Consider the following 55,396-nt stretch of genomic DNA (forward strand, 5'->3'; position numbering starts at 1 on the left):
CTGGCCGTGATCGTCAAATTCTGACCGTCAAGATTGACTCGGGTGGTTCTGAGGCCTATTTGCATCCTCAACCCCGGCCGTCCGGATCGGGAATCCCCTGTCACGATATTTTCGACGCCGACCGATCTGCGGCGCATTGGTGAACATTCATGAGCGAAGAACGTCTCAATCTGTCCGATCTCAAGGCCAAGAGCCCGGCGGATCTTCTGTCGATGGCAGAAGAATGGGAGATCGAGAACGCCTCGACCATGCGCAAGGGCGAGATGATGTTCTCGATCCTGAAAGAGCATGCTGAGGAAGGCTGGGACATCGGGGGCGAGGGCGTTCTGGAGGTCGTTCAGGATGGTTTCGGCTTCCTGCGGTCCACCGAGGCGAACTATCTTCCCGGCCCGGACGATATCTATGTCAGTCCCGACATGATCCGCATGCATTCGCTGCGCACGGGTGACAGTGTCGAGGGTGTCATCCGAGCGCCGGGTGAGAATGAGCGATATTTCGCGCTGACGCGGGTCGAGCGGATCAATTTCGAGGATCCCGAAAAGGCGCGCCACAAGGTCGCGTTCGACAACCTGACACCGTTGTATCCCAATGACCGGCTGAAGATGGAGGTCGAGGATCCGACCATCAAGGATCGGTCGGCGCGGATCATCGATCTTGTTGCACCGATCGGCAAGGGACAGCGTTCGCTGATCGTGGCACCGCCGCGTACCGGCAAAACCGTTCTGCTGCAGAATATCGCCAACTCGATCGAGAAAAACCACCCCGAGTGCTATCTGATCGTCCTGTTGATCGACGAGCGCCCGGAAGAGGTGACCGACATGCAGCGCAGCGTGAAGGGCGAGGTGATATCTTCGACCTTTGACGAACCTGCGAGCCGCCACGTCGCAGTCAGCGAGATGGTGATCGAGAAGGCCAAGCGCCTGGTCGAGCATAAGCGAGATGTTGTGATTCTTTTGGACTCGATCACAAGACTTGGTAGGGCGTTCAACACCGTTGTGCCGAGTTCCGGTAAGGTTCTGACCGGTGGTGTCGATGCGAATGCCCTGCAGCGCCCGAAACGCTTCTTCGGTGCCGCGCGAAATATCGAGGAAGGTGGAAGCCTGACGATCATCGCCACGGCGTTGATCGACACGGGTTCGCGCATGGATGAAGTGATCTTCGAAGAGTTCAAGGGAACCGGCAACAGCGAGATCGTCCTGGACCGCAAGGTTGCTGACAAACGCGTCTTCCCGGCCATGGATATCCTGAAGTCCGGGACGCGTAAGGAAGAGCTTCTGGTCGATTCGAGGGATCTGCAGAAGACCTATCTGTTGCGTCGGATCCTGAATCCGATGGGAACCACCGATGCGATCGAGTTCCTGATCTCGAAGTTGAAACAAACGAAGACAAACTCCGAATTCTTCGATTCAATGAACGCCTGACGAGGCCGGGATGGATCTGATTTTCGCCGAAGCCACTCCGCCCGGGCGGGGGGGCGTTTCGGTTATTCGATTAAGCGGCGATGGAGCCAGGTCGGTTGCGGAGGCTCTGGCCGGTGAACTGCCCTTGGCCAGACATGCCTATCTGCGTCAGCTATCCCATCATGGAGAGACACTGGACCTGGGCCTAGTGATCTGGTTCGAAGCCGGCGCGAGCTTTACGGGTGAGGAAACGGTCGAGCTGCATCTTCATGGCGCTCCGGTCATATGTCGGCGCGTGATGTCAGCGCTGTCGCAGTTCAACGCGAGGCAGGCAGAGGCCGGCGAATTTACGCGCCGGGCACTTCTTAACGGCCGTATGGATCTGGCCGAAGTCGAGGGGCTTGGCGATCTTTTGCAGGCCGAAACAGAAGAACAGCGGAAACTGGCCGCGAAAACTGCTGGAGGAGAGTTGGGCCGAAAGGCCGAAGCATGGCGAGGTTTGTTGATTCGCGCCGGCGCGCTTGTCGAGTCCAGCGTGGATTTTGCCGACGAAGACGTTCCAGATGATGTTCCGGACGAGGTTTTTGCACTTCTTGCGCGATTGCGGGACGAACTTTCCGTTGAGATTGACGGATTTCCGGCGGCCGAGCGCGTCAGGACCGGATTCGAAGTTGCGATCATTGGACCGCCAAACGCCGGTAAATCCAGTCTGCTGAATCGGATTGCAAGCCGGGATGTTGCCCTGGTTTCCGATATCGCCGGGACGACCCGCGATGTGATCGAGCTGCGGATTGATCTGAGCGGTCTTGCGGTCACGCTGCTTGATACCGCAGGGCTGCGCGAATCGGATGACCATGTTGAAGTGTTGGGCGTTGAGAAGGCGCGGGAACGCGCAGCTTTCGCGGATCTTCGGGTTCATCTGTCCGACGATGGATCGAAGGATGCGATGCTGTGGCGATCAGGTGATTTGGTGCGTCGTGGAAAGTCAGACACCTTGAACGACGCGCAACCCGACGCGATATCGGCGAGAACCGGTATGGGCATCGATCGATTGCTTGAGGACATCTTTGACGAGCTTCGCAAACGCGTGGCCGGTGCGGGTATCGTCAGTCACGAAAGACAGGCGAAGGCCTTGGCAGAAGCACGAACCGAACTGGAGGGCCTGGAGGACCTGCCGCCAGAATTGATCGCCGAGCGAATTCGCCATGCGGCATCGCGCCTCGACAGGATGCTTGGCAGAATCGGTGCGGAAGAGTATCTGGACGTTATCTTCTCATCCTTCTGTATCGGCAAGTGAAAGGTGTTTCACGTGAAACATTTTGATGTCATCGTTATCGGAGCAGGGCACGCGGGCAGTGAGGCTGCATCTGCGTCGGCCCGTTTGGGCGCTGACACCGCGTTGATCTCGATGCGGCCGGAAGATATCGGTGCGCTTTCCTGCAATCCAGCGATCGGGGGCCTGGGGAAAGGTCATCTTGTCCGCGAGATTGACGCGCTTGATGGCTTGATGGGACGATTCGCTGATGCGGCGGGAATTCAGTTCCGGCTGCTGAATCGTCGCAAGGGTCCAGCCGTCCAAGGACCCAGGGCGCAAATGGATCGTGCCCTGTATCGGAACGTCGCGTTTCGCAGCCTTTCTGCCGTGCCGGGCTTGACGTTGCTTTTTGGTAAAGTTGCCGAATTGGACACCCAGGAGGGCGCGGTCGCCGGCGTCCGAATGTCAGACGGCACGCATTATGGGGCAAAAGCGATTGTCCTCACGTCAGGGACATTTCTGGGGGGCGTCATCCATATCGGCAATATCAGCCGTAAGGCTGGTCGCTGGGGCGATGACGCGTCCAACAGCCTTGCAGATTCGCTTCGCCGGTTTGACCTTCCGCTGGGTCGGTTGAAGACCGGAACGCCGCCGCGACTGGACGGACGAACAATTGATTGGTCGCGACTGGAAATGCAACCTGGCGACGATCAACCGACCATGTTCTCGTATCTCAACAATGCGCCAGAAAATCCGCAGATCAGTTGCGGCATCACGCATACCAATGCGAAAACGCACGATATTATCCGCCAGAACTTGGAAAAATCCGCGATGTACGGCGGACAGATCTCGGGGCGTGGCCCAAGATACTGCCCCTCGATCGAAGATAAGGTGGTGCGCTTCGCGGAGAAGGAGTCACATCAGATCTTCCTTGAACCAGAGGGGTTGGATGACGCGACGGTGTATCCGAACGGAATCTCGACATCCTTGCCGGCCGAGGTGCAAGAACAGTATGTTCGCACCATTCCCGGCTTGGAGCAGGCCGACATCCTGCAGCCAGGATACGCAGTCGAATATGACTATGTGGACCCTCGGGCGCTGGACAACACGCTTCGTCTTAAGTCTGTTCGTGGACTTTTTCTCGCAGGACAGATCAATGGCACCACCGGATATGAAGAGGCCGGAGCCCAGGGGCTGGTCGCGGGTCTGAACGCCGCGCTTGCGACGCAGAGCCGGGCGCCAGCGATCTTCAGTCGTACCGAAAGCTATATCGGGGTAATGATCGACGACCTGACGACGCGAGGCGTGACCGAGCCATACCGGATGTTTACGTCACGCGCTGAATTTCGGCTGACCCTGCGCGCGGACAACGCCGATCGACGGCTGACCCCGTTTGGCATCTCGCTGGGTTGCGTCAGTCAGAATCGTCGCGAAGCCTTCGAGGGCCGCGAGGGCAAGTATCACGCGGCAAGGACGGCTGCGGAATCGCGCCAGTTTACACCGACGGAACTGCAGCGCGCCGGGTTCAAGGTGCGACTGGATGGGCAGCCGCGATCTGCCTTTACTCTGTTGGGACTGTCGGACATTGATGCCGATCAGGTTCTTGCTTTGACGCCTGAGCTTGCCGGTTGCGAGCCGCAGACGCTTCGACAGTTGCAGAACGATGCTCTTTATCACCAGTATACGGATCGGCAGACCCGCGATGCCGAAGCGCTGCGTGCGGATGAGGCGGTCGAACTTCCCGTTGATCTCGACTACGCCGCCATATCCGGACTGTCTGCAGAGCTGCGGCAGAAGCTTACCGACGCACGTCCCGCAACACTCGCCGCCGCCGCCCGGATCGAGGGGGTAACACCCGCGGCACTGACGCTTCTTGTGGCAGTTGTCCGCGGCGCTCGTCGAAATGCCGTGGCGAGATGATTGTTTCACGTGAAACACAAGAGCGCCTGGACGAATATGCGGCGCTGCTGTCCCATTGGAACAGCAGGATCAACCTTGTCGCGCCCGGAACAATCGCTAATCTGCGACCCCGCCACATAGAAGACTGCCTTCAGATTTGCCAGCACGTGACGCCCGAGGACGGCATCTGGGCGGATCTTGGCAGCGGAGGCGGGTTGCCGGGGCTGGTGCTGGCCATCGCCTTTCAAAGGACTGATACCGAGTTTCGCTTGGTCGAAAGCGATCAGAGGAAAGCTGTGTTTCTGCGAACTGCGATCCGCCAGCTTGATCTAGCCAATGCGTCGGTCGTCACGCGGCGAATCGAAGATATCACTCCGCTGAATGCCGCCTATGTGTCGGCCAGAGCGCTTGCTCCTCTTCCCCTGCTTATGCCATATCTTTCAAGGCACATGGCAGATAACGGGCAGGCGTGGCTGATGAAGGGCGAACGGTGGCAAAGCGAAGTGCGTGACGCGCAAGCTGACTGGCGGTTTGCCTGCTCAGCCTATCCAAGCCTCACCCATTCGGGCGCGGCAATTCTCAAGATAAGCGAGGTCTCGCATGTCTGACCACAATATCGTGGCGATTGCCAACCAGAAGGGCGGTGTCGGAAAGACGACCACCGCGATCAATCTTGGCGCCGCACTGGCCGACGCCGGATACGAGACCGTGCTGATTGATCTGGATCCGCAGGGGAACGCATCGACGGGCCTTGGGATCCTGCCGGAACAGCGAGAGCGAACCATCTATGATCTGCTTGCCGGTCCCGAGACCCTTCAGGACTGTGCGGTGCCGACCCAGATTCCCAACCTGCGCATCGTTCCGGCGACCTCGGATTTGTCATCTGCCGATGTAGATCTGTCGCAGACCGCCGATCGGACGCGGCTGCTGCGTCGCAAGCTGGAATCGCTGCCGCAGGGCAGCATCGTGCTGATCGATTGCCCGCCGGCCCTGGGTCTGCTGACCGTCAATGCGATGGTGGCGGCGGATAGCGTGCTGGTTCCGCTTCAGGCGGAATTCTATGCGCTGGAAGGCCTGTCGCAGCTGCTGACCACCGTCAAACAGGTCCGGCGGACGGCGAATCCCGAACTGCGGATCAATGGTGTGCTGCTGACCATGTCGGATTATCGGAACAATCTCTCTCAGCAAGTCGAGGCGGACGCGCGGGCGACACTTGCGGATCTGGTCTATCCGACCGTGATTCCACGGAATGTCCGCGTGTCCGAGGCGCCGTCGCACGCCCAGCCCGTCCTGATCTATGATCCCAGCTCGAAAGGCAGCGCGGCTTATCGCGCATTCGCCGCCGAGTTTGCCGCCCGTCTCAAACTGGTTCCCGAGGAGGCCTGAACATGTCCGACAGCAAGACCGCAAAGCGCGGGTTGGGGCGCGGGCTTTCCGCGTTGATGGCCGACATGGATCTGTCCGAGCAGACGCCGCAGGCGACGCCGCGCGATCAGACATTCGTTCCTATCGAGCAGTTGACAGCCAATCCCGATCAGCCGCGCAGAAAGTTTGATCCCGAGGCGCTGCAGGAACTGGCGGATTCGCTTCGCAACCGGGGCGTTCTTCAGCCGCTGATCGTCAGGCCGCATCCCTCCGATAGCGGCATCTTCCAGATCGTGGCGGGCGAGCGTCGCTGGCGCGCCGCCCAGATGGCGCAACTGCATGAATTGCCCGTCATCGTCCGCGAGATGTCCGATACCGAGGTTCTGGAAGTCGCGATCATCGAGAATATCCAGCGTGCTGACCTGAACGCGATCGAAGAGGCGGCCTCGTTTCGCCAGTTGATGGATCGGTTCGGGCATACGCAGGAAAGGCTTGCCGAGGCCCTGAACAAAAGCCGCAGCCATATTGCCAATCTGCTGCGTCTGCTGAACTTGCCGGATCAGGTTCAGGACCTGGTGAAGGACGGAAAGATCTCTGCCGGTCATGCACGGGCGCTGATCACGGCCCCCAACGCGGGGCAACTTGCGCGGAAGGTGATCGAGAAGGGGCTATCGGTCCGCGAGACGGAAGACCTTGTCCGCAAGCAATCATCTCAATCCGAAGCCGCGCCCCGCAAGGCAACGAAGTCACGGTCCGAAAAGGACGCGGACACCCGCGCGCTCGAGTCTGATCTTTCCGCGCATCTCAAGATGGGTGTGTCGATCAATCATACCGGTGTCGATGGCGGCACCTTGACGATCACCTACCGCGATCTTGATCAGCTGGATCGGCTTTGCCAGGTTCTTGGCGGGAACTGACTTAATGTAGTGTGTATTGGCTTCAAGCACACTACATAAGGTAGCTACTGCTCGGGTCGGCTTGCGACGAATGCGCCCACTGCCGCACAGGTCCCGGCCTGCAGGCCAATCACCCAGACCGGCAGATCCAGCCAGATGCTTAGCCCGATCCCCGCGGCCATCGCCGACACCGCCCAGATCTTCGCGATGCGGCTTATCGCGCCACGTTCCTGCCATGCACGGACCGAGGGGCCATAGGTCGGGTTATCCAGGATCTTTTGCCGCAATCTGGGAGAACTGCGGGCGAATGCCCAGGCCGCAACCAGAAGGAACGGCACCGTGGGCATGACCGGCAGCGCGACACCGATCGCCCCCAGTGCCAGAAAAAGCGCGCCTACCGCGAACCAGATCTGCCGCTTCATTGTCAGGCGGCCAGTTCGCGCAGGATCGCGTTCAGCACCGGGCGGCCTTGATCGGTGGCCATCAGGCGCCCGGACTGCCGACGGACCATGGCCAGGTCTTCCAGACCGGCGATCACATCCGCGTTCAATGGCGCACCAGCCATTCGCGCATAGCGCGCTTCGTCCAGCCCTTCGGAAAGTCGCATCGACATCAGAAGATATTCCATTGCCTGCTCATCAGCAGGGATGAACGCGCGAAGGGATTCACCCGTTCCGTTGCGCTCTACCGCGTCCAGCCATGCGCCGGGTGCGGAATGCGCCTCGGTCGCGACCCGGCCCTCAGCCAGTGTCACCCGCCCATGGGCACCAGGGCCGACCGCAGCCCAATCCCCCTGCCGCCAATAGACCAGATTGTGGCGGCTTTCTGCGCCCGGCGCGGCGTGGTTCGATATCTCATACCCCGCCATTCCGGCAGCGACGCAAATTTCCTGCGTATCCAGATACATATCCGCCGACAAATCATCTGTTGGCAGATCGCGCAGCTTGCCAGCCGCAGCGCGCGCGCCAAACGCCGTGCCGGGCTCGATCGTCAGTTGGTACAAGGACAGGTGATCCATGGCCATGCTCAGCGCTTCGCGCAGTTCAGCCCGCCAGGCGTCTCGATCCTGGCCTTGCCGCGCATAGATCAGATCGAAGCTGACCCGATCAAAGCAGCCGCGCGCAACCTCGAACGCGGCGCGCGCTTCGGCGACCGAATGCATGCGACCCAACCGGCGCAGATCAGGATCATTCAGCGCCTGAACTCCCATCGACAGCCTGTTGACGCCCGCATCGGCATAGCCACGGAACCTGCTCTTCTCGACGCTGGTCGGATTGGCCTCCAGCGTGATCTCGATGTCATTGACAAAGCCCCATGCCGCGCGGGCGGCGCGCAAAATGCTGTCGACCGTCTCGGGCGCCATCAGCGACGGCGTTCCGCCGCCAAAGAAGATGCTGCCCAGATGCCTTCCGGGCAGTTCCGCGCCAAGCCGCGCGATCTCGGTTGACAGCGCATCCGCCCATCGCCGCTGATCGACCCGATCGACGACATGGCTGTTGAAATCGCAATAGGGGCATTTTGCCGCGCAGAACGGCCAGTGGACATACAGGCCGAATCCGCCCGCACGCCAGTCGGACTGCGCTGCATCGGTCATTCGCGCAAGGCCGTGACTTCGATCTCGACCTTCATTTCAGGACGGATCAATCCGGCGACCACCATCGTCGCCGCGGGCCTGATATCGCCCATTGCCGTACTCAGTGCAGGGGCAATCTGGTCGACAAACGCCGCGTCGGTGACCGTGTATTGCACCCTGACAATGGCGTCCGGCGAAAATCCAGCCTCGGACAGCACGGCGAATATGGTCGCAAAACAGTTCTCTGCCTGCTCCAAGGCGCTGTCCGGCATCGTCATCGTGACATAGTCATAGCCGGTGACGCCCGAGACAAAGCACCAGTTTCCCTTCACGACAGCGCGGCTGTATCCCATCGCGGTCTCGAACGGCGATCCTGTCGAGATTCTATGCAAAGCAACCCTCGATCATCTTCGCGACGGCCAGTGCGCGGTGGCTCAGGCGGTTCTTTGCCTCAGGCGTCATCTCGCCAAGCGTCTGCCGGTGCCCGTTGGGCATGAAGATCGGATCATAGCCGTGCCCTTCGGCACCACGTGGCGGCCAGACGACGCGACCCGGCAGAATACCCTCGAAGACCTCGTCATGGCCGTCCGGCCACATCAGCACCAAGGTGCAGCGGAACTGGGCGCAGCGTGGCTCGGGCGCGCCCGCGGCCTCTAGCTTTTCCCACGTCCGGGCCATGGCCATCGCAAAATCGCGACCATTGCCCGTCTCGGCCCAGTCGGCGGTATAGACCCCCGGCGCCCCGTTCAGCGCATCCACGCAGATCCCGCTGTCGTCGGCCAGAGCAGGCAGGCCCGTCGCCTCGACGGCCGCGCGCGCCTTGATGCGCGCATTGCCGACGAAGTTGTCCTCGGTCTCGACAGGCTCGCTCAGACCTGCCTCGGCGGCACCCGTCACCTCGACGCCAAAGGGGGCGAGAAGGGCGCGCATTTCCGCCAGCTTGCCGGGATTGTGGGTCGCGACCAGAAGGCGCGTTTCGGTGAACTTTCTCATTCCAGCGCGGCCTTTTGCGCCGCGACCAGATCGGCCACCCCGGCTTCGGCCAGATCCAGCAGGCGGCCCATCTCGTCGCGGCTGAAGGTCGCGCCCTCGGCCGACATCTGCACCTCGATCAGCTTTCCCTTGCCGGTCATCACGAAATTGCCGTCGGTGCCGGCCTCGCTGTCCTCGGCATAGTCCAGATCGACGACCGGTTGTCCGGCATAGATGCCGCAGCTGACCGCCGCGACGTGGTCGATGATCGGATCGCTGGTGACGGCGCCCGCCTTCATCAGCTTGTTCACCGCCAGGCGCAGCGCCACCCATCCGCCGGTGATCGAGGCGCAGCGGGTTCCGCCGTCGGCCTGGATCACGTCGCAGTCGATGGTGATCTGACGTTCACCCAAGGCCACGCGGTCGATACCGGCACGCAGGCTGCGGCCGATCAGCCGCTGAATTTCCTGAGTGCGGCCCGATTGCTTGCCCTGGGCCGCCTCGCGCCGGTTGCGGGTGTTGGTGGCGCGGGGCAGCATGCCGTATTCCGCCGTCACCCAGCCCAGGCCGGTTCCTTTCAGGAAACGCGGCGGATTGTCTTCGATGCTGGCTGTGCACAGCACATGCGTTTCGCCGCAGCGGATCAGGCAAGATCCTTCTGCATGGCGCATCACCCCGGTTTCGATTGAAATCGGACGCATTTGGCTTAGATTCCGGCCAGAGGGGCGCATGTGTCATCCTTTCGGTGAGGTTTCGCTGCCCAATACAGGGCCGCGCCCCCGTCACGCAAGCCCGCGAGGGATATGAGTCAGGAATCGGTACTCTCAGAACTTAACGACCGCTCCCGCGAGGTGTTTCGCCGGGTGGTCGAGACCTATCTGGAAACCGGCGAGCCGGTGGGGTCGCGCACGTTGACGCGCGCGCTGTCCGAAAAGGTCAGCGCGGCGACAATCCGCAATGTGATGCAGGATCTTGAATTCATGGGCCTGCTGGACAGTCCGCACATTTCAGCAGGGCGCTTGCCGTCGCAGCTTGGGTTGCGGCTGTTCGTGGACGGCATGATGGAGGTTGATGCCGTCGCGCCCACGGACCGGGCCGCGATCGATCAGACCTTGGGCAACGACGACCCCGATACCGGCCTGTTGCTGGACCGGGTCAGCACGGCGCTGAGTTCGATCACGCGGGGGGCGTCCCTGGTCCTGATGCCGAAACACGAGGCGCCCATCCGCCATATCGAATTCGTCAGCCTGGCGCCCGATCGCGCGCTTGTGGTGCTGGTCTTCGCCGATGGCCATGTCGAGAACCGCATTTTCACGCCGCCGCCCGGCCAGACTCCGTCTTCGATGCGCGAGGCCGGGAACTTCCTGAACGCGATGGCCGAGGGGCGGACCCTGGCTGAACTGCGGACCCATCTGGGTCAGCAGATCGCGGTCAGGCGGCGCGAACTGGATGTTCTGGCGGCCGAACTGGTGCAATCCGGGCTGGCGCTGTGGGACGGTGAGAATACCGACCCTCGGCTGATCGTCCGCGGGCGCGCGAATCTTCTGGACCGCGAAGCCGCCGATCTGGACCGCATCCGGGTGCTGTTCGACGATCTTGAACGCAAGCGCGACATCGTCGAATTTCTGGAACTGACCGAAAGCGGCGACGGGGTGCGCATTTTCATCGGTTCCGAGAACAAGCTTTTTTCGCTTTCGGGTTCCGCTTTGGTGGTTTCTCCCTATATGAATGCCGACCGGAAGATTGTAGGCGCGGTGGGCGTCATCGGGCCGACGCGGCTGAACTATGGCCGTATTGTTCCGATCGTGGATTACACGGCGCAGCTGGTGGGACGTGTCTTGTCCGGCCGGAAAGGATGAGTTTGAGGATGACCGAGCAGAACGAACAGCCAAACGACGACATCATGGACGATCCGTTGGCCGATCCGTCCCACGATATCGCGCGCCTGACGGCCGAACGCGACGAGTTCCGCGACAAGTGGATGCGCGCGCTGGCGGATGCAGAGAACTCGCGCAAGCGTGCCGACCGGGAACGCCGGGACGCAGAACAATATGGTGGGTCGCGACTCGCCCGCGACCTTCTGCCGGTCCATGACGCCCTGACGCGTGCGCTTGATGCCGCGGGCGATGAACAGCGGGCCGCAGCCTCGGCATTGATCGAGGGCGTCGAGCTGACCTTGCGGGAATTGTCCAACGTCTTTGCAAAGCATGGAATCACCGTGATCACCCCGAAGGCCGGCGATCGTTTCGATCCGACATGGCATGAAGCCATGTTCGAGGCTGCGCTGCCGGGAACCACCGCTGGCGAGATCATTCAGGTCATGGAAGACGGCTTCGCGCTGCATGACCGGCTGCTGCGGCCTGCCAAGGTCGGCGTCAGCTCGACCCCGGCCAGTTGATCGGGTCGCCGGGGTGCGTTGCGCCCCGGTGCTACAACCTTCCTCTGACTTGCCGATCGTTCCCGTCCGCGCGACCCTTGGAATGACTTTCGGTCAATCGGAGGAGGGGACCATGGCCAACACAGATGGGGTGAAGATTCACCCCGCCGTGGATCACGGCATCAAGCCGGGCGATCCGTCTTTTGCGGGCGGGGTGCTGGCGTGTCACTGCGCCACGAACCCTGTAAAGGTCCGCGTCGGAGGACAGACCGCCCATAACCACGTCTGCGGCTGCACGAAGTGCTGGAAACCGGACGGCGCGGTTTTCAGTCAGGTCGCCGTGGTATCGCGCGACGCGATCGAGGTGCTGGAGAACGGCGACAAGCTGGAAATCGTCAACGCGGATGCACCGATCCAGCGCCACCGCTGCAAGGAATGCGGTGTTCACATGTATGGCCGGATCGAAAACAAGGATCATCCGTTCTACGGCCTTGATTTCGTCCACACCGAACTGTCCGACGAAAACGGCTGGTCGGCGCCGGAATTCGCGGCCTTCGTAAGCTCGATCATCGAATCCGGCGTCGATCCGTCGCGGATGGATGGCATCAGGTCGCGTCTGCGCGAACTGGGGCTTGAACCTTATGATGCCTTGTCGCCACCGTTGATGGATGCGATCGCGACTCACATCGCCAAGCGGTCCGGTGCCTTGCCCGCTTGACGCGGACAGGGACGGAATTCACAGAAATCCCAGGGGGCCGCGGAAACCGGCCCCCTCGGCCATGACAGCAAGCCCGATCGGAACGATAGGAGAGTAACGATGAAAACCCGTGCCGCCGTAGCCTTCGAGGCCGGCAAACCGCTGGAAGTGATGGAGGTCAATCTCGACGGGCCGAAAGAAGGCGAGGTGATGGTCGAGATCAAGGCGACCGGCATCTGTCACACAGACGAATTCACCCGGTCGGGCGCGGACCCCGAGGGTCTGTTCCCGTCGATCCTGGGCCACGAAGGCGCGGGCGTCGTGGTCGAGGTCGGGCCCGGCGTCACGTCGGTCAAGCCGGGCGATCACGTCATTCCGCTGTACACGCCCGAATGCCGCCAATGCGCGTCCTGCCTGTCGGGCAAGACCAATCTCTGCACGGCGATCCGCGCCACGCAGGGTCAGGGCCTGATGCCCGATGGGACCAGCCGTTTCAGCCTGGATGACGGCACGCCGATCCACCATTACATGGGCTGTTCGACCTTTTCGAACTTTACCGTGCTGCCGGAGATCGCCGTCGCCAAGGTCCGCGACGACGCACCCTTCGACAAGATCTGCTATATCGGCTGTGGCGTGACCACCGGCATCGGTGCGGTCATCAATACCGCGAAGGTGGAAATCGGTGCCAAGGCCGTCGTGTTCGGTCTGGGCGGGATCGGCCTGAACGTGATTCAGGGCCTGCGCCTGGCCGGTGCCGACATGATCATCGGCGTGGATCTGAACAACGAAAAGAAGGCCATGGCCGAACGCTTCGGGATGACCCATTTCATCAACCCGAAGGAAATCGACGGCTCGATCGTGCAGGAAATCGTCAACATGACGAAAACCCCGTTCGACCAGATCGGCGGGGCGGATTACAGCTTTGATGCCACGGGCAGCACCAAGGTGATGCGCGACGCGCTGGAATGCACGCATCGCGGCTGGGGCCAGTCGATCATCATCGGCGTGGCGGCGGCCGGGGCCGAAATCAGCACCCGCCCGTTCCAGCTGGTCACCGGCCGGGTCTGGAAGGGCACCGCGTTTGGTGGCGCGCGTGGCCGGACCGACGTGCCGAAGATCGTGGACTGGTACATGGACGGCAAGATCGAGATCGACCCGATGATCACCCACACCATGCCGCTGGACGACATCAACAAGGGCTTCGACCTGATGCATCACGGTGAATCGATCCGCTCGGTCGTGCTTTACTGATCCTTCATCGCTGCTTAGGTAAAGATACGGCGGGGCCATCGGTCCCGCCGTCGCCATGAGAACAACAAGGAGCAGGCAGATGCGCCATCAGTGGCTGGACGACGATGATGACGATGATGACGACGACCACCCGCAGAAGGGCGACAAGGATGGCGGTCTGGGCCTTCCCGAAGGCGACCGGATCGGAAAGCTGTATTTCAAGTCGCGGACGGTGATCGTTGCCGGTCCGATCAACGACAAGCTGGCACAGCGGACCGTCGCACATCTTCTGGCCCTGGCCGAAGACAGCGACGCGCCGATCAATATGCTGATCTCGTCGCCGGGCGGGCATGTCGAATCCGGTGACATGATCCATGACGTGATCAAGTTCATCCGTCCGACGGTGCGCACGATCGGGTCGGGCTGGGTCGCCTCTGCGGGCGCGCTGATCTTCGTCGGTGCGGACAGGGAAAACCGATACTGCCTGCCCAACACCCGCTTCCTGATCCACCAGCCCTCGGGCGGGATCGGCGGCACCTCGTCCGACATGATGATTCAGGCCGAACAGGTCCGGCTGATGCGCGACCGCCTGAACCACATCTTCGCCGACGCGACGGGTCAGCCGATCGAGCGGATCGAGAAGGACACCCATCGCGATTTCTGGCTGAACACCCAAGAGGCGCTGGATTATGGCCTTCTGGGACGCGTCATCCGCAGCGTGGATGAACTGAAATGAGCGACGGCGGGGTGAAGATCCGCCCCGCCGGTCCGGCAGATCACGATGCGATCTGGGCGATCCTTCGGCCAGTCTATCGTGCGGGCGAAACCTACTGCATCCCGCGCGACATCACCCGTGACGAGGCGCTGGCGGACTGGTTCGCGCAGCCCTTCACCGTCTTCGTGGCCGAGATCCAGGACCGTGTCGTGGGCACCAGCCATGTCGGCGCCAATCGGCCGGGCGGCGGATCGCATGTCGCCAACGCCTCGTTTGCGACCGATCCGGCGGCGCGGGGCAGGGGCGTCGCCCTTGCCTTGGTCCGGCACGCCAAGACTTGGGCCACCGGGATGGGGTTCCGGGCGATGCAGTTCAACTTTGTCGTCTCGACCAACGCCGATGCCGTCCATTTGTGGCAGAAGGTCGGTTTCGAGGTTGTCGGTCGGCTGCCCGGCGCGTTTCTTCATCCAAGACATGGGCCGGTCGATGCGCTGGTCATGTTCCACGTTCTGACAGGAGAGAACCATGAGCCTTGAGACCGTATCCGAGAACCGCAGCTTTGGAGGCACGCAGGGCGTTTACAAGCATCGCTCGCAGGCCACGGGGACCGACATGACCTTCGGGCTTTTCCTGCCCGAGGCGGCCCAGTATGGACGGGTGCCCGTGCTTTGGTATCTGTCCGGACTGACCTGCACCCATGAGAACGCCATGACCAAGGCCGCCGCCCAGCAATGGTGCGACGAGGCCGGCATCGCCATCTGCTTCCCCGATACCTCGCCGCGCGGCGAAGACGTGGCCGACGACGACGCCTATGATCTTGGCAAGGGCGCGGGATTCTATGTCAACGCCACGCAGGATCCGTGGAAGCCGCATTTCCAGATGTGGCATTACGTCGTCCATGAACTGCCCGAGCTGATCGGTGAGAATTTCGCGGTCGACCGCGACGCCATGGGGATCACCGGGCATTCGATGGGCGGGCACGGCGCGCTGACCATCGCGATGACCCATCCCGACCGCTATCATTCGGTCTCGGCCTTCGCGCCCATCGCGAATCCGACGGAATCCGACTGGGGGCGCAAGCAGCTTTCGGCGTATCTGGGCGACGACAAGGCGGCCTGGCGCAACCACGATTCGACGCTGCTGATGTCGGAACGGGGCTATCCCGGCGAGGTTCTGATTGATCAGGGCAGCAGCGACCAGTTCCTGGATCTTCTCAAGCCCGAGGCGCTTGCCCATGCGATGATGGCACGCCGCCAACCCGGACAGTTCCGCATGCAACCGGGTTACGATCACAGCTATTTCTTCGTGCAAAGTTTCATGCCCGACCACGTCATGTGGCACGCCGAACGGCTGATCTAGGCGCCTTGCCGAAAGTTCCCGGAATCCTTGCCATTTGACCCCATACTTTAGGGTTAAATGGCCATGGGGCCGATTGACCCACGACGGCGCTCATCCAACACTGATCCCATGGACAGCTGCGGGAGGAGGAAACCGCAGCGCATGAGCCAATGGCGGAGGAGCACTTCATGAAACATCTGCTGAACAGCGCGGCCGTCGCGCTGCTTCTGACCGGTACGGCCTACGCGAACGAAAGCGTCATGACCGAGATCGGCAAGCCCGAACAATGGGCGATCCAGACTGGCGATTATGCCAACACGCGCTATTCCAAGCTGGATCAGATCAACAAGGAGAATGTCGGCGACCTTCGTGTCGCATGGACGTTCTCGACCGGGGTGCTGCGCGGCCACGAAGGCAGCCCGCTGGTGATCGGCGACGTGATGTATGTGCACACGCCGTTCCCCAACAACATCTTCGCGCTGGATCTGGCCAATGACGGCAAGATCCTGTGGCGCTATGAGCCGCAGCAGGATCCCGAAGTGATCGCGGTCATGTGCTGTGACACGGTCTATCGCGGCGTCGCCTATGCCGATGGCATGATCCTGACGCACCAGGCCGACACCACGCTGGTCGCGCTGGATGCCAAGACCGGCGAAGAGAAATGGAAGGTCAAGACCGGCGATCCCGCGGTCGGCGAGACCAACACCGCCACCGTTCTGCCGGTGAAGGACAAGGTGATCGTCGGGGTGTCGGGTGGTGAATACGGCGTTCGTGGCCGCGTCACGGCCTACAACCTGTCCGACGGGTCCGAGGCATGGAAAGCCTATTCGACCGGCCCGGACGAGGAAATGCTGGTCGATCCCGAAAACACCATGCATCTGGGCAAGCCCATCGGCGCCGACAGCAGCCTGAACAGCTGGGAAGGCGATCAGTGGAAGATCGGTGGCGGCACCACCTGGGGCTGGTATTCCTATGATCCGGACCTGAACCTGATCTACTACGGCACCGGCAACCCCTCGACCTGGAACCCGTCGCAGCGTCCTGGCGACAACAAATGGTCGATGACCATCATGGCCCGCGACGCCGATACCGGCATGGCCAAGTGGTTCTACCAGATGACGCCCCATGACGAATGGGACTTCGACGGCGTGAACGAGATGATCCTGACCGATCAGGAAATCGACGGCACTTCGCGCAAGCTGCTGACCCATTTCGACCGTAACGGCCTGGGCTATACCCTGGACCGCGAAACCGGCGAGTTGCTGGTGGCCGAGAAGTACGATCCGGCGGTGAACTGGACCACCGGTGTCGACATGGATCCGGATTCGGACAGCTATGGCCGCCCGGCCGTGGTCGCCGAATATTCGACCGCGCAGAATGGCGAAGACACCAACACGACGGGCGTCTGCCCGGCGGCGCTGGGGTCCAAGGACCAGCAACCGGCGGCCTATTCGCCGGATACCCAGCTGTTCTATGTTCCGACCAACCATGTCTGCATGGACTATGAACCGTTCCGCGTGGCCTACACGGCTGGTCAGCCCTACGTCGGCGCGACGCTGTCGATGTATCCTGCACCCGACAGCCATGGCGGCATGGGCAACTTCATCGCCTGGGACAACGTCAACGGCGAGATCAAGTGGTCGCTGCCCGAACAGTTCTCGGTCTGGTCCGGCGCGCTGGCGACGGCTGGCGGCGTGGTGTTCTACGGCACGCTGGAAGGCTATCTGAAGGCGGTTGACGCCGAAACCGGGGACGAGCTGTATCGCTTCAAGACCCCGTCCGGCATCATCGGCAACGTGATGACCTACGAGACGAACGGCAAGCAGTATGTCGGGGTCCTGTCGGGCGTCGGGGGCTGGGCCGGGATCGGTCTGGCGGCCGGTCTGACCAACCCGAATGACGGGCTTGGTGCGGTCGGCGGTTATGCGTCCCTGTCGGACTACACCGAACTGGGCGGACAGCTGACGGTGTTCGAGCTTCCGGGCGACGTCGCCGCGGCCCCGGCCGAGGACGCTGCGGGCGAAGACGCGTCCAGCGGCTAATACTTTCGTTCCGTTATCGCGCGGCATGGCTGTGCAAGGATCACCCCAAGAGTAGTCTTGGGGTGATTTTACCTGCGGAGGACGGGTAAGTTGGAACTTGGGAGGAAGACAGCATGAAAGCCATCACCAGCCTTGCGGCGCTGGTCCTGGGGGCGTCTCTGGGCGGTGCAGCCCTTGGACAGACCGCCACGACGGAACAAGCACCCCCGGCAGATGCGGGGGCAGGCGCTGCCGCGGCCGTGTCGGGGAACGCCGCCGCGAACGAACAGCCCGCCGAAGATGGCGCGGATGCCGCAGCGCAGGACAGTGCCGCAACCGAGATGGCCGAAGGTCAGACAACCCTTCCGAACGGCACGGATATCACGCCCGATTACGAGGAAAACGGCCGCTGGTACACGGTGGACGGCATTCCGACCTACAAGATCGACGAAGACGGGACCGTCGATTTCGCGACCTTCAACGGATATCGCCGCTATTCGGCCGAATGCCATGTCTGCCACGGACCGGATGGCGAGGGCTCGACCTACGCACCGGCCTTGAAGGAATCGGTGCTGCGGATGGATTACTATGACTTCCAGCAGGTCGTCGCGTCCGGCAAGCAAGAGGTGAATGCGTCACAAAACCAGGTCATGCCGGCTTTTGGCACCAACAAGAATGTCTGGTGCTATATCGACGACATCTACGCCTATCTTCTGGCGCGCGGGACCGATGCGCTGCCACGCGGTCGTCCGGCCAAGAAGGGTCCGAAGACCGATGCTTTCGCAGAGCAGGAAGATTCCTGCATGTCGATGTGATGTGATGCGAACACTAATCCTGACAGCCATCATGGCGATTTGCGCGGCGGCTTCGGCTGTCGCGCAGGTCGCCGACCTGCGTTCGACCACGCAGTTCAGGGTCTGCGCCGATCCGGCTAACGCGCCCATGTCCACGCGCGACGGGACGGGGTTCGAGAACAAGCTGGCCGATCGGTTCGGCGAGTGGCTGGACCTGCCTGTGACCTATAGCTGGTTTCCTTCTGGCATGGGGTTCATCACCCGGACGTTGCGCGCAGGGACCTGCGATGTGGTGATGGGCTATGCCCAGGGCGACGAACTGGTGCAGAATACCAATCATTACTACACCTCGATCTTCGGCATCGTGACCCGCAAGGACAGCCCGCTTGCGTCGGTGGACCATATTGGCGACCCGGCGCTGAAGGATCACCCGATTGGCGTGATCGCTGGCAGCCCGCCCGCCACGATCATGGCGCGTGCCGGTCTGGCCAAGGACATGCGCGGCGCCGACCTGTTCGTGGACCGGCGCGTGAAGGATCCGATCGGCGGGCTGATCGACGGCGTGCGCGATGGATCGCTGGATGCTGCCGTGTTGTGGGGCCCTCTGGCGGGACCGCGGATCAAGGATGACCCGGATCTGCAGTTCACACCGCTGCTGAAGGAAACTGCCGGGCCAAAGATGTTCTATCGCATCACCATGGGCGTTCGCCTGGGCGAGCAGGAATGGAAACGTCAGTTGAACAGCCTCATTCGTCGCCATCAGGACGACATCAACCAGACCCTGCGCGAGGCGGGGGTGCCTCTGGTCGATGACTATGGCAAGGCGATACTGGAATGAACCGGATCGCGGCTGCCCTGGTTCTGGTGGCCGCGATGTCGGGACGGGCCTTGGCGCAAGTGCCCGAACCGCAGGATTATCGGGGCGAGCCCTATAACGCGCCCGTCCCCGCTACGCTATCCGGCGCCGAGGTCATTGACGCCGAACGCGCGGTTGAATTGCATGCCGACGGGGTCGCCTTCGTCGATGTGTATCCCCGGACGACGAAACCCGAGGGCCTGCCTGAAGGGACGATCTGGCGCGAACCCCGACACAAGACGATCCCCGACGCGATCTGGCTGTGGGACACCGGCTATCAGCGATTGTCCGCAGACGAGGAGGCGCGGCTGCGGAATGGTCTGCACGACGCGACGTCGGGCGATCCTGCTGCGCCCGTGGTGATCTTCTGCCGCGCGGATTGCTGGATGAGTTGGAATGCCGCGCGCCGTGCGGTCGCCATGGGCTATACCGACGTGAAGTGGTTTCCGGGCGGCACCGACGAATGGCAGGACGCGCTTGGGCCAGATCTGGTCAGTGCGGAACCTGTCGTCCCGTGAATGCGCCGAACGCGCGCGGCCCCGCGGGCACGTCGATCCGGGCGCGAACGGTCAGGCTTTGGGCGTCCACGACCTCGACTGTATCCGAATCCCAGTTGGCAACCACGACGCCGCTATCGTCGGGCAGGGCGGCGATTCCTTCGGGATACTCGCCGATGTCGATCTCGGCCTGAACCGCCAGCGTCTTGGGATCGAACACGGTCAATGTGCCCGCATACTGATTGGTCACGAAACCGCGTCCGCCCGCAAAGGCGACACCATAGGGATGGCTGCCTGTCGGCACTTGTCCGATCAGCTTGCCCGCGATCGGATCGATGACCGACACCGTGTCGCCCTGGACATCCGCGGTCCACAGGCGATCATCATGAAAGGTTATGGCGAAGGGATGCGCGCCTGCGGTGGCGATCTTTCGCAGCAGTCGCCCGGTCGTGGCATCGAAGATGCTGACCGCGTCATCGTCACGGTCGGCGGTGGCGACCAGATCTCCCGCGGCGCTGACAGCGACCCCGGCAGGGGCGTTGCCGGTGTCGGTGCGCCACAACGTCTTCAGGTCGCGACCTAGCCGGGTCAATCCTGCCTCGAACCAATCCGTCACGAAAAGCTCGCCATTGGGCGCTGTCGCGATGCCGAAAGCACCTTCGCCCAGGTCGCGCGTGGCGGTGATGCGACCTGCTTCGTCGATCACGCTCAGCCGTCCGGTATCCGCGGCGATGACATAGGCCCTGCGTGCCTGAGGATCATAGGCGACGGGCGCGGGCGCATCCTGCAACGCCGTCTGCGTGATTATTTCATTGTCCGACAGGTCGATGATCGACACCATGTTGCCGTTCTGCGACGTCACGAACGCAAGATCCCCGGCAGTTGCCGGGGACAGCCAGCATGATCCGGCGAACAGGGCTGCGACAAGGGTCGCGCGAACCGGCACGCTGTCACTCGGCCTTGCCGAATCTTTCCGCAAGCGCATCCATTCCCGCCTGATACACGCCGGTGACCGCCGCGATCGCGGCCTCGTCGTTCAGTTCTGCCGGCGGGTCGTTGTTGGGAAAGCCGCGATAGAATCCGGCCTTCCAGACCACCTCGGCATTGCCGTCCTTGTCCTTGACCTGAAGGGTCGAGGAATAGTTCGTCACCGGTAGAACCTCGACCGCGACATCGGTGATCATGTATTTGTACATCCGCTTTTCCGGGCTCCAGCCGATCAGCTGTTCCGTGATGGTCGGATCGCCGGATTCGGCTTTCAGATGCAGGATGCGGGTGGATTCGTCGGAGATGTCGGCTGCCGCACCCTCTGGCGTCATCTCGGTCGAGGCGACGGCGGGATGCCAACTCATGTCGTCGAACTTGCCGATCGCCTGCCATACCTCGTCGGGCGTCGCATCCAGGACTTGCGTCATCTCGACCTTCTGGCGCGATGGACCATGGGCCTGGGCCGCACCGGCCAGCGCCAAGGCGGTTCCCACAATCACGGCAAGCAGTTTGCGTTTCATCGTCCCGTTTTCCTTCCGGCTTCAGTCTGGTCGATTCAGGCGGATGACCCCGCCGAAGCCGGGTTCCGCGCCTTTCATCAAACCATGCCCCGGTCATCGCCGGGGCGTCCATAAGACCAAAGACTGAACCAAACTTTCCCGGTCACGCCGGGAACAATAACCGGGTTGCCCAAGGGCTGTCGCACACTCAACATGATTGTCGGGGAGCGAGAAAATGTTCAAGAGAATCATAGTACTTTTGGCTGGTGTCTGGCTGTGCGCCGTTCCGGCCGCCGCGCAGCAGCAGCCCGAAATGGCGGTGATCCGGGCTGCCGTGCTACGGGTGGATGATCCCGGCCTGCCGCCGATCTCGCGGCTGGATCTGCCGCCCGTGGATCTGGCCTTCGCGGGCGCGCGGCTGGCGATCGAGGACAACGACACCACCGGCCGGTTCATGAACCAGGACTTCGAGGCCGAAGAGATCGCCACCGATCCGGTCAGCGCAGGGGCCGAACTGGACCGGCTGATCGAGGACGGGATCCAGTTCGTCGTTGTGCTGGCGGACGATGCGACAACGCTGGCCCTGGCAGACCGGGCCGGCGACCGGGCGATGATCCTGAACGCGATGGCGCGCGGCGATAATCTGCGCGGCACGGATTGCCGCTTCAACACGATCCACGTGGCGCCCAGCAACGCGATGCTGGCCGACGCGCTGGCGCAGTTCCTGATGTGGAAGAACTGGCCGCGCTGGTTCCTGATCGAAGGCAGCCATCCTGCGGACACCGCGCTGGCCGACGCCTATCGCCGCGCGGCCACGAAATTCGGCGCCAGGATCGTCGAGGATAGGATCTATGAAGATACCGGCGGCGCCCGGCGCACGGATTCGGGCCATGTTCAGGTCCAGAAGCAGATGCCCGTCTTCACCCAGCGGGCCGAGGACCACGACGTGGTCGTCGCCGCCGACGAAGCAGATGTATTCGCGTCTTACCTGCCGTATCAGGTCTGGGATCCCCGCCCGGTGACCGGATCTGCCGGGCTGGTCCCGCGCAGCTGGCATCCGGCGATGGAAGCCTGGGGCGCCTCGCAGTTCCAGAACCGCTTCGAGGAACTGGCCAACCGTCCGATCCGCGAACCCGACTATCAGACATGGCTGGCGCTGCGCATGATCGGAGAGGTGGCGACACGCACCCAGTCCGCCGATCCGCAGACGCTGCGCGAATTCATGTTGTCCGAACAGTTCGAAGTGGCCGGGTTCAAGGGGCAGAAACTGACGCTGCGCGACTGGGATCATCAGGTTCGCCAGCCGATTCTGCTGACCACCGGCAAGCTGACCGCATCGGTCAGCCCGCAAGAGCAGTTCCTGCACCAGACAAGTCAACTGGATACGCTGGGGATCGACCGCCCTGAAACCGAATGCAAGTTCCGAGAGGCGACATGAAACATCTGCTTACCCTGACCCTTTGCCTTGCCGCCGCACCTGCGCTGGCCAACCGTGTCTTCGTCAGCAATGAAAAAGGCAACGACGTGACCGTTCTGGACAGCGAGACGCTGGAAGTGATCGGCACCTATCCCGTCGGCAACCGCCCGCGCGGCATCACCATCAGTCCCGACGGTTCCGAGCTGTATGTCTGCGCGTCCGATGACAACCTCGTGCGCGTGTTCGACCCCGAAACCATGGAAGAGATGCACACCCTGCCCTCGGGGCCGGACCCGGAACTGTTTGTCCTGCACCCCTCGGGCAACCCGCTTTACGTCGCGAACGAGGACGACAATCTTGTGACCGTGGTGGATACCAAGACCCACGAGGTGCTGGCCGAAATTCCGGTGGGCGTCGAACCCGAAGGCATGGGCGTCAGCCCCGATGGCCAAGTGGTGATCAACACCTCGGAAACGACCAACATGGCGCATTTCATCGACAGCGACAGCTTCGAGATCGTCGCCAACGTCCTGGTGGACAGCCGTCCGCGATTTGCCGAATACAATCACGACGGCAGCAAGCTGTATGTCAGTTCGGAAATCGGCGGCACGGTCAGCGTGATCGATCCATCGACCCAGCAGATCGCCCACAAGATCGAATTCGAGATCCCCGGCGTTCTGCCCGAGGCGATCCAGCCGGTCGGGGTGCGCGTGACCAATGACGGCAAGAAGGTGTTCGTGGCGCTTGGACCCGCGAACCGGGTGGCCGTGATCGACGGCGAGACCGACGAGGTAAAGGACTATCTGCTGGTCGGGCAGCGGGTCTGGCAGATGGCGTTCACACCGGACGAAAGATACCTGTTCACGACCAACGGCAATTCCAACGATGTCTCGGTCATCGACGTGGCCGAAGAAGAGGTGGTGAAATCCATCCCCGTCGGCCAGCAGCCCTGGGGCGTTGTGGTCGCACCGGACTGACATACCAATAAGGAGGAACGACATGACCAATGATCTGACACGCCTGCTGGCGATACTGATGCTGACCACCGGACTGTCCTCGCCCGTCTTCGCACAGGACAGCGGCACCGGCGATGATGCCGCGACCGAGGCTGCCGCAGACGAGGCGATGGCCGGGGAAGAAGATGACGACGACGATGATGATGAGGAGGACGCCGGGGGCGACAGTGCGGGCGCATATGACGCCAAGGGCAAGTTCGATTACGGTTTCGCGGGTCTTCTGGACCGCGACAACCGCAGCGATCTGGCTCCGTTGACGCTGGCTGCGGGGCAGCCGGTCTCGGGCGGCGAATACACGCTGAAATCGGGCGGCTATTACCGCATCGACATCAATGCCGACGGCAGCCAGGAACTGGCCTTGTCCGGCGGAGATTTCTTCCGGGCCGTCTGGGTCAACGAGATCGTCATCAACGATATCGAGGTGCGGCCCGTAGGTGTGCACAGCCTTGAATTCGACGACGCGGGCACCGCCACCATGAGCTTCATTGCAATCGTGCCGGGACGCTATACCCTGTCGGTGCCGGGATCGTCCGGAGATACGCTGCAGGCGGTGTTCAACATCCAGTAGCGGATGGGCCATCCACCGGCCGGCGGACGCCGATCTTCGCGTCGATCCGGACCCGGATCGGCCGCGCAGACAGAAGCGCCAGCCATGTTGAAATTGAATTGGGGGAAAAGGCGAGGCCGCAGGGCCTTGCCGTCCGGATGACAACAGATGCGCTTGCCATCGACGATGTCAGCCACAGCTTCGGCCGCGTTCAGGCGCTGAAGAATGTGACGCTGAATGTGCCGCCGGGCCGATTCACCGCTCTGCTGGGCGTGAACGGCGCTGGCAAGACAACGCTGTTTTCGCTTGTCACGCGGCTATATGACAACAGTTCCGGCGCGATCCGCGTGGCGGGGTACGATCTGCGCCGCAAGCCGTCGCAGGCGCTGGCGCGGTTGGGGGTGGTGTTCCAGAGCCGGGCGATGGACGCGGATCTGACGGTGCGCCAGAACCTTGCCTACCATGCCAGCCTGCATGGGATCGGTCGGCATGCCGCGTCAGACCGGATCGCCGAGGTGCTGGGCCAAGTCGGGCTGTCGGAAAAGGCCGGTGACAGGATCAGCGCGCTGTCCGGTGGCCAGCAGCGCCGGGCCGAGATCGCCCGCGCCCTGATCCACCGTCCCGACATCCTGCTGCTGGACGAGGCCACAGTGGGACTGGACGTGAAATCCCGCGCCGAGGTTCTGGCGCTGACCCGCAGGCTGATCGCCGAGAACGGCGTTTCGGCATTGTGGGCCACTCATATCATGGATGAAATCCAGCCCGACGACGATCTGGTGATCCTGCACGAAGGGCAGGTCTTGCGCCGTGATCGCGCGTCCGAGATCGCCAGAGGCAAGGGACTGACCCAGGCATTCCTGGATTTGACCGGGGTTGAGCCGGCATGAGCGATATCCCCTTTCCGCCCCGCGCATGGATCACCGCCTTTCTCGGCATTGCCCGTCGCGAAACCCTGCGCTTCGTCAATCAGCGTGGCCGGTTTCTTGCTGCGCTGGTCCGGCCTCTGGTCTGGCTGTTCATCTTCGCGGCCGGCTTTCGCGCCGTGCTGGGCCTGTCGATCACGCCGCCCTATCAGACCTATGTCCTCTACGAGGTGTATGTCACGCCGGGCCTTGTCGCGATGATCCAGCTTTTCAACGGGATGCAGTCATCGTTGTCGATGGTCTATGACCGCGAAACCGGCGCCATGCGGACGCTGCTGGTCAGCCCGTTTCCGCGCTGGTTCCTGCTGGCGTCGAAACTGGTGGCGGGTGTCGTGGTGTCGATCATTCAGGTCTTCACCTTCCTGGCCATCGCCTGGTTCTGGGGTATCAGGCCTCCGGCGATCGGCTATCTGACGGTGCTGCCCGCCCTGATCCTGGCCGGGCTGATGCTGGGTGCTATGGGGTTGTTCCTGTCCTCGGCGATCCGGCAGCTGGAAAATTTCGCCGGGGTCATGAACTTCGTGATCTTCCCGATGTTCTTCGCGTCGTCGGCGCTGTATCCGCTGTGGCGGATGCGAGAAAGCTCGACCCTGTTGCACGACATCTGCGCGATGAATCCCTTTACCCATGCCGTCGAACTGATCCGCTTCGCGCTGTACGCGCAGGTGAACTGGCTGTCGCTGGCGGTGGTTCTAGGATGTTTGGCGGGGTTCTTCGGGGCGGCGGTGTTCATGTATGATCCGGCCAAGGGGCTGTGGGCCCGCAGAAAGGGGGGAGGATGAAACCTGTACTCGTGCTGATCCTGATGATGGCGGCCGGCCCGGCGCTGTCGGCCAGCGGCACCGACCCGACCTGGCCCTGCATCCAGCGCAAGCAGCCACATCTGTCGCTGGGGCAGATGTGGGCAGGTCCGGTGCCGGATGCGCAGACCGCCGAACTTGCCCAGGATCCGCAGATCGCCGCGCTGGCGGACCGTCTGGAACAGCGGCGACTGCCGCTGGAAGAGGCCGACAAGATCATCGCCGAATTTGCCGGCGATGCCGACAATGCGCGCCTGACCGCGCTGATGCAGGCGATCTTCGACCGGATCGAACCCGACCGTAGTGCGCTGATCGACGGCATTGCCCGCTATGGCCGCAGACAGGTGGATCTGTCGAAGATGATCGAGGATCGGCGCGCCGAGATGGCCCGCATGGAACAGTCGGAGGATCCAGACTTCGATGCCATCGACGCCGAAGAAGAGGCGCTGGACTGGGATCAGCGCATCTTCACCGAACGCCAGCAATCGCTGACCTATGTCTGCGAGACGCCGGTGATCCTGGAACAGCGGGCCTTCGCGCTGGCCCGTTCCATCGCGAGCCATCTGGAATGACCCTGCCCGGCTAGTCCGGCGAGGTGACGAAGGCGGGCGGCACGGTGCCGCGCCGTGCGCAATTCAGGAACGCGTCTGCGGTATCCATGGCCTCTCGGATGGTTACGTCCATGTCGAGATAGCGATAGGTTCCCAGCCGACCGACGAAGGTGACGCCTTCGGTGGCCTTTGCGCGGTCGATGTAGTCCGCCAGCAGCGCCTTTTCCTTGACCAGCCGGATCGGATAATAGGGAATGTCCTCGGGCCCCGCCGCCCGGCTGTATTCGCGATAGCACACGCTGCCGTCATGGGTCTCCCACGGGCTGAAATGCTTGTGCTCGGTGATCCGGGTCCATGGCACATCGCGGTCGCCGTAATTCATCACCGCGCAGCCCTGATAGTCGCCGTCATGGGTGAAGCGTTCGAAATCCAGCGTGCGATACCCCAGCCGGCCCAGATCATAGCCGAAGAACCCGTCCAGCGGACCCGACCAGAAAACGTGATCGACCGTCGCGGCCATGTCGGGGGTATAGGGGGTGTCCAGCTGGACCGTGATATTCGGATGGTCCAGGATCGCCGCGATCATCGGCGTGTATCCGTCCTTGGGCATGCCCTGAAACCGATGAAAGAAGTAGTTGTCGTCGTAGTTGAAGCGCACCGGCAGGCGCTTGAGGATCGAGGCCGGCAACTCGGTCGGCGCGCAGCCCCATTGCTTTTCAGTATAGCCCTTGAAGAACGCCTCATACAGGTCGCGGCCGACGAAACGCAGCGCCTGTTCCTCGAAATTCTGCGGCTCCTCGATGGTCAGGTCGGCCTGTGCCGCGATGAAATCGCGGGCCTCGTCGGGACGCATCGTCTTGCCGAAGAACTGGTTGATGGTCAGCAGGTTGATCGGCAGCGAATAGACGGCGCCCTGCGTCGTGGACTTGACCCGGTTCTGGAACGGCAGGAACTCGGTGAAGCCGTTGACATAGTTCCAGACCTCTTCATCGTCGGTGTGGAAGATATGCGGGCCATAGACATGCATCATGACGCCCGTATCCGCGTCGCGTTCGGTGTGGCAGTTGCCGCCGATATGGCTGCGCGAGTCGATGATCCGGCAGCAATGTCCCGCCTCGGCCAGTTTGCGCCCGATTACCGCGCCGGAAAGACCGGCCCCTACCAGCAATATCTGCATCGCGTCCCCAATCCGGCCTTTTCTGCCCTGGTCGGGCCTTGCAGCCTGACCAGACAACAGCCTATTGCCCCGGTCCTCAGGGTTCCAGCCGGCATTTGCGACCAGCATGGCCGCGGGTTCCCCGCGTGGCTTGCGGCGAGGGTTTGCCGTCCCTAGTCTGACCCGATCAGCAATCCAAGGAGCCACCATGCCCCCCCGCCTGATCGGAGCCGAGATCGAATCACAGCTGGATTGGATGGCGCTGACCGATGCGCTGGCCGAAGGACATCGGCTGCCGCAGGCCGAGATTGCCGACAGCTTCCTGTATCGAGGCAAGGACACGCTGCTGACGCGTTCGGCATGGATTGACGGGCTTGGTCTGGCGGTCAAGCCGGCGACGGTGTTTCCCGGAAATCCGGACCGGGATCTGCCGATGGTGAACGGCGCGGTCAACCTGTTCGACGATTCCACCGGCCAGTTGCAGGCGATCATCGACTTTCACCTGGTGACCAGATGGAAGACGGCTGGGGACAGCCTTCTGTCGGCGCGGCTTCTGGCGCCGGAAAATCCGCAACGGGCGTTGGTCGTCGGGGCCGGCAAGGTGGCCGCCTCGATGATATCGGCCTATCGCGCGGCGTTTCCCGGGATCGAGGTGACGATCTGGAACCGGACCGCCAGTGCCGCGTCCGATCTGGCAGACCGAATGAGGGCCAGCGCAACCGACGATCTGCGCGGCGCGGTCGGTCAGGCGGATCTGATCGCGACGACGACGATGGCCAGCGAACCCGTGATTCATGGCGGCTGGCTGAAACCCGGCACGCATCTTGACCTGATCGGCGCCTATCGGCCGGACATGCGCGAGGTCGATGACGAGGTTCTGCGCCGCGCCCGGATCTTCGTGGACAGCCGCAAGACCACCATCGGACATATCGGAGAGATCCAGATACCTCTGGATCATGGCGTCATCGCCGAAGCCGACATCGTCGCGGATTTCTATGACATCGCCTCGGGGCGCTATGCGCGGCTATCGCAGGACCAGATCACCGTGGCCAAGAACGGCGGCGGCGCGCATCTGGACCTGATGACCGCGCGGTACATCATGGATGTCGCCGCCTGAGGCCGGTCAGGACTATCGGACTCAGGCCGGGTCGCTGACCGGCGCGGTCCATGGCCGGATCTCGGCCTCCATCCAGGTGCCGTGGGCCGCGTTCGGGAACACGATCCAGTCGTCGCCGAAACGGTCGGAATGTTCCTCGGCCAGGCGGTGCTGATCGTCCAGGCCGATCCCCGCGAATGCGCCGTGAAAATCATGCAGCGTGTCGCCAAGATGCAGGATGATGCGGTGATCGCGTTCGATGGCGGCGCGGCGTTCGGCCTTGGGCGGGCCGAAAAGCTGGACATGATCGGCGCTGACCTGGGGCAAGCCAAGGCTGGACAGCGTGGCGATCGTGGCCAGCTTGTTTTCGTCGAAACGGTCCGAGACATAGAAGATCGTCACACCCAGCCGGTTTGCGAGGTGAAAGAAATCGGCAGCACCGGGGATCAGATGCGGGTCGCCCTCGCGTTCCCAAAGCTTCCAGGTTTCGACATTGTCGCCCTGATGGGTCATCGCGTGGGCCATGATCGCCGTGTTGTCGAGGATCGTTTCGTCGATGTCGCTGACGACAGCCAGCCCCGCGCCCTGACCGCCGGCGGCATCCACCGCCATCCGCAGCCGCAGCGTGGCCAGCGCATAGCATTGCCGTTGCAGCGCCTTCACCTCGGCCGAGCGCTGTTGATAGCGGATCGCCATGGCATGTTCGCGCGGATGGCGTCTGGTCGTGTCTGTCATGTCCGGTCCCCGTATCCTGCGCCGCGGACGCTAGGGCGGTCGCGCGGAAAGGTCAAACCGGGGCCGCGCGACGGTCGCGGCGGGCGGGTCAGGCGGCAGCGGGCAGACGGCTGGGTTCCTCGCGGACCGGCAGATGGATCAGGGCCGAGAATGCGCCGACGCCGACACCGACCCACCAGACCGTCGTGTAGTTGCCATAGGCGTCATACAGCGCCCCGCCCAGCCAGACACCAAGGAACGATCCGATCTGGTGCGACAGGAACACGAAACCATAAAGCGTGCCCATGTAGCGCAGCCCGTAGATATGCGCGACCAGCCCCGAGGTCAGCGGAACCGTGGCCAGCCACAGGGCGCCCATCACCAGCGAAAACACGATCACCGTCGCGGGCGTGATCGGGGTCAGGATGAACGCCGCCGATGCGATGGTCCGCAGCGTATAGATGCCGGCCAGCAGGTATTTCTTGGTATAGCGCTTGCCCAGCCACCCCGACAGGATCGAACCTGCGATATTTGCAAGGCCGATCAGGCTGATGGCGATGGCCCCCAGCGCCGAAGTGGTGGTGATCCCGATCGAGGCCAGCGTGCCCAGAGGGCTGATCGGGCCGCACATCTCGGTGATCATCGCGGGGAAATGCGCGGTGATGAACCCAAGCTGATAGCCGCAGGAAAAGAATCCCACGAAGATCATCATGTAGGACGGGTCGCGAAAGGCGCGCCGCAGAACGCTGCCCATGCTTTCTTCAAGCTCGGACCGCGTGGCGGGTTTGCCGCCGCCCAGCATCGGCAGGAACAGCAGCGTCGTCAGGACGATCGCGCCGAAGATCACGAAGACCGCCTGCCACGAATAGAATGCCAACAGCACCTCGGCCAGCGGGGCGCCGAAGACCTGACCCGCCGACCCGGCGGCGGTAGCGATTCCCAATGCCAGGCTGCGGTTCTCGTCGCTTGCGGCGCGGCCGACCACGGCCAGGATCACGCCGAAGCCGGTCCCCGCGACGCCGAACCCGACCATCACCTCCAGCAGTTGCATCGTGGCGGGTGTGGTCGCGAAGGCCGTCAGGATCAGGCCGGCGGAATACAGGATCGCGCCCAGGATGACCGCCCAACGATCACCCCAGCGTTCCGCGAACGCCCCGAAGATCGGCTGACCGATGCCCCAGGCAAGGTTCTGGATCGCGATTGCCAGGCTGAATTCCGCCCGTGGCCAGCCGAATTCCTCGCCGATGGGGATCTGGAAGACCCCGAAACTGGCGCGCAGCGCGAAGTTGATCAGCAGGATCAGCGAACCGCCGATCAGGACGGGCGTGAACAGGCGGGCATTGGTGGACATGACATGATCCCGTGCGGCAACGTAACGTCACAGCGTTGCGATCATGTCACGAAAAGGTCAAGAGTGCTGTCGTGATACATCGTATCAGCCGGGCTGATGAATAGCCCGGCTGTGTGACGCCTATCGCAGCACGAACTTCGAATCGGGGATCGAGGCGCCCTTGCGCATGTCGCCAAGGATGACGGTGGTTTTCTGGCCGCTGTCGTCTGTCACGATCCACTGGCGCAGTTCGGTCGGGCTGGTGAACACCATCTGGATATTGCCGTATTCCGGGTGCGCGGGATCCTGCGCCGTCACCACGGTCGAATTCTTAGCCTCGGTGTATCCCGTCACCATGTTCGCGCGGCCCAGATCGACATTGCGCGCAAGGATGATCGAAAGCGGCGTCTTGGACAGCGGATAGTTTTGCGGCCCGCCATTTGATTTGGGGTCCACCACGGTCACGTTCCCGCCCGAGGCGACCACCAGCGTCTTGTCGTTGTTGTATTCGAACCGCACCCGTCCGGGCCTGCGGATATAGACGGTCCCGGTCGAGATCGTGCCATCCGGGTTCACCTGTGTGAAGTCGGATGTCGCTGTCGTCAGGCTGTTGAGATAGCGAGAGATTTCGTTCAGCGGGATCTTTTCGGCCATGGCCGGAAAGGCCAGCCCGAGGCTGAGAACGAAGGCGGCGGCGGGCGCGAGGGCGAATTTGCGTCTGTTCATGGCGCCGATCATATCCTTTTCGTTTCGCAGTGCACATCACGTCTGGCGGATGGCACCGGGCGCGAACGCTCTCGCGGGTGTGAGGGTTCCGGCTGATCCGGGGCTTTGGCGGATCACGCACACCCACGGCCATGGCGGCCGGCGCGCGATGGTCACGAAACTGCCGCGTTGCTGACGCCACCCGGTCACGTTTCATGCCTATTCCTGCTGCCAGAATCCAGCCGACAGGAGCCAGACGCATGACCCTCATCCGTCCCCGCATGACTCGCCGCAGCCTGCTGATGTCCGGGCTGGCCACGACCTCGATCCTGGCCATGCCGGCGATCAGCCGGGCGTCGTCGCGACCGGTCTTTACCCATGGTGTGCAGTCGGGCGATATCACAGCGCAGGGCGGGATGGTCTGGACCCGCGCCGACCGCCCGGCCCGGATCGCGGTCGAGGTCGCCACGAATGAAAGCTTCCAGAATGCCCGTCAGGTCGCCGCGCTGAATGCGCTTCCCGAAAGTGACTACGCCGTCAAGGCGATGCTGGAGGGGATCGAGGGCGATCAGACCGTTTTCTATCGCATGACCGCCACCGATCTGTCCGACAGCAACGCCCGCAGCGAACCGGTCGTGGGCCGGTTCCGCGCCGCGCCGACCACCCGCCGCGACATCCGTTTCGTCTGGTCGGGCGACACTGCCGGGCAGGGCTGGGGGATCGATGACGAGGGGATGCGGACCTATGCGACGATGGCCGCGCATCAGCCGGACTTCTTCATCCATTCGGGCGACACGATCTATGCCGACGGCCCGATGAAGGATGAGGTCGAGATCGAGGGCGGCATCTGGCGCAACACGGTGCTGACCGATGAGGTGCGCAAGGTCGCCGAAACGCTGGACGAATTCCGCGGCCGCTGGAAATACAACCAGATGGACCGGCACGCGCAGGCCATGTCGGCCATGGTTCCGACCCTGTTCCAGTGGGATGACCACGAGGTGGTCAATAACTGGTCACCCGGCAAGGACCTGACCGGCGACGATCGCTATACGGAAAAATCCGTGGCGCTGCTGACCGCCCGCGCGCAGCGTGCCTTCCACGAAATGACGCCGATCAGCTATTCTCCTTCGGAACCCGGCCGCGTCTATCGCAAGATCGCGTATGGTCCGCTGCTGGATATCTTCTTCCTCGATCTGCGCAGTTATCGCGGCGCCAATAGCGAGGGCATGGAAGATGAGGTCACGGCCCAGTCGCAGGTTCTGGGCAAGGCGCAGATGGATTGGCTGAAATCCGCGCTGAAATCCTCGAACGCCACCTGGAAGGTCATCGCCTGTGACATGCCGATCGGCCTGTGCGTCTGGGACAAGGTGTCCGAAGACCAGAAATTCGTCGAGGCGGTCGCGAATGGCGACAACGCGGCGCCCAAGGGTCGCGAACTGGAATTCGCGCAACTTCTACGCTTCATCCGCGACGAGGCCATTCGCAACACGGTCTGGCTGACCGCCGATGTGCATTACACCGCCGCGCATGAATACCATCCCGACCGTGCAAGCTTTCAGGAATTCGATCCGTTCTGGGAATTCGTGTCCGGGCCGCTGCATGCCGGGACGTTCGGCCCGAACGATCTGGACATGACCTTCGGACCCGAGGTCAAGTTCGTGACGGCCCCTGCCGACGGACAGGTGAACCTGCCGCCTTCGGCCGGGATGCAGTTCTTCGGGCTGGTCGATATCGACGGCGCGACGGAACAGATGACCGTGCGGCTGATGGATCGCGCCGATCAGGAATTGTGGTCGGTCACGTTGGACCCGCAGCAGGCCTAGGTCGCTGCCGTCCTTGGTGGAAAGCGGCGCCCATCGGGCGCCGCCATGATGTTTCAGGCCAGCCGGTCGCGCCGCACGTCCAGAGCACGGACCTTGCCGCGATGCGACAGGAAGGCCGGACGCGGTTTCGGCGCGGCGAACGGCGCCTGAACCGCGTTCGAAACCGCATTATAGACGAAGAACGCGTTCGAGCGCGGGAACGGGGTCACGTTGCCGTTCGATGCGTGCAGGGTGTTGCACTCGAAAAAGATCACCGTGCCTGCGGGTCCGGTCGCGGCGTCAAGGCCGCTTTCCTCGGCAAGGCGTTCCAGGATCGCCGACGATGGCACACCGATTTCCTGCTTCTTCAGGCTGGACTTGTGGTTGTCTTCGGGCGTCTCGCCCTTGCAGGCGATGAAGTGCCGGTGCGAACCGGGGATCAGCATCAGCGGACCGTTCAGCGCGGAATTGTCGGTCAGCAGGACCGAGGCCGACACGGCGCGCATCCGGGGCATGCCGTCTTCGGCGTGCCATGTTTCGAAATCCGAATGCCAATAGAATTCTTTCCCCGTGAAGCCGGGTTTATAGTTCAGGCGGCTTTGATGCAGATAGACCTCGTCCCCCAGCAGGAAGCGCGCGGTGTCCGCCAGCCGCGCATCGCGGGCCAGACGTGCGAACACGTCGCTGTGGTCGTCCAGCCGAAAGACGGTGCGGACGGCATCCGTGCCCGGTTCGGTGACCAGATCCTCGGTCCTGATGGCCGAGGCATCGGCACGGATCTCGGCCGAGGCGTCGATCAGCTTGCGGACTTCATCCGGGCTGAACAGATCCCGCCGGATCAGATAGCCCTTGTCTTCATAGCTTCGCGCCTCATCGCGGCTGATCGGGGCGGTTTCGGACCAGTCGGACCAGATCACAGGATCCACGCGCGGCGTGCTTTTTTCCTGATCGGGCAGGCGGGTAGGATAGATGTCCTGCGCCGCGAACTGTGTCTCGTGGTGCATGACGTTCATGACGGTATTCCTCCTTGGAATGCGATTTTCATGTGCGGACCGGAAACGGTCCCACGCTGCGCGGGGTCGCACGGACGGGATTGACCTCGCCGGATCGGAACGGGGCTGCTTCAGCCGGTGATCCGGATCGCACCCGGTTCAGGTGCTTTCGGTCGATCTGCGCGCCTTCAAGACGGCATGCCTGCCCGCTTGCGCTGCACCGGGAACGTGACGATCAAAAGCCCCAAGATCAACCCTTGTGACCCTGGACTTGACTAAGATCAGCTTTGGGTTGCCGTCACAAAGCCCGGCCGGCAAGCAGCCTTGGCATCGGATCCACCGCCAGCCCGGCCGCCTGACGCATGAAACCGCGCCGTAGCGCGGGCACGGCAGTCACCGCGCCCATGCCCAGACCGCGCGCCGCGCGCAGCAGCGGATTGTCGTTGCCGAACAGATTGTTCACCGCGTCCATTCCCAGCGCCAGCGTGGTCGCGTCGAAGCGACGCCAGCCCTGATATCGTTCCAGAACCGGATGCGCGCCGATATCCTCGCCCCGGCGCGCTGCCTCGACCAGCGTTTCGGCCAGTGCAGCGACATCGCGCAACCCAAGATTCAGGCCCTGGCCGGCAATCGGATGTACGCCATGGGCGGCATCGCCAACCAGGGCGATTCGTGGCGCGACATAGGTCTCGGCCAGCGACAGGCTGAGCGGATACGAGAAGCGCTGCCCGGCAAGCCCGATCCCGCCCAGATAGTCGCCGAAGCGCGGGCGCAGGACGTCAAGAAAGGCGCCGTCGGGCAGGGCGGCGATCGCCCTGGCGTTGTCATCGGTTTCCGACCAGACGACGCTGCTGCGATTCCCCGGCAGAGGCAGAATTGCCAGCGGGCCGGTCGGCATGAAATATTGCTGGGCGATGCCATGATGCGGCAGGTCGTGGTCAATGGCCGCGACCAGTGCGGTCTGGCCGTAGCCCCAGCCGCGCCGCGCGATTCCGGCCCGCGTCGCGACGCCGGATCCGCGCCCGTCCGCGCCGACCAGAAGGCGCGCGGTCATCCGCCGCCCGTCGGACAGCATTGCCGTCACGGTGGCAGGCCCGGATTGCTGTCCGGTGACCGAGACGCCGGACAAATGGGTGACGCGGCCTGTCATCGCCGTCAAAAGCGCACGATACAGGAACCGGTCTTCAAGCATGTGTCCGACGGGACCTTCCTCGATCTCGGCACTGTCGAAATGCAGGAAGAACGGGGCTGCGCCGTCTCCGGGCTGGCCTTGCGCCGCCTTGACCTCAAGGATCGGCTGGCTGTGCGGGGCCAGATCGTCCCACAATCCCAGCGCCTTCAGCAGGCGCTGCGACGCGATGGCCAGCGCATAGGCACGCCCGTCGAATTCTTCACTGGTCCGCGCATCTGCGGGGCGCGGATCGACCACCGCAACGCGCAGCCCGGCACTGGCCAGGGCCAGGGCCAGGGTCGGGCCGTTCAACCCGCCGCCTGCGATCAGAACATCGACATCGGTTTCCATGACCGAAGATCAAGCACGCCGTGCCGTCAAAGTCCATGCGACCTGACGGCACCGACCCTGCCCCGCCGCGATCATGACGGATGCGGGCTGTGGTGCAGTCACGATCCGGCGCGCTCGGCGCTCAGGATGGCCTGCAACGCGCTTCGATAATCGGGATAGCGCAGCGTGATCCCCAGTTCACGCTTGATCCTGTCGTTCCGCACCCGTTTGCTGTCGGCATAGAAGGACCGCGCCATCGGGCCAAGATCGGCCTTGTCGAAATCAACCGCTGGCGGGACGGGCACCCCCATCATCTCGGCCGCGCAGGCGATGATGTCCTGCGGCGGCGCGGGCTGATCGTCACAAAGATTATAGATCGCCCCTGGATTCGGCGCCTTGATCGAGGCCAGCAGCACCTGTGCGATATCCTCGGCATGAATGCGCGAAAAGACTTGTCCGGGTTTGATGACGCGCTGCGCCGTTCCGTTGCGCAGCTTGGCGAAGGGACCGCGACCCGGGCCGTAGATGCCGGCCAGCCGGAAGATGTGCAGCGGAAGATCGTGGGCACGGGCCAGATCCTGCCACGCTGCCTCGGCTGCGACGCGGGCGCGGCCACGTGATGTGGACGGCGCGGGGGGTGTCGCCTCGTCGACCCAGTCACCGCCCGCGTCGCCATAGACCCCGGTCGTGGAAAGATAGCCCAGCCATTGCGGCGTGGCGCGGGCCAGATCATCCGCGAAGGCGGCCAGAACGGGATCGCCGTTCTCGCCCGGCGCGGCCGAGATCAGGATCGCGTCGGCGCGTGCAATGGCGGCGCGCACGGCGTCGTCCTGACCCGGCCAGACGATCGGCGTGGCACCCGCAGCAGCGACCCGTGCGGCATCGCTGCGCGTGGTGCCGGTGACGGTCCAGCCCTGCGCGATCAGAAGCGGTGTCAAGAACCCCGCGGAATAGCCGTGACCCAGGATCAGCATGTTCATGACGGCAACGTAACGGGACTGATCGTCGGGCACCAGATGCTTGCCTGCGGGCCGTCGCACTGGCAGGATTCGCGCCATCAGAAGGATGACGATAGAATGGATATGGATTCCCGGTTCCTGCCGGTCGAGACGCCCGAATCTTCGGCGCGCGAACAGTTCACCGACGCGCGCGAAGCCGTCGCCCGGTTGCAGCAGCTTTATGCCGAGTCGACCGATTTTCTGCTGGCGCATTTCACCCGGCTGATCGACGGCGAACAACCGCGCGCCCGCTATCGCGCCTATTACCCGGAATTGCGCCTGACGGTGGCTAGCCACCCACAGGTTGATTCGCGTCTGTCTTTTGGCCATGTCGTCGCACCGGGCAGCTATGCGGCGACGATCACGCGTCCCGACCTGTTCGAGAATTACTTGACCGAACAGATCGGCCTGCTGATCCGCAATCACGGCGTGCCGGTGACCGTCGGTCCCAGCGAGACGCCGATGCCGGTGCATTTCGCGGTCGCCGCGCAAAGCGATTTGGCGGTGCCGCAGGAAGGCGTTCTGGATTTTTCCCTGCGTGACGTGTTCGACGTGCCCGATCTGAACACCATGAATGACGACATCGTCAACGGCGTGGCCGCGCCGCTGTCCGACGGTGCGCAGCACCTTGCGGCCTTTACCGCGCAGCGGGTCGATTATTCCCTGGCGCGGCTGCAACACTATACCGCGACCGCCGCTGAGCATTTCCAGAACTTCGTGCTGTTCACCAACTACCAGTTCTATGTGGACGAGTTCGAGGCATTCGCCCGCCGTGCGCTGGCCGATCCCGCCTTGGGCTATACCGGCTTCGTCGCGCCCGGGAATCAGCAGATCACAGGCGCCGAGGATCCGCTGACGCCGCTGCCGAAGATGCCGCAGATGCCCGCATATCACCTGAAACGCGAGGCCGGGCAGGGTATCACGCTGGTCAATATCGGCGTGGGGCCGTCCAATGCGAAGACCGCGACCGATCATATCGCGGTGCTGCGTCCGCATGCTTGGCTGATGGTCGGCCACTGCGCGGGGCTGCGGAATTCGCAAAGCCTTGGCGATTTCGTGCTGGCGCATGCCTATCTGCGCGAAGACCACGTCCTGGACGACGATCTGCCGGTCTGGGTCCCGATCCCGGCCCTTGCCGAAGTGCAGGTCGCGCTGCAGGAGGCCGTGGCCGAGGTCACCCAGCTGGAAGGCTATGAGTTGAAGCGGATCATGCGGACCGGGACCGTCGCCACGATCGACAACCGCAACTGGGAGTTGCGCGACCAGTCCGGACCGGTGCATCGGCTGTCGCTGTCGCGTGCCGTTGCGCTGGACATGGAAAGCGCGACCATCGCGGCGAACGGGTTCCGTTTCCGGGTCCCCTATGGCACATTGCTGTGCGTCAGCGATAAGCCCTTGCACGGCGAACTGAAGCTGCCCGGCATGGCCACGGATTTCTACCGGACACAGGTCGCCAACCATCTGCTGATCGGCATCAGGGCGATGGAGAAATTGCGCGAAATGCCGCTGGAACGGATCCATTCGCGCAAATTGCGGTCGTTCAGCGAAACAGCCTTTCTTTGACGCCACGTCAAGTGCGCGCCGAATCGCGGCAATTCGCGCGATTCGCGAAAAATGCTTGATCTGCCGGTCAAAACCGTGTGTAGCAGGCGATATGCCGCAAAAGGCGCAATTGATGGGCCCATAAAAGAGCAGGGCAAGAGGAGACAGAGACTATGGCTACGCCTTCCGCAAAACCGATGACCAAGACCCAACTGGTCGCCACGCTGGCCGAAGAGATGGGCTCGGACAAGAAGTCGGCATCGGCTGCCCTTGACGCTATCGCTTCGGTTGTGACCCGCGAAGTCGCGAACGGCGGCGCCGTCACGCTGCCCGGCATCGGCAAGATCGCCTGCCGCGCCCGCCCCGAGCGTCAGGTGCGCAACCCGCAGACCCAGGAAATGATGACCAAGCCGGCCGACAAGCAGGTCAAGGTCACTGTCGCCAAGGCCCTGAAGGACAGCGTCAACAGCTGATCCGACACCACGAACCGTATGAAGGGGTCGTACCATCGGGTGCGGCCCCTTTTGATTTTCGTGAAAGCCGTTTGCCGCCGGGTCTTTCCGCGGCTCGCGGGCTCTGCTACCCCATCATTGCATGATCTGCAGAAGGGCTTGGCCGATGGATATTCGTGCAATCTTCATGGGCTTTAGCTTTGCGCTGATGTGGGCTTCGGCCTTTACCACGACCCGAATGATCGTCACCGAGACGCCGCCCCTGATGGCGCTGTCGCTGCGCTTTGCACTGTCCGGCGTGATCGGCGTCGGAATTGCCCTGGCCATGGGCGAGACGTGGCGGCGGCTGACCCGCAATCAGTGGCGCGCCGTGGTTATTCTGGGGCTGTGTCAGAACGCGCTGTATCTGGGCCTGAACTGGGTCGCGATGCAATGGATCGAAGCCGGGCTGGCCTCGATCATCGCCGCGACGATGCCGCTGATGGTGGCGGCGATCGGCTGGGCGGTGCTGGGGGAAAGACTGCCGCCGATGGGTATCGGCGGGCTGGTGCTGGGCCTGATCGGCGTCGTCATCATCATGGGTGCACGGCTGCAGGGCGGCAGCGATCCCGTTGGCGTCGCGATGGGATTTCTGGCGGCGCTGGCCCTGGCGGTCGCAACCCTGACGGTAAGGGGCGCCAGCGGCAGTGGCAATGTGATGATGGTTGTCGGGCTGCAAATGCTGGTCGGTGCCGCGTCGCTGGCAGTGATTGCACCCGTGTTCGAGGATTGGCAGGTCACCTTGACGCCGCGCCTTGTGTCGGCCTTCGCCTATACGGTGGTCGTGCCGGGGCTGCTTGCCACCTGGGTCTGGTTCCAGTTGGTCGGCCGTATCGGGGCGGTGCGTGCGGCGACCTTTCATTTTCTCAGTCCGTTTTTCGGTGTTTCGATCGCCGCGCTGTTTCTGGGCGAGAAGCTGAGCCTTGGCGACATTCTGGGCGTCGCGATCATCATGGCGGGCATCCTTGCGGTGCAGCTGTCGCGACAGCCTCGGGTCAAACGCCCGCCTCCGGCGTGAGGGTTCAGCCAGCGATGGCGTCGTCGTGCATGCGACGCAGCGCCGGACGATCCTGACAGCGCGCCACCCAGTCGCGCAGCGCGGGTGTTATGGGCATCTGATCGCCGAACCAGGCGAACGGGCTGGCGCAAAGCAGATCCGCCGCGCTGTAGCGATCGCCCAGAAGATAGGGTTGCGCGACCAGAACTTCATCGAGGCGCTGGATCGCGGTGTCGTAGTCGCGCAGCGACGCATGGATGGCCGGATGTTCAACGCTGGCCCAACGAAGGATCGCGACCGGCTCCAGCATGCCTTGATACCAGCTCAGCCAGGACAGGTAGCGACCGCGTTGCGGATCGCCCACGGAACGGCCAAGCCCTGATTTTGGAAAGCGATCGGTCAGGTACAGGATGATGGCGCCACGTTCGCGAACGAAATCCTCGCCATCGGTCAGGTAAGGGACCTTGCCTTCGGGGTGCGGATTCCGCGGATCGTGTGCACCGGTCCCGTCCTGGCGCGGAATGGTGACCTCGATCGTTTTGATCTGGTCGGAAACGCCCAGCTCCTCGATCAATTGCGCGATGCTGGTCGAGCGGCTGTTGGACGAATGATAGAATGTCAGCATGTCTTGCCTCCTTGGCTTTGAATGACCAAGAATTATCCCGCTCCTGCTGACAGAAAGAGACAGCATGTCCCGCACCGACCGTCTGATGCGCCTGATGGATGTGTTCCGCCGCCTGCCCGCGCCGGTGACAGCCGCCCGTTTGGCAGACGAAACAGGCGTGTCGCAGCGCCAGCTGTATCGCGATATCGCCACGCTGCGCGCGGGCGGGGCGCTGATAGATGGAGAGGCAGGGTTGGGATATACCCTGACGGAAGACCCGGCGCTGCCTCCGCAAAGCTTCTCGCGGCTTGAGATCGAGGCGCTGCGGCTGGCGGTGGATGCGCTTGGACGGATCGGCGATGCGGAACTGACCGATGCGGCCCATGCCGCGCTGGCCCGGATCATCGCGACACTGCCAGAGCGCCAGTCGCGACAGGCGCTGCACGCGATCATGCGTAGCTTTGACACCGGACCTGACCGTGATCCGCCGCGCGTCGATCTTGCCGTGATCCGGGATGCCTGCTGGAACGAGGCCGCGCTGGACATCGATTATACCGACCTGAAGGATGCGCCAAGCCGCCGCGTGATCTGGCCGCTTGGCCTGTCCTATTCCCAGCACACGCTGATGTTGTTGGCCCATTGCAGGCTGCGCATGGATTTCCGGGTATTCCACGTGAATCGCATTCGCGCGCTGCGCCCGACCGGTGACAGTTTTCGTCCCCATCGTGTGTCGCTGGTCCGTGAATATGCCGCCAGGCGCGACATGCCGCCACCCACCGGACCGTGCAATCATCGCGAATGAAACCGCGGGCCATCGGCCGCGTTGATTTTCACGAAATGTTCGCCATCTTGGTTCCATGCGCGCCGACCAGATCCTGCACCCTACCGAAGCCGGCCTTTATTGTCCGCCCGGAGACTTCTTCATCGACCCCGTTCGCCCGGTTGCGCGCGCGCTGATCACGCACGGGCACGGCGATCATGCGCGTGCCGGGCATGGCGCTGTGATGGCGACACGGCAGACCCTGGACATCATGGCCATTCGCTATGGCGATGATTTCGCCGCCGAGACGCAGATTGCCGATGGCCCGGTTCGCGTCGGCGATACCACCGTCAGCTTTCATCCTGCCGGACACATCCTGGGATCGGCCCAGATCGCGGTCCAGCCGGTGAAGGGCCCCAGGATCGTCGTCTCGGGCGACTATTGCTGTCGGCCAAACCCCGTGTGCGCCCCATACGAACCTGTTCCCTGCGACATCTTCGTGACCGAGGCGACGTTTGGCCTGCCGGTCTTCAGGCATCCCGATCCGATTGCCGAGATGTCGCGCCTGATCGCCAGCATGGATGAATTTCCCGACCGTCCGCACCTGATCGGTGCCTATGCGCTGGGCAAGGCGCAGCGGCTGATCGCGCTGGCGCGGCAGGCCGGGATTGAGGGTCCCATCGCCATTCACGGCGCGTTGCAGCGGCTGTGCGATTACCATGTCGAACAGGGGATCGAACTGGGCGAACTGATCCCCGCCACCGCAGACAGCGTGCCCGCGCAGCTTGTCATCGCGCCGCCTTCGGCCTTTGCCTCGCCCTGGGTGCAGCGTTTCGCGGACCCGGTGATCGGTTTCGCATCGGGTTGGATGCAGGTTCGCGCCCGCGCGCGGCAACGAGGTGTCGAGTTGCCTTTGGTCATCAGCGACCATGTCGATTGGTCACAGGTGACGGCGGCCATAAGCCATCTTGCGCCGTCCGAGGTGTGGATCACCCACGGGGCCGAGGACGGGTTGCTGCGCTGGTGCGAACTGGAAGGCATTCCCGCCCGCCCATTGCGGCTGGTCGGCTATGAGGACGAGCCGGAATGAGGGCGTTTGCGCATCTTCTGGAACGACTGGCCTTTACCCCGGCGCGCAACGCCAAGCTGCGGCTGCTGCGGCACTATCTTGAGACGACACCCGACCCCGATCGCGGATTTGCCCTTGCCGCACTGACCGGCGATCTGAAGCTGCGGGCGGTGACGCCGGGGCTGCTGCGCGGCCTGATGGCGGATCGGGTCGATGAACAGCTGTTCGCCCTGTCCTATGATTTCGTCGGCGATCTGGCCGAGACCATCGCGTTGCTGTGGTGCGATAGCGTGGATCAGGATGTGCCGCTGCACGAGGCCGTGGACCTGCTGCAATCGACGGGCAAGGCCGGGCTTCCCGCGGCCATCGCCGCGCTGCTGGACCGGCTGGGCCCCTCTCAGCGTCTGGCATTCCTGAAACTGGCGACCGGCAATATGCGTGTCGGACTGTCGGCACGGATGGCCCGGATCGCGCTGTCCGAGATGGGCACGCCCGACGTCGCCGACATCGAGGAAATCTGGCACGGGCTGTCCCCGCCATATCAGCCCCTGTTCGACTGGATCGACGGCGGCGCGCGTCCCGAACATGCCGCGAAGGCGCCATTCCGGCCCGTCATGCTGTCCACCCCGGTCGATGCGGACCAGCTACGCGGCTTTGATCCGGGCGACTATATGGCCGAATGGAAATGGGATGGCATCCGTGTGCAGGCGATCAACAATGACGGCGTGCGGCGGCTGTATTCCCGCACCGGCGAGGATATCGGAGGCAGCTTTCCCGATGTGATCGAGGCGCTGAACTTTGACGGTGCGGCCGACGGCGAATTGCTGGTCCGCCGTGACGGTGCGGTGGCGGTGTTCGGCGATCTGCAGAAGCGGCTGAACCGCAAGACGGTCGGCAAGCCCCTGCTGGACAGCCATCCCGCCGGGTTGCGGCTGTACGACCTGATGATCTGGCAGGGTCGCGATCTGCGCGATCTGCCTTTTGCCGAACGCCGCGCGGTGCTGGACAGGGCTGATTTCGGCAGCGATCGGATCGACGTGTCGCCGCTGCTGGATTTCGCGACATGGGAAGATCTGGCCGCGTTGCGCGCAGACCCGCCCAGCCCGGTGATCGAGGGCGTGATGCTGAAGCGCCGCGACAGTGCCTATGTCGGCGGCCGTCCGCGCGGGCCGTGGTTCAAGTGGAAGCGCGATCCCAGACTGGTCGATGCAGTGCTGCTTTACGCGCAGCGCGGCCACGGGAAACGATCCGGCTTCTGCAGCGATTTCACCTTCGGCCTGTGGGACGGGCCGGAACTGGTGCCAGTCGGCAAGGCCTATTTCGGTTTCACGGACGAAGAGTTGCGCGAACTTGACCGTTTCGTGCGCAACAACACCGTCGATCGGTTCGGCCCGGTGCGCGCCGTCGCGCCGAAGCTGGTGCTGGAGGTCGCGTTCGAAGGGCTGAACGAATCCGGGCGCCACAAATCCGGCGTCGCGATGCGCTTTCCCCGGATCAGCCGTATCCGCTGGGACAAGCCGGCGGCAGAAGCCGATGTCCTTGAGACGCTGAAAGCGATGTTGCCGTGACGCTGCCGGCCTCGTTTCGGGACTGGTTCGCGCGTCAGGGCTGGCAGCCCCACCCGCATCAGGTCGATCTGCTGAACGCGCAGGGCGACAGCCTGCTGATCGCGCCGACCGGGGGCGGCAAGACGCTGGCCGGGTTCCTGCCAAGCCTTGTGGATCTGTCGCGGGGACCGCATCGGGGGATGCACAGCCTGTATGTCTCGCCCCTGAAGGCGTTGACGGCGGATATCGCGCGCAACCTGGCCCGGCCCGTGGCCGATCTGGGGCTGAACATCCGGATCGAGGATCGCACCGGCGATACCCGGCCTGCACAGCGCGCCCGTCAGCGGGTCGATCCGCCCGACATCCTGCTGACCACGCCGGAATCGCTGGCGTTGATGCTGTCCTATGAACAGGCTCCGGCGATCTTCGGCGGGCTGAAACGCGTGGTTCTGGACGAGTTGCACGCCCTGGCCGAAAGCAAGCGCGGCGATCAGCTGATGCTGGGTCTGGCGCGGTTGAGGACGCTTGCCCCAGATCTGACCGTCACCGGCCTGTCGGCCACCGTCGAGGATCCCCGGTCGCTGGCAGCCTTCATGGGCGGTGCGCGGGTGATCAATGCCGATCCCGGCCCCGATCCCGACATCGCCATGCTGCCAACCGCGCGGCCGGCGCCATGGGCAGGCGGCGGCGGGCATCATGCGATCCCCGAGGTGCTGGCGCAAATCAAGGCTGCCAACACCACGATCATCTTCATCAACACCCGCGCGCAGGCCGAGCTGTTCTTTCAGGCATTGTGGGCCGCGAATGACGAAAACCTGCCCATCGGGCTGCATCACGGCAGCCTTGCACGCGAGGCGCGCCAACGGGTCGAGGCCGCGATGGCGGCGGGTCGGTTGCGCGCCGTGGTGGCGACGGGCAGTCTTGATCTGGGGATAGACTGGGGTTCGGTCGATCTGGTGATCCAGGTCGGTGCGCCCAAGAACGTCAAGCGGCTGGTCCAGCGCATCGGCCGGGCGAACCATCGCTATAACGCGCCATCGCGCGCGCGGATCGTGCCCGCCAACCGCTTCGAGGTGATCGAATGCGTGGCTGCGCTGCAAGCCGTGGCCGAACGCGATCTGGACGGCGATCCCCGTGGCCCCGGACCGCTGGATGTGCTGTGCCAGCATATGCTGCTGACCGCCTGTGCTGGACCGTTCGACGCCGATCACCTGTTCCACGAAGTATGTGGGGCGGGACCATATCGCGGGCTGTCGCGTGCCGATTTCGACGCATGTCTGGATTTCGCCGCGACCGGCGGTTATGCGCTGCGCGCCTATGACCGCTGGCAGCGCCTGATGCAGCGCGACGTGCTGTGGCGGTTGCGGGATCCGCGTGCGGCGCGCGATCTGCGAATGAATGTCGGCACCATCGTCGAGGCCGAGATGCTGAAGGTGCGGGTGCGCGGGCGCGGTGGTGCCCCCCTGGGCGAGGTTGAAGAGGCCTTCGCGGCCAGCCTTGAACCCGGCGACAGCTTTCTGATCGGCGGCCAGACGGTGCGATACGAGGGGCTGCGCGAGATGGTGGTCGAGGTGACCAAACAGCCGACGAAACAGCCCAAGATCGCGGTCTTTTCGGGCGTCAAGATGGCCACATCCACCCAGCTTTCACATCGCGTGCAGGCGCTGATCGGCGATCCCGCCCGGCACGATGCGCTGCCCGGCCCCACCCGCGACTGGCTGGACCTGCAGGCACGGATCAGTGCGCTGCCGCGTGATGGCGTGCTGGTCAGCGAAAGCTTTCCCCATGCGGGCCGTTGGCATTTCGCGCTGTATGGCTTTGCCGGGCGGAACGCGTTGCAGACCCTTGGCCTGTTGATGACCCGGACGATGGAGGATGCGGGGCTGGGTCCGCTGGGGTTTCTGTCCACCGATTACGCACTGCTGATCTGGTCGCTGGACCCGGTCACCGATCCCGCGCCGTTGCTGGACCGCGACGCATTGCGTGATGGTCTGGGTGACTGGCTTGCCGGGAACGCGGTGATGAAGCGAAGCTTTCGCAGCGTGGCCACCATCGCCGGGCTGATCCAGCGGAACCTGCCGGGCCAGCGAAAATCCGGCAGGCAGGCGACGTTTTCCAGCGACATCCTGTATGACACGCTGCGCAGATACGATCCCGACCATTTGCTGTTGCGGATTACCGCGGATGAGGCGCGGCGGGGCCTTGTGGATTTCGACCGGATCGAGGACATGCTGAACCATTCGCCGCAGCACGATCACCGGATGCTGGACCGGGTGACCCCCTTGGCCGCGCCGCTGCTACTGGAGGTCGGCCGGGTGCCGATCGCGGGGCAGGGACGCGAGCGTCTGGCCGAGGAGGAAGCGGCGGCCTTGATGACGGAGGCGGGGTTGGCGTGACGTCCTACATGTTCGACTTTGACGGGCAATCGCTGCAGGCGCGGCCATCGGGCGCGCTGTTCTGGCCCGCGCGGCGCTGGCTGATCGTCGCCGACCTGCATCTGGGGAAATCCGAACGCATCGCCCGTCGCGGCGGCGCGCTGCTGCCGCCCTACGAGGTGCAGGCAACGCTGGACCGTCTGCAGGCAGAGATCGCGGCAACCGACCCGGCCTGCGTGGTCAGCCTGGGCGACGGGTTCGACGACGACGACGCCCGCGCGGCGCTGACCGATCCGGTGCGCGAACGCATCAGGGCAATGGCGCAAGGGCGCGAATGGCTTTGGATCAGCGGCAATCACGACCCCGCGCCGGTCGGTGCAGGGCTGCCGGGCGAGACACATCCCGAATGGCGCGACCTTCTGACCCTGCGCCACGAGGCGGGCACCGGACCCGATGTGTCGGGGCATTATCATCCGTGCATTCGCCTGGCAGGTGAACGGCGTCGCTGTTTCCTGATCGGATCGGATCACCTGATCCTGCCCGCCTTCGGGGCCTATACGGGCGGGCTGATCGCGCAAGATCCGGCGTTGACCCGTCTGGTGCCGGACGGGCTTGCGGTTGCCTGCGCGAGCCGGGCGATGGCAGTGCCGCTGCAACGGTCTGACGCGCAACCCTTTGGAAGGCGCCGCAATCCTGCAGGTCGCCGGTTCTGACTGGGCGGAAATAGAAAAGGGCCGACGCTTGAAAGCGCCGACCCAGGTTACTTCCGCTTCCCTGAGCGATCAGAAGCTGAAATTCACGCCAAGCTTCAGCGAATGATGTTCGGGCGTGGCTTCTGTGTGATATCCAGCGGCGTCGGTCAGCGTGGTCTTGCCGAAGTCGCGATACTCCCATTCACCGAATACCGACATGCGCTCGGTGACTTTACGTTCTACGCCAAGACCGACCGACCATGCATTGGTGCGGAACGTGTCCGAATAATCCATCGGAGCGAAGGGCGCGCCATCTACCTGATAGTCAAACTCCCCGCGCGAAATGCCGACGCTGCCATAGAAAAGGGTGTTCTGAGCAGCATTGAGAACGCCGGTCTTGAAGCGCAGCGACAGCAACTTCTTCATCTCGTTCGATGCTTCGGTGCCGTTTGTCGTGAAGCTGTCGTCTGCGCTGCTGCCTTCGAAAGCCAGTTCGGGACCGAATACAACTTGGCGGCCACTAACCTCGCGCTGCCAGCGATATCCGGCGTGCAGACCATAGGTCGCGCCGGAAATGTCAACCGAATCGGGCGACGTCAAAAGCGTGTCGGTGGAATCGCTGATCCCCACGCGGTCATCGCTACCAAACACATAGCCCGCGCTGAGACCCGCATAGGCCCCCGACCAATCACTGACAGGCGCGGGTGCGGCAACCGGCGGAACCACGGGCGTTTCCGTCACAGGGGCAATAAAGCCGCCCGAGAACGCGGGCGATGCCAAGGCGGCGACCGAAGCTGCTATGATGGCGGGGGTGAATTTCTTGAACATCTAATCGGTCCTTGGATCTGCAATGTGACGCGACCGGCGGACCGGCACGCCTTTAGGGGCAATCATACAATGTGACCGCCATCCGATTGAAGCCAAAACCTTTCGGATGCCCGCGTTAACCAAGGAAATATTGGCGTGCGCGGCACATCTACAACAGTCCGGCGATCAGTTCTCAGGTGTCCAGGTTCGCCACACTCAACGCGTTTTGCTGGATGAATTCGCGGCGCGGTTCGACCACGTCGCCCATCAGCTTCGTGAACAGGTCTTCGGCTTCCGCCACGTCCTCGATTCGAACCTGCAGCATCGTGCGTGCGCCGGGGTCCAGGGTCGTTTCCCACAGCTGATCCGGGTTCATCTCGCCCAGACCCTTGTAGCGCTGCAGCGACAGGCCCTTTTCACCCTCCATGAAGATCGCCGCCAGCAGCCCCAGCGGACCGTGGATGGGCTGGTCACGGTCCTTGCGGATCAACTGAGCGGGCTGGGAATAGATATCCTGTAGCGTGCCGGTCATCTCGCCCAGGCGACGGCTTTCCGCGCTGCGCAGCATCTGCCCGTCCAGCGTGCGGATTTCCTCGACCCCGCGCAGGGTGCGCGTCAGCCGGATACCGGCATCCTGCGTCGGCCGCCCCTGCCAGCCGCGTTCATATTCTTCGGCGATCATGTCAAGGCGCGCGGCGACGCCCGAGGCGACGGCTTGCGCATCCGCGTCGATCCGGCCCGGCAGCAGCGCGCCGGCGATGGCCGCCTGTTCGGTGATGTGGGGTGGGTAATGGGTCGGATAGGTGCGCAGGATGCGCCGGACCGTCCGGGCCTCTTCGACGACCCGCGCCAGGTCGTTGCCGGTGATGTCCTCGCCCGATCCCAGACGCAGGGCCGCGCCCTCGATTCCTTGCTGGATCAGATAATCCTCCAGCGCGGCTTCGTTCTTCAGATACACCTCGGATCGTCCGCGCCCGACCTTGTACAGCGGCGGCTGCGCGATATAGAGATGCCCGGCCTCGATCAGTTCAGGCATCTGCCGGAAGAAGAAAGTCAGCAGCAGCGTGCGGATATGGGCGCCGTCCACATCTGCGTCGGTCATGATGACGATCTTGTGATAGCGCAGCTTGGCAAGGCTGAATTCGTCCCGACCGATCCCGGTTCCCAGCGCGGTGATCAGCGTGCCGATCTGGTCGCTGCCTAGCATCCTGTCGAAACGGGCGCGTTCGACGTTCAGGATCTTGCCGCGCAACGGCAACACCGCCTGGTTCTGACGCGACCGGCCCTGCTTGGCTGATCCGCCGGCCGAGTCCCCCTCGACGATGAACAATTCGGAACGCGACGGATCCTTTTCCTGGCAATCGGCCAGTTTGCCCGGCAGCGACGCCACGTCCATCGCGGTCTTGCGTCGGGTCAGTTCCCGGGCCTTGCGCGCCGCTTCGCGCGCCAGCGCGGCCTCGATGATCTTGCCGACGATCTGCTTGGCTTCGGTCGGATTTTCCTCGAACCATTCAGCCAGCTTTTCGCCCACAAGGCTTTCGACCGCCGGACGCACCTCGGACGAGACCAGCTTGTCCTTGGTCTGGCTGGAGAATTTGGGGTCGGGCACCTTGACCGACAACACGCAGGTCAGCCCTTCGCGCGCATCGTCGCCGGTGAAATCCACTTTCTCGCGCTTGGCGATGCCCGAAGACTGGGCATAGCCGTTGATCACCCGCGTCAGCGCGCCGCGGAACCCCGCCATGTGGGTGCCGCCGTCACGTTGCGGGATGTTGTTGGTAAAGGGCAGCACGGTCTCGTGGTAGCTGTCGTTCCACCACATCGCGACCTCGACCCCGATCCCGTTCTTCTCGCCGGTCATGAAGATCGGCTCGGGCATGACCGGGGTCTTTGAGCGGTCGAGGAACTTCACGAATTCCCGCACGCCGCCTTCGTAGAACAGTTCGGTCTTCTGGACCTCGGCGTGGCGTTCGTCCTCAAGGATGATCCGCACGCCGCTGTTCAGGAAGGCCAGTTCGCGCAGGCGGTTTTCCAGCGTCTTGAACACATAGTCCAGATTGCTGAACGTGCCGTCCGGGTGGTTCGTCTTGGCCGCGGCCATGAACCGCACCTCGGTTCCCGTCTGGCCGGGGGCATCGCCGACCACGCGCAGATGTTCGACCGTGTCGCCATGTTCGAAGCGGACGTAATGTTCCTGCCCGTTCCGCCAGATGCGCAGTTCCAGCCAGTCCGACAGCGCATTCACGACGGACACGCCCACGCCGTGCAAGCCGCCCGACACCTTGTAGCTGTTCTGGTCGAATTTCCCGCCCGCGTGCAGCTGGGTCATGATGACCTCGGCCGCGCTGACGCCTTCGGATTTGTGCATCTCGACGGGGATGCCGCGGCCATTGTCGCGCACCGAAACGCTGTTGTCGGCGTGGATCTTGACCTTCACATAGTCGGCATGCCCGGCCAGCGCCTCGTCGATACCGTTATCGACGACCTCATAGACCATGTGGTGCAGGCCGCTGCCGTCGTCGGTATCCCCGATATACATGCCGGGCCGTTTGCGCACCGCCTCCAGTCCCTTGAGAACCTTGATGGAATCGGCGCCGTATTCGGCGGGCTGCGAGGCTGCTTCGGTCATGTGAGATTGTTCCTGTCGTTCTTGTGACGATATATGCCGTCGCAGCGGTAAAGTCACGGCAATCGCATGATTTTTCCGGCCAAATCATGCCAATTGCCGTTTTTCTTGCGCATCGTCACGCAGCCGTGGATGATCGGCGCTGCATGGCATCGGAGGCACGGGATGGTGTGGCTGAAATGGCTGGCGGCCGGTCTTGTGCTGCTGCTGCTGACATGGCTGGCTGCACGGGCCGTGTTCGCGGTCCCGGACGCCACGGATCGGCCGCGCGAGACCGCCCTTGCCTTCGATCCGACCACCACCTTGGCACCGCGCGCGCAAGAGGCGCTGGACGGGCATCCTGGACAAAGCGGCGTCCTGCCGTTGGCCGACGGGCAGGGCGCGCTGCGCAGCAGGCTGAAGCTGGCGGATGCGGCCGAACGCTCGATCGACGCCATGTATTACATCTGGCACGACGATGCGTCGGGGATGCTTCTTCTGGATGCGCTGCGGCGTGCGGCGCAACGTGGCGTCCGCGTCCGCCTGCTTCTGGACGACAATGGCATTGCCGGGATGGATCCGGTTCTGGCGGCGCTGAACGCGATGCCAAATTTCAGCGTGCGGCTGTTCAACCCGTCCACTTTGCGACGGCCGAAGATGCTGGGATATGTCCTGTATCCGCTGCGGATGAACCGGCGCATGCACAACAAGGCCTTCATCGTCGATGGCGCGGCGGCGATCGTCGGCGGGCGCAATATCGGCGACGAATATTTCGCGGTCGGCGATGCTCCGGCCTATCTGGATCTGGATGTGCTGGGTGTCGGGACGGTGGTCGGCGATACCACGGCGATCTTTGACGACTATTGGAACAGCCAGCCGGTGCTGGCGCTGGAACAGGTCATCGACGGGCCGGGCGACATCGGTGCGCTGGACCGGGCGATGACGGACATGTCGCCCGCCCCGGAACAGGACATCACCGCCGCCGAACGGCTGAGCCGGGGCAGCGCGGATCTGGAATGGACCGCCGTGCGGGTGGTGGCCGATGATCCGGCCAAGGGGATGGGACGGGTCGATCGCGATCAGTTGATGATCACGCGGTTGGCCCGGATCATCCGGCAGGTGGACAGCAATCTTGACCTCATCTCGGCCTATTTCGTTCCGGGCAAGGCGGGGACAGCATTCTTTTCGGGATTGGCGCAAGACGGGCGCAGAGTCCGGATCCTGACGAATTCATGGCAGGCAACCGACGTGCCGATGGTTCATGCGGGCTATGTCAAATATCGCCGCGAACTGCTTGAGGCAGGCGTATCACTGTATGAACTGAAACCGCTGGAAGATCAGCCCCAAGGTCGCGCCGAGCTGGGATCCTCGGGGCTTTCGGGTGGATCGCTGCATGCCAAGACCTTCTCGGTCGATGATGCGCGGGTGTTCATCGGGTCGTTCAACTTCGACCCGCGATCGGCCCTGCTGAACTGCGAGATGGGTTTCCTGATCGAAAGCCCCGCGATCGCGGCCTCGGGGACCAAGGCGATGACCGACCGGCTGATCCCGCGCAGCTTCCAGCCGGTGCTGACGCAGGACGGCGCGATGGTCTGGCGGTCGCCGGACGGTCAGGGCCGAGAACAGCTGCACGAGCATGAGCCCGGATTGGGTTTCGGAAACCGCATCCTGGTCTATGTTCTGAACCTGCTGCCGATCGAGTGGCTGCTTTAGCCGGCCATCAGCTGGCCTGCCGCGATCACGCATCCGACGACGATCAGCAACGCGCCCGAGACCAGGTTCATCCGGCGCAGTCCTGATGGGGTGGCAAGCCGGGCGCGCGCCGCGCTGACCGCCGCGCCCATCGCCAGATTCAGCACGAAGGGGATCGTGGTGGACATCGCCACGATTACAACCACATCCGCGGCAGAGATACGGGCGACGTCGAAGAACCCCGGCAAGACGCCCACATAGAACAGCGCGGCCTTGGGATTGCCGGCGATCGCCAGCAGGCCGGCAGAAAAACCCGCCCATCTGCCGCGCCGTGTCAGGCGTTGATCACGTTCGACCGGCTGGTTGGCGTGGCGCAGCAGCACGATTCCCATGCCGACGAAGACAAGCGCCGCGACCCAGCGCAGTCCGATCATCAATGCGGCGTGCTGCCCCACGACGACCGCCAGACCGAAGATCGCGATCAGCGGCCACATCATGTCGCCGATCGCGACGCCGAGTCCCAGCGGCCAGACGCCCCGAAACCCCGATGCCAGCGCGCGCGCCATGATCGCGACCCAGACAGGACCCGGAGTCAGCCAGATCGCGACCATCGCACCTGCATAAAGCCAGATCGATTCGGCGGTCAGTGTCATTCGATTCCCTCTGTGGCGCGCGAAGCACCGTCATCCTTGTGAATCGACAGCCGCCGGGCGCGGGCGCCGAAAGCGTCGAAAAGTTCCGGGCCGGTTCCCGTCAGCATGGTCTGCGCGGGCAGGTGGCAGATCTGGTCATACAGCATGGCGCGCCGGTCGGCGTCCAGATGGGCCGCAACCTCGTCCAGCAACAGCACCACGGGCTGCCCTGACAGCGCGCGCGCATTGGCCAGGATCAGCGATAACAAAAGCGCCTTCTGCTCGCCCGTCGAGGACAAGGCCGCCGGCATCTGCTGCGGACCCCAGCTTGCACCCAGATCGGCGCGATGCGGACCGCTGAGACTGCGGCCGGCGGCCAGATCGCGCGGCCGCATCGACGACAGCCGGTCGGCGATGCTGTCCGGGTCGGCGTCGTCGGCCTGCCCTTCGCCGGGCATCAGCGTCAGTTGCGCGGCCGGGAACCCGGTTGCCGATTCGTCCTGCGCGGCCATGATCGCGCCCAAGGCAGCCTGCCGGTTGCGGGTCAGACCCGCGCCGGATGCGGCCATCTGCGATTCCAGCGCCCGATACCAGCCGGGATCGCCGATCTGATCCTTCAGCAGCCGGTTCCGTTCGCGCATTGCCTTGTCATAGGTCAGCGCAAGTTCCGCATGATCGGGCGACAGGCTCAGCGTCACGCGATCCAGAAACCGGCGCCGTGTTTCCGGCGGATCGGTCCATAACCGGTCCATCGCGGGCACCAGCCAGATGATGCGGACCAGACTTGCAAGGGCGGTCTGGGCGGTGGGCTTTTCGTCGATGCTGACAACGCGTCGGGCGCCCGGCTCGGCGGTGGTCTCGACCTGGCGGTCGCCGATCTGCGCCCGGATCCGCCACCCGGCGTTCTTGCCCTGTCGCGCCTGATCGGGTGCGGCGGCGGCGCGCAATCCGCGGCCTGGCGCCAGCATCGACACGGCTTCAAGAATATTGGTCTTGCCCGAACCGTTCGGGCCGAGGATCGCAAGGGGATGCCGGTCCAGATCCAGTTCCAGCCGTGGCCAGGATCGGAACTGCGCCAGCGACAGCCGGCCTAGCGTCACACGCGCATCGGCATGACGACATAGACCGCGCTTTGATCGCTGCCCTCGCGGATCAGCGCGGCATCGCCCGAGCCGTTGAACAGAAACACCGCGTTGTCGCGATCGACCTGGCTGGCGATCTCTTGCAGGTATTTCGCGTTGAAGCCGATTTCCAGCGGATCATCGGCATAGGCCACGATCAGCTCTTCCTCGGCGGCACCCGCGTCGGGGGCGTTCACCGACAGGATCAGCCTGTCGGCATCCAGCGCCAGCTTGACCGCGCGCGAACGTTCGCTGCTGACGGTCGCCACGCGGTCCACGGCGCGGGCGAAATCGCTGGCATCGACCTCCAGTTTGCGGGTGTTCCCCGAGGGAATCACCCGGCTGTAGTCGGGGAAGGTGCCGTCGATCACCTTCGATGTCAGGGTGATCGTCGGCGTTGCGAAGCGCACCTTGGTTTCGCTGACCGATACGGCAATGTCGGCATCATCGTCGTCCAGAAGCTTGCGCAGCTCGGCGACGGTCTTGCGGGGCACGATGACGCCCGGCATGTCTTCGGCGCCCGCGGGCAGAGCCGCGTCGATGCGCGCCAGACGATGGCCGTCGGTCGCCACGCAGCGCAGGCCGGGACCGTCCTCGGTCTGCGCAACATGCATGTAGACGCCGTTCAGGTAATACCGCGTCTCTTCGGTCGAGATCGCGAATTTCGACTTGTCGAACAGCCGCCTCAGAACCTTCGCCGGAGCACTGAAATTGGCGCTGTATTCGGTCGAGGCCATGACCGGGAAATCCTCGCGCGGCAACGTGGCAAGGCTGAAATTCGACCGCCCCGCCTGCACGTTCAGCCGTCCTGCCGCATCGTCCGAGGTGATCGCGACCAACGCCCCGTCGGGCAGCTTGCGGGCGATCTCGTTCAGCATCACGGCGCTGACGGTCGTCGCGCCGGGACGTTCGACCTGGGCCGCGGCGCGGTCCACCACCTCGGTGTCCAGATCGGTGGCGCGGAAGCTGACGCCGTTCTCGCCGGCTTCGATCAGCACATTCGCAAGGATCGGAATGGTGTTGCGGCGTTCGACCACCGATTGGGCCTGCGAGACGGCTTTGACCAGAACGGCGCGCTCGATCGAGAATTTCATCGCTTTTCCCTGTCCCTGTCGGCCCTTCAGGCCCCTGCATCGGACCTGTTTTGTAACCGCCCGGCAAGGCGGTCACAAGGATTTCATTCGGGGTGCACGGGACTTATGCCTGCAGAAGCCGCTTCAGCATCGCGATGTCTTCGGCCAAGCCGTGATCCTCGACCGAAAGCTCCTCGATCTTGCGGACGCCGTGCATGATCGTGGTGTGGTCCCGTCCGCCGAAGCGGCGGCCGATATCGGGCAGGCTGCGGCTGGTCAGCTGTTTGGACAGATACATCGCGATCTGGCGCGGACGCGCAACATTGCGGGACCGCTTTGGGCCGATCATGTCGGCCAGCCGGATGTTGTAATGCTCGGCCACCTTGCGCTGGATGTCGTCGATGCTGACCTTGCGATCGTTGGTGCGCAGGATGTCGGCCAGGCATTCCTGCGCCACTTCCAGGGTGAT

56 protein-coding genes (2 of these 56 only partly in view) are annotated in these 55,396 nt (G+C 63.4%); 35 read left to right on the forward strand and 21 right to left on the reverse strand.

Annotation, left to right across the window (positions count from 1 at the left end; translation table 11 throughout):
- The 7 genes from J7359_RS02130 to J7359_RS02160 form a co-directional block, all read left to right on the forward strand.
- Window positions 1-24 carry the 3' portion of a CopD family protein gene (locus tag J7359_RS02130; RefSeq protein ID WP_209054860.1) on the forward strand. 423 nt of this gene lie to the left of the window's left edge, so the window shows 24 of its 447 coding nt (coding positions 424-447); the start codon falls outside the window, past its left edge; its stop codon occupies window positions 22-24.
- A 125-nt stretch (window positions 25-149) separates the two neighbouring features.
- Window positions 150-1,421 (forward strand): transcription termination factor Rho, encoded by a 1,272-nt coding sequence (gene rho, locus J7359_RS02135; RefSeq protein WP_209054861.1) that lies wholly within the window; start codon window positions 150-152, stop codon window positions 1,419-1,421.
- 10 nt (window positions 1,422-1,431) lie between these two features.
- Window positions 1,432-2,697 carry a tRNA uridine-5-carboxymethylaminomethyl(34) synthesis GTPase MnmE gene (gene mnmE / locus J7359_RS02140; RefSeq protein WP_209054862.1) on the forward strand — a complete coding sequence of 422 codons (1,266 nt, stop codon included), beginning with the start codon at window positions 1,432-1,434 and terminating at the stop codon, window positions 2,695-2,697.
- A 3-nt stretch (window positions 2,698-2,700) separates the two neighbouring features.
- Window positions 2,701-4,575 (forward strand): tRNA uridine-5-carboxymethylaminomethyl(34) synthesis enzyme MnmG, encoded by a 1,875-nt coding sequence (gene mnmG, locus J7359_RS02145; protein WP_209054863.1) that lies wholly within the window; start codon window positions 2,701-2,703, stop codon window positions 4,573-4,575.
- Window positions 4,572-5,162 carry a 16S rRNA (guanine(527)-N(7))-methyltransferase RsmG gene (gene rsmG / locus J7359_RS02150; protein WP_209054864.1) on the forward strand — a complete coding sequence of 197 codons (591 nt, stop codon included), beginning with the start codon at window positions 4,572-4,574 and terminating at the stop codon, window positions 5,160-5,162. The genes mnmG and rsmG overlap by 4 nt, the downstream gene beginning before the upstream one ends.
- A complete protein-coding gene (locus tag J7359_RS02155; protein WP_209054865.1) occupies window positions 5,155-5,940 on the forward strand; it encodes an AAA family ATPase in 786 nt (261 codons plus the stop codon). The genes rsmG and J7359_RS02155 overlap by 8 nt, the downstream gene beginning before the upstream one ends.
- A 2-nt stretch (window positions 5,941-5,942) precedes the next feature.
- Complete coding sequence (locus tag J7359_RS02160; RefSeq protein WP_209054866.1) at window positions 5,943-6,836, forward strand: ParB/RepB/Spo0J family partition protein; 894 nt, start codon at window positions 5,943-5,945, stop codon at window positions 6,834-6,836.
- 44 nt (window positions 6,837-6,880) lie between these two features.
- On the opposite strand, the gene J7359_RS02165 is transcribed toward J7359_RS02160, so the two are convergent.
- Genes J7359_RS02165 through rph form a run of 5 tightly spaced genes read right to left on the reverse strand, consistent with a single transcriptional unit; the run spans window position 6,881 to window position 10,091 of the window.
- Window positions 6,881-7,237, reverse strand: a complete 357-nt coding sequence (locus J7359_RS02165; RefSeq protein WP_209054867.1) for a YbaN family protein — start codon at window positions 7,235-7,237, stop codon at window positions 6,881-6,883.
- A 2-nt stretch (window positions 7,238-7,239) separates the two neighbouring features.
- Window positions 7,240-8,409 (reverse strand): radical SAM family heme chaperone HemW, encoded by a 1,170-nt coding sequence (gene hemW, locus J7359_RS02170; protein ID WP_209054868.1) that lies wholly within the window; start codon window positions 8,407-8,409, stop codon window positions 7,240-7,242.
- Window positions 8,406-8,780, reverse strand: a complete 375-nt coding sequence (locus tag J7359_RS02175) for a RidA family protein (protein WP_209054869.1) — start codon at window positions 8,778-8,780, stop codon at window positions 8,406-8,408. Before J7359_RS02175 ends, hemW begins: the two co-directional genes overlap by 4 nt.
- Entirely contained in the window at window positions 8,773-9,381 is a 609-nt protein-coding gene (gene rdgB, locus J7359_RS02180) for an RdgB/HAM1 family non-canonical purine NTP pyrophosphatase (protein ID WP_209054870.1), read from the reverse strand. Before rdgB ends, J7359_RS02175 begins: the two co-directional genes overlap by 8 nt.
- On the reverse strand, window positions 9,378-10,091 hold the full coding sequence (rph, locus tag J7359_RS02185) for a ribonuclease PH (protein WP_209054871.1): 714 nt from the start codon (window positions 10,089-10,091) through the stop codon (window positions 9,378-9,380). Before rph ends, rdgB begins: the two co-directional genes overlap by 4 nt.
- A 72-nt stretch (window positions 10,092-10,163) precedes the next feature.
- Between rph and hrcA the strand changes: the two genes are divergently transcribed.
- From hrcA to J7359_RS02240, 11 genes are all read left to right on the forward strand, one after another.
- Complete coding sequence (gene hrcA, locus J7359_RS02190) at window positions 10,164-11,219, forward strand: heat-inducible transcriptional repressor HrcA (RefSeq protein WP_209054872.1); 1,056 nt, start codon at window positions 10,164-10,166, stop codon at window positions 11,217-11,219.
- Between the two features lie 44 nt (window positions 11,220-11,263).
- A complete protein-coding gene (locus J7359_RS02195) occupies window positions 11,264-11,758 on the forward strand; it encodes a nucleotide exchange factor GrpE (protein WP_247740136.1) in 495 nt (164 codons plus the stop codon).
- Window positions 11,759-11,870: 112 nt separating this feature from the next.
- Window positions 11,871-12,455, forward strand: a complete 585-nt coding sequence (gene gfa / locus J7359_RS02200) for an S-(hydroxymethyl)glutathione synthase (RefSeq protein WP_209054874.1) — start codon at window positions 11,871-11,873, stop codon at window positions 12,453-12,455.
- Window positions 12,456-12,554: 99 nt separating this feature from the next.
- Entirely contained in the window at window positions 12,555-13,685 is a 1,131-nt protein-coding gene (locus J7359_RS02205) for an S-(hydroxymethyl)glutathione dehydrogenase/class III alcohol dehydrogenase (RefSeq protein ID WP_209054875.1), read from the forward strand.
- Between the two features lie 79 nt (window positions 13,686-13,764).
- A complete protein-coding gene (locus tag J7359_RS02210; protein WP_209054876.1) occupies window positions 13,765-14,400 on the forward strand; it encodes an ATP-dependent Clp protease proteolytic subunit in 636 nt (211 codons plus the stop codon).
- Window positions 14,397-14,915 (forward strand): N-acetyltransferase, encoded by a 519-nt coding sequence (locus tag J7359_RS02215; protein ID WP_209054877.1) that lies wholly within the window; start codon window positions 14,397-14,399, stop codon window positions 14,913-14,915. The genes J7359_RS02210 and J7359_RS02215 overlap by 4 nt, the downstream gene beginning before the upstream one ends.
- Window positions 14,905-15,738 carry an S-formylglutathione hydrolase gene (gene fghA / locus J7359_RS02220; RefSeq protein WP_209054878.1) on the forward strand — a complete coding sequence of 278 codons (834 nt, stop codon included), beginning with the start codon at window positions 14,905-14,907 and terminating at the stop codon, window positions 15,736-15,738. The genes J7359_RS02215 and fghA overlap by 11 nt, the downstream gene beginning before the upstream one ends.
- Window positions 15,739-15,905: 167 nt before the next feature.
- Window positions 15,906-17,759, forward strand: a complete 1,854-nt coding sequence (locus J7359_RS02225) for a methanol/ethanol family PQQ-dependent dehydrogenase (RefSeq protein ID WP_209054879.1) — start codon at window positions 15,906-15,908, stop codon at window positions 17,757-17,759.
- Window positions 17,760-17,872: 113 nt separating this feature from the next.
- Window positions 17,873-18,553 carry a c-type cytochrome, methanol metabolism-related gene (locus J7359_RS02230; RefSeq protein WP_209054880.1) on the forward strand — a complete coding sequence of 227 codons (681 nt, stop codon included), beginning with the start codon at window positions 17,873-17,875 and terminating at the stop codon, window positions 18,551-18,553.
- Between the two features lie 4 nt (window positions 18,554-18,557).
- A complete protein-coding gene (locus J7359_RS02235; RefSeq protein ID WP_209054881.1) occupies window positions 18,558-19,370 on the forward strand; it encodes a quinoprotein dehydrogenase-associated putative ABC transporter substrate-binding protein in 813 nt (270 codons plus the stop codon).
- Window positions 19,367-19,906, forward strand: a complete 540-nt coding sequence (locus J7359_RS02240) for a PQQ-dependent catabolism-associated CXXCW motif protein (protein WP_209054882.1) — start codon at window positions 19,367-19,369, stop codon at window positions 19,904-19,906. The genes J7359_RS02235 and J7359_RS02240 overlap by 4 nt, the downstream gene beginning before the upstream one ends.
- On the opposite strand, the gene J7359_RS02245 is transcribed toward J7359_RS02240, so the two are convergent.
- Window positions 19,881-20,747 (reverse strand): YncE family protein, encoded by an 867-nt coding sequence (locus tag J7359_RS02245; RefSeq protein ID WP_209054883.1) that lies wholly within the window; start codon window positions 20,745-20,747, stop codon window positions 19,881-19,883. The genes J7359_RS02240 and J7359_RS02245 overlap by 26 nt on opposite strands.
- Before the next feature lie 88 nt (window positions 20,748-20,835).
- Window positions 20,836-21,393, reverse strand: coding sequence for an SRPBCC family protein (locus J7359_RS02250; RefSeq protein WP_209054884.1), 558 nt, complete (start codon window positions 21,391-21,393; stop codon window positions 20,836-20,838).
- A gap of 292 nt (window positions 21,394-21,685) precedes the next feature.
- On the opposite strand from J7359_RS02250, the gene J7359_RS02255 reads away from it, so the two are divergent.
- The 6 genes from J7359_RS02255 (at window position 21,686) to J7359_RS02280 (ending at window position 26,647) form a co-directional block, all read left to right on the forward strand.
- On the forward strand, window positions 21,686-22,810 hold the full coding sequence (locus tag J7359_RS02255; protein WP_348524323.1) for an ABC transporter substrate-binding protein: 1,125 nt from the start codon (window positions 21,686-21,688) through the stop codon (window positions 22,808-22,810).
- Complete coding sequence (locus tag J7359_RS02260; RefSeq protein WP_209054886.1) at window positions 22,807-23,766, forward strand: YVTN family beta-propeller repeat protein; 960 nt, start codon at window positions 22,807-22,809, stop codon at window positions 23,764-23,766. Before J7359_RS02255 ends, J7359_RS02260 begins: the two co-directional genes overlap by 4 nt.
- 22 nt (window positions 23,767-23,788) lie before the next feature.
- Window positions 23,789-24,373, forward strand: coding sequence for a hypothetical protein (locus J7359_RS02265; RefSeq protein ID WP_247740111.1), 585 nt, complete (start codon window positions 23,789-23,791; stop codon window positions 24,371-24,373).
- A 137-nt stretch (window positions 24,374-24,510) separates the two neighbouring features.
- Window positions 24,511-25,239 carry an ABC transporter ATP-binding protein gene (locus J7359_RS02270; RefSeq protein WP_209054887.1) on the forward strand — a complete coding sequence of 243 codons (729 nt, stop codon included), beginning with the start codon at window positions 24,511-24,513 and terminating at the stop codon, window positions 25,237-25,239.
- On the forward strand, window positions 25,236-26,057 hold the full coding sequence (locus J7359_RS02275; protein ID WP_209054888.1) for an ABC transporter permease: 822 nt from the start codon (window positions 25,236-25,238) through the stop codon (window positions 26,055-26,057). The genes J7359_RS02270 and J7359_RS02275 overlap by 4 nt, the downstream gene beginning before the upstream one ends.
- Complete coding sequence (locus J7359_RS02280) at window positions 26,054-26,647, forward strand: hypothetical protein (protein ID WP_209054889.1); 594 nt, start codon at window positions 26,054-26,056, stop codon at window positions 26,645-26,647. The genes J7359_RS02275 and J7359_RS02280 overlap by 4 nt, the downstream gene beginning before the upstream one ends.
- 10 nt (window positions 26,648-26,657) lie before the next feature.
- Here J7359_RS02280 and glf read toward each other — a convergent pair whose 3' ends face one another.
- The gene (gene glf, locus J7359_RS02285; protein ID WP_209054890.1) at window positions 26,658-27,803 is read right to left on the reverse strand and encodes a UDP-galactopyranose mutase; all 1,146 of its coding nucleotides are present in this window, start codon (window positions 27,801-27,803) and stop codon (window positions 26,658-26,660) included.
- A gap of 187 nt (window positions 27,804-27,990) precedes the next feature.
- On the opposite strand from glf, the gene J7359_RS02290 reads away from it, so the two are divergent.
- Complete coding sequence (locus tag J7359_RS02290) at window positions 27,991-28,899, forward strand: ornithine cyclodeaminase (protein ID WP_209054891.1); 909 nt, start codon at window positions 27,991-27,993, stop codon at window positions 28,897-28,899.
- Window positions 28,900-28,920: 21 nt separating this feature from the next.
- On the opposite strand, the gene J7359_RS02295 is transcribed toward J7359_RS02290, so the two are convergent.
- From J7359_RS02295 to J7359_RS02305, 3 genes are all read right to left on the reverse strand, one after another.
- The gene (locus J7359_RS02295) at window positions 28,921-29,613 is read right to left on the reverse strand and encodes an HAD family acid phosphatase (protein WP_209054892.1); all 693 of its coding nucleotides are present in this window, start codon (window positions 29,611-29,613) and stop codon (window positions 28,921-28,923) included.
- An 88-nt stretch (window positions 29,614-29,701) separates the two neighbouring features.
- A complete protein-coding gene (locus J7359_RS02300) occupies window positions 29,702-30,943 on the reverse strand; it encodes an MFS transporter (RefSeq protein ID WP_209054893.1) in 1,242 nt (413 codons plus the stop codon).
- Between the two features lie 120 nt (window positions 30,944-31,063).
- The gene (locus tag J7359_RS02305; protein WP_209054894.1) at window positions 31,064-31,648 is read right to left on the reverse strand and encodes an outer membrane lipoprotein carrier protein LolA; all 585 of its coding nucleotides are present in this window, start codon (window positions 31,646-31,648) and stop codon (window positions 31,064-31,066) included.
- Between the two features lie 239 nt (window positions 31,649-31,887).
- Here J7359_RS02305 and J7359_RS02310 point away from each other — a divergent pair, with 239 nt between their 5' ends.
- Window positions 31,888-33,450 carry an alkaline phosphatase D family protein gene (locus J7359_RS02310; protein WP_209054895.1) on the forward strand — a complete coding sequence of 521 codons (1,563 nt, stop codon included), beginning with the start codon at window positions 31,888-31,890 and terminating at the stop codon, window positions 33,448-33,450.
- A 53-nt stretch (window positions 33,451-33,503) separates the two neighbouring features.
- On the opposite strand, the gene thpD is transcribed toward J7359_RS02310, so the two are convergent.
- From thpD to J7359_RS02325, 3 genes are all read right to left on the reverse strand, one after another.
- A complete protein-coding gene (thpD, locus tag J7359_RS02315; protein ID WP_209054896.1) occupies window positions 33,504-34,442 on the reverse strand; it encodes an ectoine hydroxylase in 939 nt (312 codons plus the stop codon).
- Between the two features lie 277 nt (window positions 34,443-34,719).
- Window positions 34,720-35,943 (reverse strand): FAD-dependent monooxygenase, encoded by a 1,224-nt coding sequence (locus J7359_RS02320; RefSeq protein WP_209054897.1) that lies wholly within the window; start codon window positions 35,941-35,943, stop codon window positions 34,720-34,722.
- A gap of 98 nt (window positions 35,944-36,041) precedes the next feature.
- On the reverse strand, window positions 36,042-36,902 hold the full coding sequence (locus tag J7359_RS02325) for an SDR family oxidoreductase (RefSeq protein WP_209054898.1): 861 nt from the start codon (window positions 36,900-36,902) through the stop codon (window positions 36,042-36,044).
- A gap of 96 nt (window positions 36,903-36,998) precedes the next feature.
- Here J7359_RS02325 and J7359_RS02330 point away from each other — a divergent pair, with 96 nt between their 5' ends.
- The 3 genes from J7359_RS02330 (at window position 36,999) to J7359_RS02340 (ending at window position 39,971) form a co-directional block, all read left to right on the forward strand.
- Window positions 36,999-38,483 carry an AMP nucleosidase gene (locus tag J7359_RS02330; RefSeq protein WP_209054899.1) on the forward strand — a complete coding sequence of 495 codons (1,485 nt, stop codon included), beginning with the start codon at window positions 36,999-37,001 and terminating at the stop codon, window positions 38,481-38,483.
- A 152-nt stretch (window positions 38,484-38,635) separates the two neighbouring features.
- Window positions 38,636-38,935, forward strand: a complete 300-nt coding sequence (locus J7359_RS02335; RefSeq protein ID WP_209054900.1) for an HU family DNA-binding protein — start codon at window positions 38,636-38,638, stop codon at window positions 38,933-38,935.
- A gap of 145 nt (window positions 38,936-39,080) precedes the next feature.
- On the forward strand, window positions 39,081-39,971 hold the full coding sequence (locus J7359_RS02340; protein WP_209054901.1) for a DMT family transporter: 891 nt from the start codon (window positions 39,081-39,083) through the stop codon (window positions 39,969-39,971).
- A gap of 4 nt (window positions 39,972-39,975) precedes the next feature.
- Here J7359_RS02340 and J7359_RS02345 read toward each other — a convergent pair whose 3' ends face one another.
- Window positions 39,976-40,575 (reverse strand): glutathione S-transferase family protein, encoded by a 600-nt coding sequence (locus tag J7359_RS02345; RefSeq protein WP_209054902.1) that lies wholly within the window; start codon window positions 40,573-40,575, stop codon window positions 39,976-39,978.
- A gap of 64 nt (window positions 40,576-40,639) precedes the next feature.
- On the opposite strand from J7359_RS02345, the gene J7359_RS02350 reads away from it, so the two are divergent.
- The 5 genes from J7359_RS02350 to pdeM are packed head-to-tail and all read left to right on the forward strand — an operon-like array spanning window position 40,640 to window position 47,018.
- A complete protein-coding gene (locus J7359_RS02350; protein ID WP_209054903.1) occupies window positions 40,640-41,356 on the forward strand; it encodes a YafY family protein in 717 nt (238 codons plus the stop codon).
- Window positions 41,357-41,411: 55 nt separating this feature from the next.
- Window positions 41,412-42,404: a ligase-associated DNA damage response exonuclease gene (locus J7359_RS02355; RefSeq protein ID WP_209054904.1), complete on the forward strand. Its 993-nt coding sequence runs from the start codon at window positions 41,412-41,414 to the stop codon at window positions 42,402-42,404.
- Window positions 42,401-43,951 (forward strand): cisplatin damage response ATP-dependent DNA ligase, encoded by a 1,551-nt coding sequence (locus tag J7359_RS02360; RefSeq protein ID WP_209054905.1) that lies wholly within the window; start codon window positions 42,401-42,403, stop codon window positions 43,949-43,951. The genes J7359_RS02355 and J7359_RS02360 overlap by 4 nt, the downstream gene beginning before the upstream one ends.
- The gene (locus J7359_RS02365) at window positions 43,948-46,326 is read left to right on the forward strand and encodes a ligase-associated DNA damage response DEXH box helicase (protein ID WP_209054906.1); all 2,379 of its coding nucleotides are present in this window, start codon (window positions 43,948-43,950) and stop codon (window positions 46,324-46,326) included. The genes J7359_RS02360 and J7359_RS02365 overlap by 4 nt, the downstream gene beginning before the upstream one ends.
- On the forward strand, window positions 46,323-47,018 hold the full coding sequence (pdeM, locus tag J7359_RS02370) for a ligase-associated DNA damage response endonuclease PdeM (RefSeq protein WP_348524317.1): 696 nt from the start codon (window positions 46,323-46,325) through the stop codon (window positions 47,016-47,018). The genes J7359_RS02365 and pdeM overlap by 4 nt, the downstream gene beginning before the upstream one ends.
- A 69-nt stretch (window positions 47,019-47,087) precedes the next feature.
- Here the strand turns inward: pdeM and J7359_RS02375 are convergent, their stop codons facing one another.
- Window positions 47,088-47,825 carry an outer membrane beta-barrel protein gene (locus tag J7359_RS02375; RefSeq protein WP_209054907.1) on the reverse strand — a complete coding sequence of 246 codons (738 nt, stop codon included), beginning with the start codon at window positions 47,823-47,825 and terminating at the stop codon, window positions 47,088-47,090.
- A 172-nt stretch (window positions 47,826-47,997) separates the two neighbouring features.
- Window positions 47,998-50,433, reverse strand: a complete 2,436-nt coding sequence (gene gyrB / locus J7359_RS02380) for a DNA topoisomerase (ATP-hydrolyzing) subunit B (RefSeq protein WP_209054908.1) — start codon at window positions 50,431-50,433, stop codon at window positions 47,998-48,000.
- A gap of 162 nt (window positions 50,434-50,595) precedes the next feature.
- On the opposite strand from gyrB, the gene J7359_RS02385 reads away from it, so the two are divergent.
- Window positions 50,596-52,122, forward strand: a complete 1,527-nt coding sequence (locus J7359_RS02385) for a phospholipase D family protein (RefSeq protein WP_209054909.1) — start codon at window positions 50,596-50,598, stop codon at window positions 52,120-52,122.
- Here J7359_RS02385 and J7359_RS02390 read toward each other — a convergent pair.
- The 4 genes from J7359_RS02390 to dnaA form a co-directional block, all read right to left on the reverse strand.
- Window positions 52,119-52,754, reverse strand: a complete 636-nt coding sequence (locus tag J7359_RS02390; protein WP_209054910.1) for a LysE family translocator — start codon at window positions 52,752-52,754, stop codon at window positions 52,119-52,121. The two genes, J7359_RS02385 and J7359_RS02390, sit on opposite strands and share 4 nt — an antisense overlap.
- Window positions 52,751-53,833, reverse strand: coding sequence for a DNA replication/repair protein RecF (recF, locus tag J7359_RS02395; RefSeq protein ID WP_209054911.1), 1,083 nt, complete (start codon window positions 53,831-53,833; stop codon window positions 52,751-52,753). Before recF ends, J7359_RS02390 begins: the two co-directional genes overlap by 4 nt.
- Window positions 53,830-54,948, reverse strand: coding sequence for a DNA polymerase III subunit beta (dnaN, locus tag J7359_RS02400; RefSeq protein WP_209054912.1), 1,119 nt, complete (start codon window positions 54,946-54,948; stop codon window positions 53,830-53,832). Before dnaN ends, recF begins: the two co-directional genes overlap by 4 nt.
- A gap of 103 nt (window positions 54,949-55,051) precedes the next feature.
- Window positions 55,052-55,396: the final stretch of a chromosomal replication initiator protein DnaA gene (dnaA, locus tag J7359_RS02405; protein ID WP_247740141.1), read on the reverse strand. 1,047 nt of this gene lie beyond the right edge of the window; 345 of the gene's 1,392 nt are visible here — the last part of the coding sequence; the start codon falls outside the window, past its right edge; the stop codon is at window positions 55,052-55,054.

The sequence above is a fragment of the Paracoccus sp. R12_2 genome (genome assembly GCF_017744015.1).
Classification (GTDB): Bacteria; Pseudomonadota; Alphaproteobacteria; order Rhodobacterales; family Rhodobacteraceae; genus Paracoccus.

What these genes read in the sequence shown, in the direction of transcription:
- J7359_RS02230 (WP_209054880.1), top strand. Translation starts at nt 17,873, where the DNA reads ATGAAAGCCATCACCAGCCTTGCGGCGCTGGTCCTGGGGGCGTCTCTG.
- J7359_RS02265 (WP_247740111.1), top strand. Translation starts at nt 23,789, where the DNA reads ATGACCAATGATCTGACACGCCTGCTGGCGATACTGATGCTGACCACC.
- J7359_RS02385 (WP_209054909.1), top strand. Translation starts at nt 50,596, where the DNA reads ATGGTGTGGCTGAAATGGCTGGCGGCCGGTCTTGTGCTGCTGCTGCTG.
- J7359_RS02210 (WP_209054876.1), top strand. Translation starts at nt 13,765, where the DNA reads ATGCGCCATCAGTGGCTGGACGACGATGATGACGATGATGACGACGAC.
- J7359_RS02330 (WP_209054899.1), top strand. Translation starts at nt 36,999, where the DNA reads ATGGATATGGATTCCCGGTTCCTGCCGGTCGAGACGCCCGAATCTTCG.
- glf (WP_209054890.1), bottom strand. Translation starts at nt 27,803, where the DNA reads ATGCAGATATTGCTGGTAGGGGCCGGTCTTTCCGGCGCGGTAATCGGG.
- J7359_RS02235 (WP_209054881.1), top strand. Translation starts at nt 18,558, where the DNA reads ATGCGAACACTAATCCTGACAGCCATCATGGCGATTTGCGCGGCGGCT.
- J7359_RS02375 (WP_209054907.1), bottom strand. Translation starts at nt 47,825, where the DNA reads ATGTTCAAGAAATTCACCCCCGCCATCATAGCAGCTTCGGTCGCCGCC.
- J7359_RS02270 (WP_209054887.1), top strand. Translation starts at nt 24,511, where the DNA reads ATGACAACAGATGCGCTTGCCATCGACGATGTCAGCCACAGCTTCGGC.
- J7359_RS02195 (WP_247740136.1), top strand. Translation starts at nt 11,264, where the DNA reads ATGGACGATCCGTTGGCCGATCCGTCCCACGATATCGCGCGCCTGACG.
- J7359_RS02305 (WP_209054894.1), bottom strand. Translation starts at nt 31,648, where the DNA reads ATGAACAGACGCAAATTCGCCCTCGCGCCCGCCGCCGCCTTCGTTCTC.
- J7359_RS02350 (WP_209054903.1), top strand. Translation starts at nt 40,640, where the DNA reads ATGTCCCGCACCGACCGTCTGATGCGCCTGATGGATGTGTTCCGCCGC.
- J7359_RS02260 (WP_209054886.1), top strand. Translation starts at nt 22,807, where the DNA reads ATGAAACATCTGCTTACCCTGACCCTTTGCCTTGCCGCCGCACCTGCG.
- hemW (WP_209054868.1), bottom strand. Translation starts at nt 8,409, where the DNA reads ATGACCGATGCAGCGCAGTCCGACTGGCGTGCGGGCGGATTCGGCCTG.
- gyrB (WP_209054908.1), bottom strand. Translation starts at nt 50,433, where the DNA reads ATGACCGAAGCAGCCTCGCAGCCCGCCGAATACGGCGCCGATTCCATC.
- J7359_RS02160 (WP_209054866.1), top strand. Translation starts at nt 5,943, where the DNA reads ATGTCCGACAGCAAGACCGCAAAGCGCGGGTTGGGGCGCGGGCTTTCC.
- J7359_RS02275 (WP_209054888.1), top strand. Translation starts at nt 25,236, where the DNA reads ATGAGCGATATCCCCTTTCCGCCCCGCGCATGGATCACCGCCTTTCTC.
- J7359_RS02215 (WP_209054877.1), top strand. Translation starts at nt 14,397, where the DNA reads ATGAGCGACGGCGGGGTGAAGATCCGCCCCGCCGGTCCGGCAGATCAC.
- rsmG (WP_209054864.1), top strand. Translation starts at nt 4,572, where the DNA reads ATGATTGTTTCACGTGAAACACAAGAGCGCCTGGACGAATATGCGGCG.
- J7359_RS02355 (WP_209054904.1), top strand. Translation starts at nt 41,412, where the DNA reads ATGCGCGCCGACCAGATCCTGCACCCTACCGAAGCCGGCCTTTATTGT.
- J7359_RS02225 (WP_209054879.1), top strand. Translation starts at nt 15,906, where the DNA reads ATGAAACATCTGCTGAACAGCGCGGCCGTCGCGCTGCTTCTGACCGGT.
- J7359_RS02320 (WP_209054897.1), bottom strand. Translation starts at nt 35,943, where the DNA reads ATGGAAACCGATGTCGATGTTCTGATCGCAGGCGGCGGGTTGAACGGC.
- J7359_RS02340 (WP_209054901.1), top strand. Translation starts at nt 39,081, where the DNA reads ATGGATATTCGTGCAATCTTCATGGGCTTTAGCTTTGCGCTGATGTGG.
- J7359_RS02290 (WP_209054891.1), top strand. Translation starts at nt 27,991, where the DNA reads ATGCCCCCCCGCCTGATCGGAGCCGAGATCGAATCACAGCTGGATTGG.
- J7359_RS02255 (WP_348524323.1), top strand. Translation starts at nt 21,686, where the DNA reads ATGGCGGTGATCCGGGCTGCCGTGCTACGGGTGGATGATCCCGGCCTG.
- J7359_RS02240 (WP_209054882.1), top strand. Translation starts at nt 19,367, where the DNA reads ATGAACCGGATCGCGGCTGCCCTGGTTCTGGTGGCCGCGATGTCGGGA.
- hrcA (WP_209054872.1), top strand. Translation starts at nt 10,164, where the DNA reads ATGAGTCAGGAATCGGTACTCTCAGAACTTAACGACCGCTCCCGCGAG.
- fghA (WP_209054878.1), top strand. Translation starts at nt 14,905, where the DNA reads ATGAGCCTTGAGACCGTATCCGAGAACCGCAGCTTTGGAGGCACGCAG.
- J7359_RS02205 (WP_209054875.1), top strand. Translation starts at nt 12,555, where the DNA reads ATGAAAACCCGTGCCGCCGTAGCCTTCGAGGCCGGCAAACCGCTGGAA.
- rdgB (WP_209054870.1), bottom strand. Translation starts at nt 9,381, where the DNA reads ATGAGAAAGTTCACCGAAACGCGCCTTCTGGTCGCGACCCACAATCCC.
- J7359_RS02295 (WP_209054892.1), bottom strand. Translation starts at nt 29,613, where the DNA reads ATGACAGACACGACCAGACGCCATCCGCGCGAACATGCCATGGCGATC.
- J7359_RS02360 (WP_209054905.1), top strand. Translation starts at nt 42,401, where the DNA reads ATGAGGGCGTTTGCGCATCTTCTGGAACGACTGGCCTTTACCCCGGCG.
- J7359_RS02155 (WP_209054865.1), top strand. Translation starts at nt 5,155, where the DNA reads ATGTCTGACCACAATATCGTGGCGATTGCCAACCAGAAGGGCGGTGTC.
- J7359_RS02300 (WP_209054893.1), bottom strand. Translation starts at nt 30,943, where the DNA reads ATGTCCACCAATGCCCGCCTGTTCACGCCCGTCCTGATCGGCGGTTCG.
- rho (WP_209054861.1), top strand. Translation starts at nt 150, where the DNA reads ATGAGCGAAGAACGTCTCAATCTGTCCGATCTCAAGGCCAAGAGCCCG.
- rph (WP_209054871.1), bottom strand. Translation starts at nt 10,091, where the DNA reads ATGCGCCCCTCTGGCCGGAATCTAAGCCAAATGCGTCCGATTTCAATC.
- J7359_RS02325 (WP_209054898.1), bottom strand. Translation starts at nt 36,902, where the DNA reads ATGAACATGCTGATCCTGGGTCACGGCTATTCCGCGGGGTTCTTGACA.
- J7359_RS02280 (WP_209054889.1), top strand. Translation starts at nt 26,054, where the DNA reads ATGAAACCTGTACTCGTGCTGATCCTGATGATGGCGGCCGGCCCGGCG.
- mnmE (WP_209054862.1), top strand. Translation starts at nt 1,432, where the DNA reads ATGGATCTGATTTTCGCCGAAGCCACTCCGCCCGGGCGGGGGGGCGTT.
- J7359_RS02345 (WP_209054902.1), bottom strand. Translation starts at nt 40,575, where the DNA reads ATGCTGACATTCTATCATTCGTCCAACAGCCGCTCGACCAGCATCGCG.
- J7359_RS02250 (WP_209054884.1), bottom strand. Translation starts at nt 21,393, where the DNA reads ATGAAACGCAAACTGCTTGCCGTGATTGTGGGAACCGCCTTGGCGCTG.
- J7359_RS02390 (WP_209054910.1), bottom strand. Translation starts at nt 52,754, where the DNA reads ATGACACTGACCGCCGAATCGATCTGGCTTTATGCAGGTGCGATGGTC.
- dnaN (WP_209054912.1), bottom strand. Translation starts at nt 54,948, where the DNA reads ATGAAATTCTCGATCGAGCGCGCCGTTCTGGTCAAAGCCGTCTCGCAG.
- gfa (WP_209054874.1), top strand. Translation starts at nt 11,871, where the DNA reads ATGGCCAACACAGATGGGGTGAAGATTCACCCCGCCGTGGATCACGGC.
- J7359_RS02335 (WP_209054900.1), top strand. Translation starts at nt 38,636, where the DNA reads ATGGCTACGCCTTCCGCAAAACCGATGACCAAGACCCAACTGGTCGCC.
- J7359_RS02310 (WP_209054895.1), top strand. Translation starts at nt 31,888, where the DNA reads ATGACCCTCATCCGTCCCCGCATGACTCGCCGCAGCCTGCTGATGTCC.
- J7359_RS02165 (WP_209054867.1), bottom strand. Translation starts at nt 7,237, where the DNA reads ATGAAGCGGCAGATCTGGTTCGCGGTAGGCGCGCTTTTTCTGGCACTG.
- thpD (WP_209054896.1), bottom strand. Translation starts at nt 34,442, where the DNA reads ATGAACGTCATGCACCACGAGACACAGTTCGCGGCGCAGGACATCTAT.